This is a genomic window from Candidatus Pelagibacter sp. RS39 (genome assembly GCF_002101315.1).
Lineage (GTDB): Bacteria > Pseudomonadota > Alphaproteobacteria > Pelagibacterales > Pelagibacteraceae > Pelagibacter.
In genome coordinates this window covers 1,148,899-1,199,990 of record NZ_CP020777.1, presented here as the reverse complement: position 1 = coordinate 1,199,990, position 51,092 = coordinate 1,148,899, and the positions used below count along the sequence as shown (strand labels likewise).

Genomic DNA, 51,092 nt, shown 5'->3' with positions numbered 1-51,092 from the left:
AAAGCAGAAGCTAAAAAAGAGGAAGCTCCAAAAGCAGAAGCTAAAAAAGAGGAAGCTCCAAAAGCAGAAGCTAAAAAGGAAGAGAAGAAATAAAGTAAAGAATATTTATGTTGCTAGCTCAAGTGTTTACACTTTATCCAGATATTTTTCCTGGGCCTTTAGGCAAAGGTCTTTACGGTAAAGCAATGTCTAAAAAATTGTGGAGTTTGAATGTGATAAATATTAGAGATGCAGCTACAGACAAACATAAAACAGTTGATGATACTCCCTATGGTGGTGGAACGGGTATGTTATTAAAACCAGATGTTTTAGCAAATTCTATCGATCAAAACATTAATAAAGGAGATAGGATTTTGTATCTTTCACCGAGAGGTAAAGTTTTTAATCAAAAACTTGCGCAAGATCTATCATTAGAAAAATCCTTTTCCTTAATTTGTGGTCATTTTGAAGGTGTTGATGAGAGAGTATTATCTACAAGAAATATTGAAGAGATTAGTGTAGGAGACTATGTATTGTCAGGCGGAGAAACTGCTGCGCTAGTTGTGCTTGATAGTGTATTGAGACTTTTACCTGGAGTCTTGGGGAATGATAAATCAGCTTCAGAGGAAACTTTTGAAAATGGCCTTTTGGAGTATCCACAATATACCAAACCCCAGATTTGGGAGGAAAAATCAGTTCCAGATGTGTTATTATCTGGTGATCACGCTAAAATTAAAGACTGGCGTTTATCTCAATCTGAGGCTATAACACGCGACCGAAGACCAGATTTGTGGCATAAATATAAGAAGAATTAATTTGTTAAACATTAAAATGAAAACAATAGAAGAAATAAACCAAAATAACGTTAAAAAAATTCTTTCAGAAAAAAAGATCCCTGATTTCTTTCCTGGTGATGTTGTTAAAGTTGGTGTCAGAATTACAGAGGGAAAAAAAGAGAGAATTCAATATTTCGAGGGTGTTTGTATAGCTAAAAAAAGCAGAGACATAAACTCCTCTTTTACTGTTAGAAAAATATCTTTTGGAGAAGGTGTTGAAAGAACTTTTCCGTTGTATGGAACTGTTATTGACTCAATCAAAGTAATTCGTTCAGGAAAAGTAAGAAGAGCTAAACTTTATTATTTAAGAGATAGAACTGGAAAATCTGCGAGGATTGCTGAAAAAATAAGAAAAAAAATTGGTATTGATATTGATGTTAAGCCTGAGACTGTTACTGAAGAAAATCTAGCGCCAGCTGAAAAAGAAAGTGCACAAGAATCTGCAAAAGAGACTACCCCAACTGTAGAGGCTAAAAAAGAGGAAGCCCCAAAAACAGAAATGAAGAAAGAGGCACCCAAAGCTGAGTCTAAAACTGAAAAAAAACTTGAAAATTTACAGGAAAAAAAATAATTTTTTTCTCAATGCCCAATACTCTCTACGATAAAATTTGGAATGAACATTTGGTTCATAAACAGGAAGACGGAACAGCTTTATTATTTGTTGATAGACATTTAGTTCATGAAGTCACTAGCCCACAAGCTTTTGAAGGATTGAGAAACTCTAAACGTAAAGTAAGACATCCAAAATTAACATTAGCAGTCGCAGATCACAATGTTCCCACAACTGATAGGTCAAAAGGTATTTCAGACAATGAATCTAAAATTCAAGTAGAAACTTTAGAGGCAAATTGCAAAGAATTTGGTATTAAACTTTTTGGGATGACTGATAAGAGACAAGGAATTGTTCATGTCACTGGTCCTGAACAGGGCTTTACTCAACCAGGCACAGTTATTGTATGTGGTGATAGTCATACAGCAACGCACGGTGCATTTGGTGCATTAGCATTTGGTATTGGAACTTCAGAAGTGGAACATGTTTTAGCAACTCAAACATTAGTACAAAAAAAAGCAAAGAATTTTAGAATAAACGTCAACGGTACACTTCCATTAGGTGTTACATCGAAAGATGTAATTCTTCAAATAATTGGAAAAATTGGTACAGCCGGTGGAACAGGATGTGTTATAGAATATGCAGGTGATCTAATCAAATCTCTAAGTGTTGAGAATAGAATGACAATTTGCAATATGACGATAGAAGGTGGCGCAAGAGCAGGATTGATAGCTCCAGATGAAAAGATATTTAAATATTTAGAAGGCAGACCAATGTCTCCTAAAGGAAATGATTGGGATAAAGCTTTAGAAAATTGGAAAGATTTAAATACAGATGAAGGTGCGAAGTTTGATAAAGAAGTTAACTTAGCTGCTAATGAAATTTCACCAATGATAACTTGGGGAACATCGCCACAAGATGTTATTACAATAGATGAAAAAGTACCAAATCCAAATAATGAAAAAGATGAGGATAGAAAAAATTCTATAGAGAGAGCGTTAAATTATATGGGTTTGAAACCAGATATGGCAGCTAAAGACATTAAAATTGATAAAGTTTTCATCGGCAGCTGCACAAATGGTAGAATTGAGGATTTAAGAGAAGCCGCAAAAATTTTAAAGGATAAAAAAATTGCACCTCATGTTCATGGCATGGTTGTTCCAGGTTCAGGATTAGTTAAAGAACAAGCAGAGCAAGAGGGATTAAATAAAATTTTTGTAGATTCAGGATTTGAATGGAGAGAACCAGGTTGTTCAATGTGTTTAGCAATGAATGCAGATAAATTAAAACCAGAAGAGAGATGTGCCTCAACATCAAATAGAAATTTTGAAGGTAGACAAGGCAGAGGTGGAAGAACTCATTTAGTAAGCCCAGGTATGGCTGCTGCTGCAGCAATATCTGGAAACCTTGATGATGTAAGGAAATACCAAAGTTAATATGCAAAAATTCAACACTTTAAAAAGCATACCAGCATATTTGCCAATAATTAATATTGATACAGATATGATAATTCCAAAACAATTTTTAAAAACAATCAAAAGAACAGGGTTGGGCAAAAATTTATTTTTTGAAATGAGATATGATGACAATGGTAAAGAAATAAATGATTTTGTTTTAAATAAAGATCCTTACACAAATTCTAAAATTTTAATCGCTGGAAAAAATTTTGGATGCGGCTCCTCAAGAGAACACGCTCCGTGGGCATTATTAGACTTTGGGATCACTTGTGTGATAAGCTCAAGTTTTGCTGACATTTTTTATAACAACTGTTTCAAAAATGGGATCTTACCAATAATTTTAGATGACAATAAAATCAAAGAGTTATCAGAATATGCAAAAAGAAAAGAAGAAATTTTAATAGATCTTAAGGAGGAGAAAGTCATTTTTGGAAACAATGAGACAAAATTTAAAGTAGATTCATTTAAAAAAAAGTGTTTGTTAGAAGGGTTAGACGATATTGCTCTATCGTTAAAAAAATCTGACAAAATAGAAATTTTTGAAAAAGATTTAAAAGTTAAAAAGCCTTGGATATTTAATGATTAAAGTTAAAAAAAGAAAAGTATTATTACTACCGGGTGATGGAATTGGACCTGAGGTAACTACAGAAGTTAAAAAAGTAATTAATTGGTTTAATGATAAAAAATCTTTAGATTTTGAGATTGATGAAGATTTAGTTGGAGGAAGTTCTTTTGATAAGCATGGAACACCTCTTACAGATGAAGTTTTCTATAAAGCATTAGAAAGTGCCGTGATAATGTTGGGTGCGGTTGGAGGACCAAAGTGGGATGGTGTAGAATTTTCAAAAAAACCTGAAAGAGCTCTTTTAAAATTAAGAAAAGAATTAAAACTTTTTGCAAATTTAAGACCTGCAATATGCTTTGAACAATTAGTAAATGCATCAACTTTGAAACCAGAAATTGTTTCTGGTTTAGATATTTTAATAGTAAGAGAATTAACTGGTGGAGTTTATTTCGGCGAGCCAAGAGGAATTAAACCGATAGAAAATGGAGAAAGAAAAGGAGTGAATACTCATACTTATACTAGTAGTGAAATTATTAGAGTAGCTAGAATTGCTTTTGACTTAGCAAGAAAAAGATCAAATAGAGTTATATCTTGTGAAAAATCTAATGTAATGGAGGCAGGTCAACTTTGGAAAGAAGAAGTGCAATCATTACATGATAAAGAGTATAAGGATGTTGAGTTAAGTCATATGCTAGCTGATAATTGTGCAATGCAATTAGTAAGAAACCCTAAGCAATTTGACGTGATCTTAACAGATAACTTATTTGGTGACATGCTGTCTGATGAGGCATCTATGCTAACAGGCTCTCTTGGATTGTTACCCTCAGCATCATTAGGTGCAAAAAATAAGGATGGCGAAATGAGAGCTATGTATGAACCTATTCACGGCTCGGCTCCAGACATTGCTGGCAAAGGAGTTGCAAATCCAATCGCCTCAATTTTGAGTTTTGCTATGGCGCTAAGATATTCTTTAGATTTAGATAAAGAGGCAGAGGCCTTAGAAAAAGCTGTTCAAGAGGCCCTTAATGATGGGTTGAGAACAAAAGATATTATGTCTGATAAAATGAAAGAAGTTTCTACTTCTCAAATGGGTGATGCGATCATTTCAAAATTGCAATAACTAATTAATTATCTTAAAATCATATTATGCCAAGTTATACTGCTCCTGTTGATGACATGATGTTTCTATTTGAAAAACTTAGAAATAATCAAAAATATAACGAATTAGAAAAATATAAAGAGGTGACCTCTGATTTAGTGAAAGATATTTTACAGGAGGCAGCAAAAATTAATCAAAATTTAATTTTACCGTTAGCAAAAGCTGGCGATGAAAATCCTGCAGTTTTAGAAAATGGAGTAGTGAGAACTCCCCCAGGTTATAAAGAAGCTTACAAAAAGTATATTGAGGATGGATGGACTTCACTTTCTTGTGATCCAAAATATGGGGGTCAAGGTATGCCAAAAACCGTAAGTGCATTTTTTGATGAAATGCTTTCCTCAGCAAGTCTGTCTTTTAAGTTATACAGTGAACTAAGTATAGGCGCATATAATTGTATTAATCATCATGCAACAGATGAAATAAAAAATAAATATTTACCAAAAATAGTTGAGGGAAAATGGAGCGGCACCATGTGCCTAACCGAGCCAGTATGTGGCACTGATTTAGGTTTACTAAGAACAAAAGCTAAGAAACAAACTGATGGAACTTATAAAATAAGTGGTCAAAAAATTTTCATTACATCTGGAGATCATGATTTAACTGAAAATATTATTCATCTAGTTTTAGCAAGAGCAGATGACTCTCCAGAAGGTACTAAAGGAATAAGTTTATTTTTAGTTCCAAAATTTGTTGTTAAAGATGATGGAACAATCGGACCAAGAAATGGGATATCTACAGGGTCTATTGAGACCAAGATGGGAATAAAGGGTTCAGCAACTTGCGTATTAAATTTTGATGATGCTACTGGGTATATGATTGGTGCCAAAGAAAAAGGATTAAGTGCAATGTTCACTATGATGAATCTCGAAAGAATTGTAGTTGGTATACAAGGTCTAGGTATCTCTGAAATTGCTTATCAAAACTCACTTACTTATGCGAAAGAGAGAAAACAAGGAAAATCAAATAATTCGAAGTCTAAAAACGGAGCAGATTTTATAATTGAACATGCTGACATTAGAAGAACCCTACTCAATATGAAATCAATTATTGAAGGTGAAAGAGCTTTATGTTTTTGGTTGTCACAGCAAACTGAAGTAAGTTTAAATCATCCAGATGAAAAAACTCGTCAGGAGGCTTTAGATTATGTTTCCCTCATGACTCCTGTGGTAAAATCATTATTCACAGATTTGGCAATGGAAATAACAAGCGATGCTATGCAAATTCATGGTGGATATGGATACACTAAAGATCAAGGAATAGAACAATTATATAGAGATAATAGAATTACACCTATCTACGAAGGTACAAATTCGGTTCAAGCTTCAGATCTTGTTTTCAGAAAATTATCAAATAAAAATGGTAATATAATAAACAAATTTTTAGATCAGGTTAAGTCAGAGTGTAAAACTGACAATGAAAAAATTGAACCATTTTTATCAGAATTTAATAAGAATTTAGACACTCTTAAAAAATTTAGTGATTGGATGACAGATAAAGCAAAGACAGAAAAAGATGATGTTAGTGCAGCTGCTAATGATTACTTAAAAACTTTAGGTTACGTATCAATAGCATATGCATGGATAAAGGTTTTAGAGGTAAGTTTTAAGGACTATGAGGAAAATAAAAATTTTTATAATGATAAGATAGACACTGCCAGATTCTATTTTGACAAAGTGTTACCTAGGGCAGAACAACATTACAAATCTGCAATCTCTGGAAGTTCAAATATTATGAATTTCAAATTTAATTAAATGAGTCATTACGAAACTAATCTTAATAAAAATGATGCTAATTACGTTCCGTTAACACCTTTGACTTTTTTAAAAAGGGCATATGAAATTTACCCTAATTATGAAGCAGTTATTTATGAAGACAGGAAATATACTTGGTCTCAAGTTTATAAACGAACAGTAAAATTTGCCAGTGCACTTAATAAAATTGGAGTTAACAAAGGTGATACTGTTTCGTTTTTAGCTTTTAATACCCCTGAAATTTTTGAAGGACACTATTCAGTTCCAATGACAGGTGCAGTTTTAAATACTATTAATATAAGACTAGATGCTAAGACAATTGCGTATATTTTAGAACATAGTGAGGCAAAAGTTTTAGTTGTTGATAGGCAACTTCATGTTGAGGTAAAAAAAGCTCTAAGTGCTTTAAAACGCAAAATCACCATAATCGATATTGATGATAAATTTGCAGATCAATCTAAATGTGAGAAAATAGGTGAATTAGAATATGAAAGTTTTTTAAATACTGGTGACGAAAATTATAATTGGAAAATGCCCGAGGATGAATGGCAAGCATTATCACTTAGTTATACTTCAGGAACTACTGGAAATCCTAAAGGAGTGGTTTACCATCATAGGGGATCATATTTAATGTCAACCGGAAGTGCAGTTGCATGGAATATGCCAAACAGATTAAATTTTTTGACTATTGTGCCCATGTTTCATTGTAATGGTTGGGGCTATCCGTGGACTGTTCCCATGTTAAATGGAAGAACTATTTGTTTAAGAAATATTGATGTAAAAAAAATATTTGAATTAATTGACAAATATGATGTTACTCATTTTGGTGGGGCTCCGATAGTACTGAATATGATTACAGGAGCTCCTGAGTCTGACAAAAAAAAATTAAAGCAAAAAGTATATGTATTAACTGCTGGAGCCCCTCCACCAAGTATTATATTCAAAAAAATGAAAGAACTTGGATTTGAAGTAATGCATGTTTATGGACTAACAGAAACTTATGGTCATGTTACTCAATGTGCTTGGAACGAGTCTTGGAATGAGTTTAACGAGGAAAAACAAAATGAGATTAAGGCAAGACAGGGTGTAAGATATCCTAATACAGAGGGGATTGCAGTCATGGATCCTGAAACAATGAAGGAAGTTCCAAAAGATGGAAAAACGATTGGTGAAATAATGATCAAAGGGAATGTTGTCATGAAGGGCTATTTTAAAGATAAAGGAGCTACAGACAAAGCAATGAAAGGCGGATGGTTTCATTCTGGAGATTTGGCAGTGATGCATCCAGATGGGTATGTTAAAATTCAAGATAGATCAAAAGATATCATTATTTCAGGCGGTGAAAACATCTCTTCAATTGAAATAGAAAACACTTTAGCTAAACACCCATCAGTCTCAATCGCTGCAGTAGTAGCAAAACCAGATGAAAAATGGGGCGAAGTTCCATGTGCGTTTATTGAGATGGTTCAAGATAAACCAGTTACTGAGAAAGAATTAATCAGCTTTTGCAAAGAAACCCTTGCTGGTTTTAAAGTGCCAAAACAAGTTGTTTTTTGTGAATTACCAAAAACTTCAACAGGTAAAATTCAAAAATTTGAGTTAAGAAAAAAATTTTAGGAAAATTATTGATATTCCAATTAGAAAACAAAAATATTTTTGCATCTGACTCTGGTCAAGGGCTAGATAAAAATAAAGATACAATAGTATTTTTACACGGAAGCGGTCTTTCACACATTGTTTGGTCACTAGCAGAACAATTTTTTTCATCAAAAAATTTTAATGTATTATCTATAGATTTACCTGGACATGGCAATTCAGATGGTCCTTGTTTAGATAGTATTGAAAAAATTGCCGATTGGTTAGAAAAAGTTTTTGATAAATTACAATTAAAAAACTTAATTTTAGTTGGTCACTCTCAGGGATGTTTAGAAATACTCGAATACTCTAGTAGATATAAAGAAAGAATAAAAAAATTAGTTTTTGTTGGAGGTTCAAATAAAATGCCAGTTCATCCAGATTTAATTGAATTAGCACAAAATGGTCACTCAGATGCTGTTAAGTTAATGATGAAATGGGGATACGAGGGTTCAAAAAAATTTATTGGAGGCAACCCGGTAGAAAAAATTATTCAATCACCTAGAGATATAAGTGAAATTTTGGCTGTTGATTTAAAAGCATGTAACAATTATTCAAATGGTTCTGAAGCTGCAAAAGCAATCAATTTACCATCGATGCTTATATATGGAGAATTAGATAAAATGGTTAATTTAGAAGCTGGAAAAAAATTCTCTAATTTGATTAAAAATTCAATTACTCATGTAATCAAAGGATGCGGTCACATGATAATGATTGAAAAAGCATTCGAAATGAGAGAAAAGATTTTGGAATTTTTAAATAAATGAAAAGTTATCCAATAGCTAAATCAAGAAGAATTAGAAGTACTCCTTATACTTCAAGAATCGAAAAACAAGGAGTAACTGCTTACACTGTTTATAATCATATGCTGTTACCTGCAGCATTTGGATCTTTAGAAGAATCCTGTGATCATTTAAAAAAAAATGTTCAAGTGTGGGATGTGTCAGCAGAAAGACAGGTTGAAATTTCAGGTCATGACTCCGCTAAACTTATTCAACTTATGACCTGTAGAGATTTATCTAAATCCAAAATAGGCAGATGTTATTATTGTCCAATAATTGATGAAAACGGAAATTTGGTAAACGATCCTGTTATTTTAAAACTAGCTGAAGATAGATGGTGGGTATCTATTGCTGACTCTGATGTAATTTTTTTTGCAAAAGGTTTAGCATCAGGGAATAATTTCAATGTTAAAATTTTTGAACCTAATGTTGATATCATAGCGATTCAAGGACCGAAGTCTTTTGATTTGATGGAAAAAATTTTTGGTAAAGAGATAAAAGAATTAAAATTCTTTGGTTTTAATTATTATGATTTTAAAGGTGTAAAACATTTAATTGCCAGATCTGGTTGGTCAAAACAAGGTGGCTTTGAAATTTATGTGGAAAATACAAAATCTGGGTTGGAATTATATGATCAGCTCTTTGAATTAGGAAAAGAATTTAATGTAAAAGCTGGATGCCCAAATCTAATTGAAAGAATAGAAAGTGGTTTGCTTTCTTATGGAAATGATTTTGACAATAATGATAATCCATTTGAATGTGGTTTTGAAAAGTATGTAAATCTAGAGGCAGATATAAATTTCTTAGGTAAAAATAAATTGAAAAAGATTCAAAAAGATGGAATCAAGCGAAAATTAATGGGTGTTCAGATAGATATTAATAAAATTAACCTAACCAAATCTCTCAACATTAAAGATGAAAAGGGAAATTTAATTGGAGATTTAAGGTCTGCCTGCTATTCACCTCATTTTAAAAAGTCCATAGGTATTGCAATGATAAACGAGCCATATTGTAAAGCATCTGCCACAGGATTATTGGAAATTGATGGAAATTCAATAGCTGTAAAAGTTTGCGATTTACCTTTCATCTAGTATAAAACCTACATCATGAATATTGCAATTGTTGGAGCAACAGGAAATGTTGGAATAAAAACTCTAGAAGTTCTAAAAAAAAAAGGAGTTTTTATAGATAATCTTTATTTAGTTGCTTCATCGAAAAGTGCTGGAAAAAAAATTCATTTTCAGGGTAAAGATATTTTAATTAGTGAGTTAGAAGACTTTGATTTTTCAAAAGTAAAAATTGCTTTTTTTGCAGCAGGAGGAAAAATTTCTGAAAAATTTGCAGAAAAAGCAGCTAAGCATTGTTTTGTAATTGATAATTCAAGCTATTTTAGAATGGACCCCGATGTTCCCTTAATAGTCCCACAGGTAAACTCTGATGATTTAAATAATATTAAAAAAAATATTATTGCAAACCCTAATTGTTCAACAGCACAATTAGTTATCGTATTAAAACCATTGCATGACTTGTTTACAATTAAAAGAATAGTTGTTTCTACATATCAATCTGTTTCTGGTGCTGGCAAAGCTTCCATGGATGAATTGATTAAACAAACTAAATTAGCCTTAGATGGTAAGGATATTAAATCCGAAAATTTCACAAAACAAATCGCTTTTAATGCTATTCCTCATATCGATGTTTTTTCAGATGATGGCTACACAAAAGAAGAATTGAAAATGTGCAATGAGACTAAAAAAATTTTAGATGACAAAATTGACCTAACAGCAACATGTGTAAGATTACCAATATCTGTTTCACATTCAGAGTCAGTAAATATCCAATTTGAAAAAACTTTTTCTTTAGAACAAATAAAGGAAGCATTGAGTAGTTTTGATGGTTGTAAAGTAATTGATGAGAGATCAGATGGTGGTTATTCAACACCACTTGAAGCAGAAGGAAAAGATGAGACTTTTATTTCAAGGATTAGAGAGGATAAAACAATTAAAAATGGATTAAATTTGTGGATTGTGTCCGACAATCTTTTAAGAGGAGCAGCTTTGAATGCAGTTGAAATAGCTGAAACATTAATTAAAAATAATTTTTATGGAAAATAAACCTCCTTTATCACCACATATTCAAATTTATAGGTGGCATATTTCGTCTTTAGTTTCAATTACTCATAGAATTACAGGAATAATAAATATTATTGGAATTACCTTTATTTGTGTTTGGTCTTGTTTACTCCTTCTTGGTGAAAATAATTATGAAACTATTAATTTATTTTTAAAATCATTTTTTGGAAAATTTATCATTTTGGGAATTACATGGTCTTTTTCATTTCAAATATTAAGTGAAATTCGACACCTAATAATGGATCTAGGTTATGGTTTTGAACTGAAGACAACTAGGATAACGGGTTTAGTAGTAATATTTGGATCAATAATTTTGACAATTATTTTTTTCACATTAGGAAAAAATTTTATTTAGTATGATTAGTGCAACAAAAAAATGGATTTTTTTAAAGATAAGTGGAGCTTTGCTAGTGCCATTGATGATATGGTTTATTCTAAATTTCACAATGATTTATGATAAAGAATACTTAAATCTAATAGACTTTTTTACAAAGCCTTTATCAAAATTTTTATTTAGCATTTTTATTGTAAATGCTTATTTTTTTTCAGCCTTAAGTATAAGCGAGGTTTTTGAGGATTATATTAAAGATGATAAAATCAAAAGTGTCGCAAATAAGCTTTTATATGCTTCAGCGGTAGCAATTCCATTAATTACAATTATATTAATCTCTTATTTATGAGTTCATATAAAATAATAGATCACGAATATGATGTAGTAGTTCTAGGTGCCGGTGGTTCTGGCTTAAGAGCTGCTGTTGGTTTAAGTGAAGCAGGATTAAAAACTGCATGTATTTCAAAAGTATTTCCAACAAGAAGCCATACTTCTGCTGCACAAGGTGGAATTTCAGCTGCCCTTGGAAATATGGGTGAGGATGATTGGCGTTGGCATATGTACGATACAGTAAAAGGAGCAGATTGGTTAGGAGATCAAGATAGCATCGAATACCTTTGCAAAGAAGCCCCTAAGGCAGTAATTGAATTAGAAAAATATGGCGTTCCTTTTAGCAGAACGGATGATGGAAAAATTTATCAAAGACCTTTTGGTGGTATGACAAAAAATTATGGAAATGGAATAGTTCAAAGAACATGTGCTGCAGCTGATCGAACAGGACACGCAATTTTACACACTCTATACGGTCAAGCTTTAAAACATAAGACAGAGTTTTTTATTGAGTATTTTGCTCTCGATCTTTTAATGAAAGATGGTGAATGTAAAGGATTGATAGCATGGAATTTAAATGATGGAACTATTCACCGATTTAGATCTCATATAGTTATAATAGCTACAGGAGGTTATGGAAAAGTTTACTATTCTGCAACATCTGCTCATACATGCACAGGTGATGGAAATGCAATGGTGTTAAGAGCAGGATTACCATTACAAGACATGGAGTTTGTACAGTTTCATCCAACAGGAATATATGGACATGGTACTTTAATAACAGAGGGTGCTAGAGGTGAGGGAGGTTATCTTACAAATTCTAAAGGTGAACGGTTTATGGAAAGATATGCACCAAAAGCTAAGGATTTGGCATCGCGAGATGTTGTGAGTAGATCAATGTCAATTGAAATTAATGAGGGCAGAGGTGTTGGAAAAGATCAGGATCATGTTCATTTGAACTTAAGCCATCTAGATAAAGAAATTATAGAAAGTAGATTGCCAGGTATAACAGACGCAGCAAGATTATTTGCTAATGTAGATGTTACAAAGGAGCCAATCCCAGTTGTGCCTACGGTTCATTATAACATGGGAGGTATACCAACTAATTATAAAGCAGAAGTTCTAACTGTAAATGGTTCTGAGAAAACTGTTCCAGGACTTATGGCTATAGGTGAGGCTGCTTGTGTTTCAGTTCATGGAGCAAATAGATTGGGATCTAATTCTTTGATAGATCTTGTAGTTTTCGGAAGAGCAGCTGCAAAAAGAGCCGCTGAACTAATTAAACCTGGGACACCACATGAGGAAATTAGTGATTCAGAAACTCAAAAATGTTTAGATCGTTTTGATAAGATTAGAAATTCAGATGGAGATATTGGCACTGCTGAATTAAGGTTGTCCATGCAAAAAACAATGCAATCAAAATGTGCAGTTTTTAGAACGGAGAAAACACTTAAAGAGGGTGTTGATGAAATTAGAAAAACTTTTGATGGATTGAACTCTTTATCTGTTAAAGATAAGTCACTAATATTTAATACTGACCTAGTAGAAACTTTAGAATTCGATAATTTAATTAGACAAGCTGTCGTGACAGTTGACTCAGCCTATAATAGAAAAGAGAGTAGAGGAGCTCATGCAAGAGAAGATTATCCTAAAAGAGATGATGAAAAATTTATGCAACATACATTAGCTTGGTGTGATGGAAAAAAATCAAAGATAAGCTATAGAGATGTTCATAAATCCACGTTAACCAATGAAGTACAGTACTTTCCACCTCAGGAGAGAGTGTATTAATGGTGCAAATCAGTTTACCTGAAAACTCTCAAATCAAAAAAGGTAAATATTTTAAAGACAAAACTGGATCAAAAAATTTAAGAAAAGTAAATGTATATAGATGGGATCCATCTTCAGGAGAGAGTCCAAGAATCGATACTTATGAAGTTGATATGAATAACTGTCCATCTAAAGTATTAGATATTTTAAATAAGATTAAAAATGAGATTGATCCCACTCTTGCTTATAGACGATCATGTGCTCACGGTGTATGCGGATCGTGTGCAATGAATATGGGTGGTAAAAATGGACTAGCTTGCACAACTCCCCATGAAAATATTGATGGAGATATTGATATTTATCCATTGCCTCACTTAAAAGTTAAAAAAGACTTAATCGGAGATTTAGACGGATTATACAAACAATACAAATCTATTGAACCTTGGTTAAAATCAAGTTCAAAATCTGAAACAGCTGAGCTAATTCAGTCAAAAGAGGATAGAGCTAAGCTTGACGGTGCTTATGAATGCATCATGTGTGCTTGTTGTTCTACCTCTTGCCCAAGCTATTGGTGGAATGGAGATAAGTATTTGGGACCAGCAGTATTATTACAAGCTTATAGATGGATCATTGATAGTAGAGATGAGGAAAGACAGGCTAGATTAAAAAAAGTAGCTGATGAATTAAAATTATATCGTTGTCATACTATTCTAAACTGTACCAGTGCATGCCCCAAAGGTTTAAACCCTGCAAAGGCGATTGCTGAAATAAAAAAAATGTTAGCAACAGCTAATATTTAAACAATAGACTAATAAGAATTTTTACTCTAAAAGATCCTATTCATGAAATTAATTGAACATTTTGTAGGTGGAAAGATAATTCCCGGAACTTCTGAAAAAAAAGGAAAAGTTTTTAATCCCGCTACTGGCGAACAGGAAAAAGAAGTAAGACTTGCTTCTACTAGCGACTTGGACCAAGCAGTAGTAATTGCAAAAAAGGCTTTTGAAACATGGTCATTAAAACCTTCACTTCAAAGAGCAAGGATAATGTTTAAATTTAAAGAGTTAATTGAAAAAAATTCTGACGAACTTACACAATTAATTGTTTCTGAACATGGTAAAGTTTATGAGGATGCAAAAGGTTCATTAACACGAGGATTAGAAGTTGTAGAATTTGCTTGTGGAATTCCACATTTACTAAAAGGAGAATTTTCAGAAAATGTAGGGACAGATGTTGACAGTTGGTCAATGCGTCAACCACTAGGTGTTGTTGCTGGAATAACACCATTTAATTTTCCAGCTATGGTTCCTATGTGGATGTTTCCAATTGCCATTGCATGTGGAAATACATTTATATTAAAACCATCTGAAAAAGACCCCTCTTGTGCAATAAGATTAGCAGAATTATTAAAAGAAGCTGGTCTTCCTGATGGTGTATTTAATGTGATAAATGGAGACAAAGAAGCAGTAGATGCAATTTTAAATAACAAAGATATTAAAGCAGTTAGTTTTGTTGGTTCAACTCCTATAGCAAAATATATTTATGAAAATTCAGCAAAAAATGAAAAAAGGGTTCAGGCATTAGGAGGAGCTAAAAATCATCTAGTAGTGATGCCAGACTGTGATTTAGATGGAGCTGTAAATGGTTTAATGGGTGCAGCTTACGGTTCTGCTGGAGAAAGATGTATGGCTCAGTCGGTGGCTGTAGCAGTTGGTGATATTGGGGATGAATTAGTATCTAGATTATCAAAAAAAGCAGAAGCCTTAAAAGTTGGACCAGGAATGGACCAAAATTCTGAAATGGGTCCTTTAGTTACTAAAGAACATTTAGAAAAAGTAAAAAGTTATGTTGATTTAGGTGTAAAAGAGGGTGCGAAATTAGTTGTCGATGGAAGAAATTTAAAATTACAAGGATATGAAAATGGTTTTTACATTGGCGGTTGTTTATTTGATAACGTAACAAAAGATATGAGGATTTACAAAGAGGAAATATTCGGCCCAGTTCTATCTGTTGTTAGAGTTAAGACTTTTGAGGAAGCCTCTAAATTAATAAATGATCATGAATATGGAAATGGTGTAAGTATTTATACAAGAGATGGAGATGCTGGAAGAACATTTGCAAGCAAAATTCAAGTTGGAATGGTTGGTATAAATGTACCAATACCTGTGCCGATGGCTTTTCATAGTTTTGGTGGCTGGAAAAGATCTTTGTTTGGAGATAGTGCAATGCATGGTATGGAAGGAATAAAATTTTACACTAAATTAAAAACAATAACCTCAAGATGGCCTTCAGGTATTAGATCTAATGCTGAATTTGTGATGCCAACAATGAAATAATTAACAATGAGTAAAATATCTTTAATTGGTGCAGGTCAAATAGGTGGGACTTTAGCTCATTTAATTGGAATAAAAGAGTTAGTAAATGAAGTAGTTTTATTTGATGTTGCAAGCGGTGTTGCAAAAGGAAAAGCGCTAGATATAGCTCAGTCATCATCTGTTGATGGTTTTGATGTTAAATTTTCAGGAACTGATGATTACAAAGACATAAAGGGCTCTGATGTTATTATAATTACAGCTGGAGTCCCAAGAAAACCTGGCATGAGCAGAGATGATTTATTGGGTATAAATCTAAAAATTATAAAGCAAGTTGCAGAAGGAATTAAAAAAAATGCGCCCAATGCTTTTGTGATTTGTATAACAAATCCATTAGATGTAATGGTAATGGCTTTTCAAAAATTTTCAGGACTCTCTGCAAATAAAGTAGTTGGGATGGCAGGCATATTGGATAGCTCAAGATTTAAATTATTTTTATCTGAAGAATTTAGTGTGCCGGTTAAAGAAATAGAGGCAATGGTTATGGGCGGTCATGGTGATACAATGGTACCCCTTCCAAGATTTACTAAAGTTTCTGGTAAACCTTTATTAGATTTAGTTAAAGAAGGAAAAATTTCTCAAAAAAGATTAGAGGAAATAAATCAAAGAACTAGAGATGGTGGAGCTGAGATTGTAAAGTTTCTTGAAAAAGGTTCAGCTTTCTATGCCCCTGCAGCTTCAGGGGTAGAGATGGCCTCAGCTTATCTAAGAGATGAAAAAAAATTACTTCCATGTGCTGCGTATTTGAATGGCGAATATGGTATCAAAGATATATATGCCGGAGTTCCAATTATTGTTGGAAAGAATGGTGTCGAAAAAATTGAGGAAATAAACTTAGATGATAAAGAAAAATCTGAATTTCTTCATTCAATTGATGCAGTAAGAAAACTCTGGGAAGCAGCATCTAAAATAGACCCAGATTTAAATAAATAATGAACATACACGAGCATCAAGCTAAACAAATTTTAAAAAAATTTGGAGCAATCGTACCAGAGGGTGTGTTTAGTTTAACAGTTGAGGACCTTTTAGAGAAATGTAAATCATTAAAAACAGAAAAATATGTTTTAAAAGCTCAAATTCATGCAGGTGGAAGAGGAAAAGCCGGAGGTGTAAAAATTCTGAACAATCTTGAAGAACTTGAGAAATCGGCCAAAGAGCTTTTAGGAAAAAAATTAATAACTCATCAAACAGGACCTGAAGGAAGAGAAGTTAAAAGATTATATGTTGAAGCTTCATCAGATATTGAGAAAGAGTTTTATTTATCATGTTTGGTAGATAGAGCTACCTCAAAGATTGCTTTTATCTCTAGTGATCAAGGTGGAATGGACATTGAGGATGTGGCAAGCAAATCACCTGATAAAATTTTGACAACTAAAATAGAATTAAAAGATGAAATTTCGAATGAGGAATGTGAAAAGATTATTCAAATATTCAAATTAGAAAATAGTCCAAAAAACGAAGCAATATCTTTAATTAAATCAATTTATAAGATGTTTATTGAAACTGATGCAAATATGGTTGAGATAAACCCTTTAATACTCACAAAAAAAAAGAAAATTATTTGTTTAGATGCAAAAATAAATTTTGATAGTAACGCTTTATTTAGACATCCTGAAATTTTAGAACTGAGAGATTTAAATGAGGAAGATCCTACCGAAATAGAAGCTAGTAAGCACGATTTAGCTTATATCAAATTAGATGGCAACATTGGATGCATGGTTAATGGAGCTGGTTTAGCAATGGCCACTATGGATATAATAAAATTATATGGAGAGGAGCCAGCAAATTTTTTAGATGTTGGCGGGGGAGCATCAAAAGAAAAAGTCTCAGCAGCTTTTAAAATAATTTTGTCAGATAAAAATGTTAAAGGTATATTAATCAATATTTTTGGTGGCATAATGCGATGTGATGTTCTGGCTCAAGGTGTTGTAGATGCTGCAAAAGAAATGAAAATCAATGTTCCTTTGGTAGTAAGACTAGCTGGTACAAATTTTAAAGAGGGCAAACAAATTTTAGATAATTCAGGTTTAAAATTAATATCTGCTGAAAACTTGGATGATGCAGCAAAAAAAATTGTTGAGGCAATTAAGTAAATGTCAGTTTTAGTAAATAAAAATACTAGATTAATCTGTCAAGGATTTACAGGATCCCATGGAACATTTCACTCTGAGCAAGCAATTAAATATGGAACAAATTTAGTTGGAGGAGTAACACCAAAAAAAGGTGGTCAAAAACATTTAGGCCTTCCAGTTTTTAATACAGTGAAAGAAGCAAAAGACTCTGAAGGAGCTAATGCAACAATGATATACGTCCCAGCCAAATTTGCAACTTCAGCAATTATTGAAGCAATAGATGCATCTATAGAACTGATCGTATGTATAACTGAAGGAATTCCTATTCAGGACATGTTAAAAGTTAAACAGAAATTAAATAATTCAAAAAGCAGACTGATTGGCCCCAACTGCCCAGGAATCATAACTCCTGATGAGTGTAAAATTGGCATTATGCCTGGCAGCATTCATAAAAAAGGAACAGTTGGAATAGTTTCAAGATCAGGAACTTTAACTTATGAAGCAGTAGCACAAACAACAGAAAATGGGCTAGGACAGTCAACTTGCATTGGAATTGGAGGCGATCCTATAAATGGTACAAATTTTATAGATTGTCTAGATCTATTTTTAAATGACGAAGATACCCAATCGATTTTAATGATTGGTGAAATCGGTGGAACAGCTGAGGAGGAGGCAGCAGATTTTATCAATAATCATAAAATAAAAAAACCAATTGTTGGATTTATAGCTGGAGTTACTGCCCCACCAGGACGAAGAATGGGTCATGCAGGAGCTATAATATCAGGTGGAAAAGGTGGTGCGAAGGAAAAGATAAAAAAAATGGAGGATTGTGGAATAACTATGGCAAACTCTCCATCAAAGATTGGAAAAACATTATTAAATAAATTGTCTAATTGAAAAATTTCTTTCTAGGTCTATATTAATGAGTATCGATGTCATCCTCTAAAAATCTCGAATTTGAAAAAACTGCTTTCTTAAGTAAATCCAATAGTGCTTTTATTGAAGAGATGTATCTTAAGTTTGTTAATAACGATCCATCTTTGCCTGACAGTTGGAAAATTTATTTTAATCAGATCGGCGATGAAGCAGACATAATTGTAAATGAAATAAATGGCCCTTCTTGGAATCCATCAAAAAAAGTGTCTATAAAAAAATCAGAAAATTTAAATAACGGTAACGAAAATCAAAATGAAGTAGTTTCAAGAGTTTCTAATGCAAATTCTATAAAGGCAGTTGCTATGATCAGGTCATACAGACAAAGAGGTCATTTGATTGCCAAATTAGATCCTTTAGGACTTTTAAAAGCAGATTATTTAGACGAACTTCACCCCGAGTCATATGGGTTTAGGAAAGAGGAGTATAATGAAAAAATTTTTTTAGATGGAGTCATTAATAGGCAACATTCTAGTATCTCTGAAATTTTAAAATTTTTAAGAGACAAATACTGCGGGTCTTTAGGCTATGAATATATGCATATTTCAAATCCTACTGAAAGAAAATGGTTTAGAGATAGAGTTGAAAAATCTGATGACTTTAAATTTACTCAGAACGGAAAAGAGGCTATCCTTAAAAAACTAATTCAAGCTGAAGGCTTTGAAAAATTCTTACATACAAAATATGTTGGTACAAAAAGATTTGGTTTAGATGGAGGTGAAAGTTTAATCCCTGCTTTAGAACAGATAATTAAAATTGGTGGTCAATCAAAAATAAAAGAAGTTAAAATAGGAATGTCTCATCGAGGAAGACTTAACGTATTAGCTAATGTTCTACAAAAATCCTATAAAAGAATTTTTAATGAATTTGCTGGAGAGATAAGTTCAAAATCTGAAGATGACACAGGAGATGTAAAATATCATTTAGGCGCGTCATCAAATAGAGAATTTGATGGAAACTCAGTGCATGTAAGTTTAACAGATAACCCATCACACCTTGAAGCAGTAAACCCGGTAGTTTTAGGACAAACAAGAGCAAAACAATATTTTCATAAAGATAAAGAGAGAAATAAAGTTATACCAATTTTAATTCATGGTGACGCTGCTTTTGCAGGCCAAGGGGTTGTAGCTGAATGTTTTGCGATGTCTGGTCTCCCAGGACATAATACAGGTGGAACTATTCACATTATAGTTAATAACCAAATAGGATTTACAACAAGTCCAAGATTTGCAAGATCATCTCCTTATCCTTCGGATATTGCTAAAATGGTTGAAGCACCGATCATTCATGTTAATGGTGATGATCCTGAGGCGGTTGTTTATGCTGCAAGAATAGCAACTGACTTTAGGTTAAAATTTAATAGAGATGTTGTAATTGACTTAATTTGTTATCGAAGATTTGGTCACAATGAGGGGGACGAACCATCTTTTACCCAACCACTTATGTACAAAAAAATCCGTTCACATCCCTCACCTATTAAAGTTTATGGTGAAAAATTAGTGAAGGAAGGGTCAATTACAGACGATCATTTAAAAAAATCAATAAAAGAATTTAAGGACTTACTTGATGATCAGTATAAAAATGCAAAAAATTATAAGCCTAAAATTGAATGGTTTGAGGGCACATGGTCAAGATATAAACCTGAGAGAGGAAAAGATAAAAGGGGTGTTACAGGTTATGATATTAAAAAACTTAAAAATATTTCTGAAAAGATAAATACAATTCCGAAAGAAATTAATATCCACAAAACTATTGCAAAAGTCTTAGAAAATAGAAGATTAAGCGTAAATAATGAGGAAAAAATTGATTGGTCTACCGCTGAAGCTCTAGCTTTTGGATCTTTGTTAGAGGAAGGGTATCCAGTGAGATTGGTTGGTCAAGACTCTGGGAGAGGTACATTTAGTCAAAGACATTCAGTATTAAGAAATCAAATAGATAACTCTCGATATGTGCCATTAAACAAAATATCTCAAAAACAAAAAAATTTTGAAATTGTAGATAGTTTCTTATCTGAATTAGCTGTCCTTGGTTTTGAATATGGCTATAGCTTAGTTGAACCAAATACACTAACAATTTGGGAGGCTCAATTCGGTGATTTTGCTAATGGTGCACAAGTAGTTATAGATCAATTTATCGCCTCAGGAGAAAGAAAATGGTCAAGAGCATCTGGATTAGTTATGTTGTTACCACATGGCTATGAAGGCCAAGGTCCTGAACATTCTTCTGCTCGATTAGAAAGATTTTTACAGTTATGTTCAAATGATAACATGCAGGTGATGAATTGCACAACACCAGCAAATTATTTTCATGCATTAAGAAGACAAATGCATAGAGATTTCAGAAAACCTTTGATTATAATGACTCCCAAATCTTTACTTAGACACAAACACTGTGTTTCAAACTTAATTGATTTTAGCAAACAAAATAGTTTTCATAGAGTTTTGTGGGACCATGCAATAGATCCAAAGGTAAAAGGTTTTATTAAATTGAAAAAAAAGGAAGAAATTAAAAAAGTAATTTTATGTTCAGGAAAAATCTATTTTGATTTGCTTGAGGCTAGAGAAAAATTTAAAAGAAATGATCTTATATTTTATAGAATTGAGCAACTTTATCCTTTTCCAGCTAAGGCACTTGCAAAAGAGCTAAAACCTTACGCTAAAAAAGCTAAATTTTATTGGTGCCAGGAAGAGCCAAAAAATATGGGAGCTTGGTTTTCTGCTAGAGATTATATCCAATGGACATTAGATAATATAAAGGCTAATAATAAACAAATTTCTTATATTGGAAGAAGTCCAGATGCATCACCAGCTACTGGTTATGCAAAAAGACACGTTTCACAACAACAAGAAATTATTAAGAAGGTTTTTGAATAATTTGAAATGAGTGAAAAAATTTTAGTCCCTGTTTTAGGTGAGAGTATTACAGAAGCCACAGTATCTAAGTGGTTAAAGAATAAAGGAGAAACAGTTGATGCAGATGAGCCTATTGTTGAACTAGAGACTGACAAAGTCAATTTAGAGGTACCTTCACCTGTTACAGGAAAATTAAATGAAATTAACTTCAAAGATGGATCGACAGTAAAAGTTGGAGAAATTTTAGGTTTAGTTACTGAAATTGAAGGTGAAATTAAAAAATCGAATGAAATAAAGAAAATCCAACCTTCAAATTTACAGAAAAATGAGGAACTCAAAGAAAAAGACAATGTAATAAAGTTAGATCCAATTAAAGAACAAGCAGAATTAGATATATTCGAGGAAAAGGATAATAGAAACGAAGCAAATGAGGAGCCACTTATTTTAACAGAGGAAATAAAAAATACTAAAACAGAGGAAAATTCTAATGAGGAAAGCCAAACATTATCCCCAGCTGTAAGAAAAATGGTCAACGAAAATAATATTGATGTTAAGTCAGTAAAAGGATCTGGAAAAGATGGAAGAATTCTTAAAGGTGACTTAATAAGTTTGATGGGAGTTAATCCCCCACCTTCAGAAAGAAAAATTAAATACGGTCAAGAAGAGCGTATTAAAATGACCAGGTTAAGACAAACTATAGCTAAAAGACTCAAGCAAGCGCAAGAAAATGCAGCTTTACTTACCACTTTTAATGAAGTGGATATGACAAATATAATGAATATTAGAAAAGAAAATCAAGATGATTTCCAAAATCGATATGGTATTAAGCTTGGCTTCATGTCATTTTTTGTTAAGGCCTGTATAGTAGCTTTAAAAAATTTTCCTGCTGTCAATGCTGAGATTGATAATGATACAATTGTTTACAAAAATTATTACAATATAAGTTTTGCAGTTGGAACAGATAAAGGTCTCGTAGTTCCAGTTCTAAAAAATGCAGATGAATTATCTTTTGCAGATATTGAAAAAAATATTAAGGAAATTTCTGAAAAGGCAAAAGATGGAAAACTTGTAATTGAAGATCTTCAAGGAGGCACTTTTACTATTAGCAATGGTGGAGTTTATGGTTCAATGCTTTCAACTCCAATTTTGAATTTACCTCAGTCTGGAGTATTAGGGATGCATAATATTGTTGATAGACCCATTGTAGTCGATGGTGAAATCAAGATTAGACCAGTAATGTATTTAGCTTTATCTTATGATCATAGAATTATTGACGGCAAAGAATCTGTATCTTTTCTTAAAATGATCAAAGAAAGTCTTGAGGACCCTAGAAGGTTATTTTTGGATATTTAGAATGTCAGAAAAATTTCAAGCAGTAGTTATAGGAGGTGGCCCAGGAGGATATGTTTGTGCAATTAGACTTGCTCAACTAGGATTGAAAACTGCATGTATAGAGTCCAGAGGGTCTCTTGGTGGCACATGCCTTAATATCGGTTGTATCCCTTCAAAAAGTTTGCTTAATTTATCTGAGGAATTTCACAAAGTTAAAGGTTTGGCAAATAAAGGTATTGAAATAGGAGAAGTAAAACTAAATCTTGATAAAATGATGAAGAGCAAGGACAAAGCAGTCACTGTTCTTACAAAAGGTGTAGAATTTCTTTTAAAAAAAAACAAAGTCACTTACTTTAAGGGCCATGGAAGTTTTAAATCAAAGAATGAAATCTTAATAAAAGATGATCAAAAAAAAGAAACAATAATTCAAACTGAAAAAACAGTTATAGCCACAGGATCTGTACCAGTTTCTCTACCAGGTATTGAAATAGATGAAAAAATAATAGTTTCATCAACAGGGGCTTTAAAATTAGATAAAGTGCCCAATAAAATGGTTGTTGTTGGTGGAGGTTATATCGGCTTAGAGATGGGATCGGTGTGGTCAAGACTTGGTGCAAAAGTAGAAGTTGTTGAGTTTTTGGATCATATAACACCTGGTATGGATAAAGAAATTTCATCTGAGTTTATGAAAATTCTTAAAAAGCAAGGAATGAAGTTTAATATGCAAAATAAAGTTGAAACAATTCAAAAAAATAAATCAGGCGCAGTGGTCTCAACAATTGATAAAGATGGAAATAAAAATAACTTTGAATGTGATGTAGTTTTAATTTCAGTCGGTAGAAAACCAAATACAGAAGGTTTAAATTTAAAAAATGCAGGTGTGAGTTTAGATGAAAAAAATAGAGTAATAACTGATAAGAAATTTAAAACAAATGTTGAAAATATTTATGCAATAGGTGATGTAATTGTCGGACCCATGTTGGCACATAAGGCTGAAGATGAAGGTATAGCAGTTGCAGAAAATATTGTAGGTCAATCAGGACATGTAAACTATGATACGATACCAGGTGTGGTATATACCTCACCAGAGGTTGCATCAATTGGTAAAACAGAAGAGCAATTAAAAGAATTAAATAAGAGTTATAAGGTTGGGAAGTTTTCATTCATGGCCAATTCTAGAGCTAAAGCTATAGATGATACGGAAGGTTTTGTGAAAATTCTTGCAGATGCGCAGACAGATCAAGTTTTAGGTGCACACATAATTGGCCCTCATGCAGGAGAATTAATTGCTGAAATTGGTGTTGCTATGGAATTTGGTGCAAGCGCTGAGGATATTGCAAGAACTTGTCATGCTCACCCAACTTTTTCTGAAGCTGTCAAAGAGGCTGCGTTATCAGTAGATAAAAGAGCAATACACTCTTAATTTTTTTTCATATTATAAAATATGAAATATCCGATTCTATTACCAAATATTTTTAACCACCCTTTTACTTATGAAAGTGATTTAAATCTTAAAGTTGGTGAATTTGTTTTGATACCTTTTGGAAAATCTAAAATAACAGGCGTAGTCTGGAACGAATTTGAAAAAAATAATACCAAAAAGTTTAAAATAAAAAGAGTCATAAAAAGACTAGACGTAACTCCTTTAAAAAAAGATACGATCAATTTTTTAAATTGGTTCTCTGAGTATAATTTAATTCCAAAAGGAATGGCATTAAAACTTATTTTATTGAGCAGTGAAGCTATAGAAAAAAAGGAAAAGAAATTTTACGAGCCCTTTCGTGATAATATTAAAAAAAATTCTATCACCCTATCTGTCAACCAAATCAAATCTTTAGAAAAAATGAATAGTTCAAATAAAAAATTTAGAGTTCATGTTTTACAAGGCACAACTGGATCTGGTAAAACTTTAGTTTATTTTGAAGCAATGAAATCTTTGATAGAGAAAGGTTTTCAATCTTTAATACTTTTACCAGAAATAGGTTTAACGAGTCAGTTTGAACAAAAATTTTCAGAATATTTTGGATTTAATCCAGCAATTTGGCATTCTGGTATCTCAAAAAAGAAAAAAGAAATAATCTGGAGCGGTATTTCCTGTGGTGAAATTAAAGTTATTATTGGAGCAAGATCTTCATTGTTTTTACCGTTTAAAAATTTAGGAATAATAATTGTTGATGAAGAACATGATCAATCTTTCAAACAAGATGAAGGCGTTACATATAATGCACGTGATATGGCAATTTCAAGAGCATCATTTGAAAACATTCCTATAAACTTAATCACAGCAGTACCTTCCATAGAAACTTTTGAAAATATCAAAAAAGGTAAATATGAGGTTTCTAGATTAAGTAAAAGATTTAAAAATGCAGCATTACCCAACTATGAAATTATTAATTTAAACAATACAAGACTTGAGAAGCAATCATGGCTATCGGAGAAAATAATTGAAAAGGTAAATTTACATCTTGAAAAAAAAGATCAAGTTTTGTTTTTTTTGAATAGAAGAGGCTTTTCTCCTAATGCACTATGTAATAAATGCTATTCAAGTTTTTCTTGCCCAAATTGTACAATAAATTTGGTTTATCATAAGAATAAAAATAATTTGATGTGTCACTATTGTGGATTTAAATCAGAGTTAAAAAGAGATTGTAAGAAAGGCAATCAATGTGAATTCATTTTTAGCGGCCCAGGTGTTGAGAGAATTTCTGAGGAAGTTAAAAGAAAATTCCCTAATAAAAAAATAGATATTTTTTCAAGTGATACGATGAATAAAAAAGATTCCAAAGAAAAAATTAGAAAAATAATGAATAATGAAATTCAGATTTTAGTAGGAACTCAATTAATATCAAAAGGTTTTCATTTTCCTCACTTGAATTGTATTGTTGTTGTAGATATTGATCTTTCCTCTCATGGACACGATTTAAGGGGAGCTGAAAAGAATTTACAACTTTATCATCAACTTTCAGGAAGGGCTGGAAGAACTGGAAAACCAGCTACAGTTTATTTTCAAACTTATGAAAGTAATTCTAAAATGATTTCTGAAATAACAAATGAAAATCCAGATATTTTTTTAGAAAGAGAATTAGAGATAAGAAAAAAAAACAAACTTCCTCCATACCAAAGATTTATTTCTTTAATTCTTACAGGAGAAAATGAGAGAAAATTAGAAAAAGAAGCTTTCGATTTTAAGAATTTTATTGAAAGTAAAATTAATGGAAGGATTTTGGGTCCTGTGAACGCACCATTATTCAGATTGAAAAAAAAATTTAGGATAAGATTTTTGATAAGAGGATTAAAATCTATGAAAATGCAAAGTTCTTTATCAAAAATTATCCCAAAATATAAGTTTTCCAGTGGAATAAAACTTTCAGTTGATGTTGATCCGATAAACTTCAATTAACTTATAAAAAAAAGGCATTTTAGACGTATCAGTCACTTGAAGACATAAGAGTCATATGTTAATTAGGGCGTGAATTTTTAATAATCTTCAACCTTATATAGGAAACAAGTTGAGCAAAGATACAGGATTTTCAATTTCTTCAGCTGAAAGGTATTCTCTCGCACTTTTTGAACTTTCAGAAGAAAATGGGTTATTAGGACAGATAGAAGAACAGTCTTTATCTGTATTAAACCTAATTGATCAAAGTAAAGATTTTTTTCATTTGATTAAAGATCCAACTACTAGTCATGAAGATCTTTCAAAAATAATAAATAAAATAGCCGAAAATAATAAATTTGATAATTTATTTAGAAATTTTTTAAACTTTTTAATTCAAAAAAGACGTTTCTTTTTTATAGAGAGGATTCTAAAAAGTTTTATTGAAATTTGTTCCAAAAAAAGAGGTGAGCTTACGGCTGAATTAAAATCAGCAAAAAAATTATCAAGTGATGAAATTAAAAAAATCACAGATGAATTATCTACAAATTTTAAATCAAAAATAAAATTAAATTATAAACATGATGAAAGTTTAATAGGAGGTCTAGTAGTTCATGTTGGAAGTACTATGGTAGATACTTCAATTAAAAATAAATTACAACAAATCGAAAATAGAATGATAGAGGCATAAATGGAAATAAATCCTTCAGAAGTTACAAAAATATTAAAAGAGCAAATTAAAAACTTTGGTGAAAAAGCTGAAGTTGCAGAAGTGGGGCAGGTGTTATCAGTCGGTGATGGTATTGCAAGAATTTATGGTTTGGATAACGTACAAGCTGGTGAGATGGTAGAATTCGCTGATGGATCAAAAGGGATGGCTCTTAACTTAGAAAGTGAAAACGTTGGTGTTGTAATTTTCGGTGACGACAGAAATGTAAAAGAGGGTGATGTTGTTAAACGTACAGGTAATATTGTTGATACTCCTGTTGGAAAAGAATTGTTAGGAAGGGTTGTAGATGGTCTAGGTAATCCTATTGATGGGAAAGGTGCATTTGATAAAAATATCAAAAAAACTAGAGTAGAAGTAAAGGCACCAGGAATTATCCCTCGTCAATCAGTTAATGAACCAATGCAAACTGGACTAAAATCAATCGATAGCTTGGTTCCAATTGGAAGAGGTCAAAGAGAATTAATTATTGGGGATAGACAAACAGGTAAAACTGCAGTTGCTGTTGATGCAATTATAAATCAAAAAAAGATAAATGAGTCTGGTGACGAAAAACAAAAACTATATTGTATTTATGTTGCAGTTGGACAAAAAAGATCAACTGTAAGACAAATTCAAAAAACATTAGAGGAAGCAGGTGCAATGGAGTACACAACTATTGTTGCAGCTACAGCTTCTGACTCTGCGCCATTACAATTTTTAGCCCCTTATACAGGCTGTGCTATGGGTGAGTATTTCAGAGATAATGGAATGCATGCACTAATAATATATGATGATTTATCTAAACAAGCCGTTGCGTACAGACAGATGTCTTTATTATTAAGAAGGCCTCCAGGCCGTGAGGCTTATCCGGGAGATGTATTTTATCTACACAGTAGATTACTTGAAAGAGCTGCAAAATTAAGCGACGAGCACGGTGGAGGTTCATTGACAGCCCTTCCAATTATCGAAACACAAGGAGGAGACGTTTCTGCTTTTATTCCTACTAATGTAATTTCAATTACTGATGGTCAAATATTTTTAGAAACAGAATTATTTAACCAAGGTATAAGACCAGCAATTAACGTTGGATTATCGGTATCTAGAGTTGGATCATCAGCTCAAACAAAAGCGATGAAAAAAGTTTCTGGATCAATGAAATTAGAATTAGCACAATATAGAGAAATGGCAGCATTTGCCCAATTTGGATCTGATTTGGATGCATCTACGCAACAACTTTTGAATAGAGGCTCAAAACTAACTGAACTTCTAAAACAAAAACAATATTCACCATTGACTGTTGCTGAGCAAGTAATATCAGTTTTTTGTGGTGTTAAGGGTTATCTCGATGATATTGACTTAAAAGATGTATCTGAATTTGAAAGTAAAATTATTAATAAATGTAAATCAGATAAACCTGAAATAATTGAAGCAATTCAAAGCTCTGGAAAACTTGATGAAGATAAAGAAAAGCTATTGGTAGAAGTAATCACTCAGTTGAAAGGAACCTTTAAATCTTAATATAATATGGCAAGTTTAGATGATCTCAAAAAAAGGATAGCTAGCGTGAAGTCCACACAAAAAATCACGAAAGCTATGAAAATGGTTGCGGCAGCAAAATTGAGAAGAGCTCAAGAAAGTGCTGAGAGAGGGAGACCTTATTCTGAAAAAATGAATAATATTATTCTAAACTTGTCTAGTGGTATATCTGATAAGGAAAATGCCCCAAAATTATTATCTGGTACAGGTGAGAATAAAATTCATTTATGTGTAGTAATGACATCAGATAGAGGCCTTTGCGGAGGTTTTAATTCTAACATTATTAAAAAAGCGAAAAGTTATTTTTCAAAAATTTTAGACGAAGGTAAACAATTAAAAATCATTACTGTGGGGTCAAAGGGAAATGACCAACTAAAAAGAGTTTATGGAGATAAAATTATTCAAAATATATCATTTAAAGAGTCTAAAAATGTAAATTATTTTGATGCTGACAAAGTTGGAAGGATCATAATTGAAAAATTTGAAGCTGGAGAGTTTGATATATGTACAATTTTTTATAATCAATTTAAAAATGTAATCACTCAATTACCTCAAGCTCAACAGATTATACCTTTAAACAACAAAGAAGAGGAAAATAATTCTGGTGGAAGTTATGAATTTGAACCAGATGAGGATGAAATTTTAAGCAATTTATTACCAAAAAATATTTCAACGCAAATATTTAAGGCGATGTTAGAGAATTCAGCTAGCGAACAAGGGTCTAGAATGAGTGCAATGGACAATGCTACCCGTAACGCAGGTGAAATGGTTGACAAACTTACTATCGAATATAATAGAAGTCGTCAGGCAGCAATTACGAAAGAACTAATAGAAATCATATCAGGAGCAGAAAGTTTATAATTATGAGCAAAGGAATAATTACACAGGTCATTGGAGCAGTAGTAGACGTTAAATTTGATGGTGAACTTCCAGAGATCTTAACAGCATTAGAATGTAAAAATGGGAACAATAGATTGGTTTTAGAGGTAGCACAACACTTGGGTGAAACTACAGTTAGAACTATTGCAATGGATGCTACTGAAGGATTAAAAAGAGGTGATGAGGTAACTAATACTAACGCACCTATACAAGTTCCAGTAGGACCCGAAACTCTTGGAAGAATTATTAATGTGATAGGAGAGCCAATAGATGAAAGAGGAGAAGTAAAAACTAAAGAAAGTTGGCCTATTCATAGAGGTGCACCTGAATTCAATGATCAATCGACTGAAACTGAGATACTTGTAACTGGTATTAAAGTAATTGATTTGCTTGCTCCCTACGCTAAAGGAGGAAAAATTGGATTGTTTGGTGGTGCCGGTGTTGGAAAAACTGTTTTGATTATGGAGTTAATCAATAACGTTGCAAAAGCACATGGTGGTTTCTCAGTTTTTGCAGGTGTAGGAGAAAGAACAAGAGAAGGAAATGATCTCTATCATGAAATGATCGAGTCTGGTGTTATCAAACAGGATGGACCAGGATCTAAAGCAGCATTAGTTTACGGACAAATGAATGAACCCCCAGGTGCTAGAGCTAGAGTGGCACTTACTGGGTTGACTGTAGCAGAATATTTTAGAGATCAAGAAGGACAAGACGTGCTCTTCTTTGTAGATAATATTTTTAGATTTACTCAAGCAGGCTCAGAAGTTTCAGCACTTCTTGGTAGAATTCCATCTGCAGTTGGTTATCAACCAACATTAGCAACTGACATGGGTAATCTTCAAGAAAGAATTACAACAACAAACAAAGGATCAATTACTTCAGTTCAAGCAATTTATGTACCTGCAGATGATTTAACTGACCCTGCTCCAGCAACATCGTTTGCTCATTTGGATGCAACAACAGTGCTTTCAAGACAAATAGCTGAAATTGGAATATATCCTGCCGTCGACCCCCTAGACTCAACTTCAAGAATTCTAGACCCTAGAATTGTTGGGGATGAACATTATAGAGTAGCAAGGGATGTGCAAAGAATATTACAATCTTATAAATCATTACAAGATATCATAGCTATTTTAGGTATGGATGAGTTATCTGAGGAAGATAAGCTCGTTGTGGCGAGAGCAAGAAAAATCCAAAGATTTTTGTCTCAGCCATTTTTTGTTGCAGAAGTCTTCACAGGATCACCAGGAAAACTGGTAGATTTAGACTCAACCATCAAAGGTTTTGATGCTATTTGCAAAGGTGAATATGATCATTTACCTGAAGCAGCGTTTTATATGGTGGGTACGATTGAAGAGGCAATTGAGAAAGCTAAAAAAATGGAACAAGAAGCTGCTGCTTAATGAGTGAAGAGTTTAAAATTGAGATAGTAAATCCGGAAAAATCTTTTTTAGTTAAGGAGGATGTTTTAGAGGTTGTGGTTCCTGCCTTTGAGGGTGAAATGGGGATTTTAAAAGATCACATATCCATTATTTCCTTTTTAAAACCTGGAATAATTAAAGTATTTTCGAAATCAGGTGATGAAAATTATTATGTAGAAGATGGAATTATTGAGTTTAAAAATAACAATTTATCAATCTTAACAAGCACAATATTTGCTGTTGCAGATTTAGATAAATCTAAACAAGGGGATTTACTAAAAAAAGCTGAGGAAGAAGCAAGTAAACCTGAAATAAACGATCAGGCCAAATATTTAGTAGACCAAAAAGTTGAAGTTCTAAGATCGATTAACTAATAGTAACTCTAATTGTTTTTGAATTTCTTGATAAACGTGTAATTTAAAATCTACCACAACTTTTGTTAAGGATTTTAAATCAATCCATTTCCACTCAAGAAATTCAGGTTTTTTTGTTCTAATATTTATCTCATTATCCTCTCCAGTAAACTTCATTATAAACCATTTCTGTTTTTGTCCCTTGTACTTACCTTTCCAAATTATACCCAATAAGTGATCTGGCAGTTCATATGTTATAAAACCATCTAATTCTTTAATTAGCTTTACTTTTGTAATACTAGTTTCTTCCTTTAACTCTCTGTATGCAGCGGAAAGAAAATCCTCACCTTCATCAATACCTCCTTGTGGCATCTGCCAAAAATTTTTTGGATTATCAATTCTTCTTGCAACAAAAATCTCATTTTTTTGATTTAGAACAACAATGCCTACACCACTACGTAGTGGTAGATGTTTATATTGTTCTTTCATTTAACCGTTTAAAAGCTTTAATGCGTAACTCAATTGATTATCAGTATCAGTCTTAATTCTAAATTCATTAGTATCTTCATTGATCTCAATATCAGGACTTACTCCAACTTCAGAAATTGATTTACCAGATGGTAAGTAATATTTTGCAACAGTAAGTCTTATTGCTCCTTTATTTTTGAGGGGAATTATTGATTGCACTGAACCTTTTCCAAAACTATTTTCGCCTAAAATAATTGCTCTTTTATGATCTTGTAGTGCTCCAGCAACTATTTCTGAAGCAGATGCAGAACCATAATTAATTAAAACAATCAAAGTTTTGCCACCTATCAAATCCCCTTTTTTAGCAAACCATTTTCTATTTTCCGAGGCTTTTCTACTTTTGGTAGATACAATCTCTCCATTATCTAAAAAAAAATCTGATATCCTTATAGCTTGCGATAACAACCCTCCAGGATTATTTCTTAAATCTAGTATATATGAATTTATATTTTCATTTTTTTCAAATTCTTTAATTTGCTTTCTTATTTGTTCACCACTATTTTCATTGAAAGAAGTTAATCTAAGATAACCAACGTTATTTTTCAAAAGATCAGCTTTAACTGATTTAATTTGAATTATTTCTCTTACAATTTCAAACGTTAAAGCTTTTTTTTGTCCAATTCTTCTTACAGTTAAAATAATTGATGAACCTACAGGTCCTCTCATCAAGTCTACAGCCTCACTTAGTGATTTACCTTGTACCTGAATATCATCTATCTTTATGATATAGTCGCCAGCTTTAATCCCAGCTCTAGATGCTGGAGTATCGTCGATAGGGGAAATTACTTTTACAACCCCAGACTCCATATTTACCTCTATTCCCAAGCCACCAAATTCACCACTTGTTTCAGTCTGCATTTCGTTAAAAATTTCAGGTGACATATATGCTGAATAAGGATCTAGTGATTGAAGCAAACCATCTATTGCAGCATCCATACTTTCAGATTGATTTATTTCATCGACATATTCTTTATTAATTTTTTCTAATACTTCTCCAAATAAATCTATTTTCTTATAAACGTCATTTTCAGCTGCAACGACAGGATTAAAAGTTGAAAACTTTAGAAAAAATATACTGATGATAAAAAAAATTTTCCTCATATTATAAGTTTTTCTTTTGGAATAAATTCTGACCACATTTTTTCTAATTCGTAAAATTTTCTTTTTTCTGGATGAAATATGTGGACAATTAGATCTATTCCATCCACCAGTTTCCACTCAGTACTATCTTTTCCCTCGATTTTTGAATCTTTCATTCCATAATCTTTGAATTTTTCTAAAACTTGCTCAGAAAGTGACTGGATATGTCTAGATGACGTACCACTTGCAATAATCATGTATTCAGCCATTGAACTTTTATCTTTAAGATCGATGCTAACAATGTCTAAAGCTTTATTAATATCTAAAGTTTGAATTATGATTTTTTTTAAATCAGAAATTTTGTCCATTAATTAAATAAACCATATCAAATTTTTCTCAATTGAGAAGAAGAAATATTGACCTTTTCAAATTCAATAAATTTCAAATTCTCTTTATTTAATCTTTTATATGTGGTTGAATTTAATGATTTTTTTTTATAACCATGTCTATCAAATACTATTATTTTACATTTCTGTGAAATTAATTTCCATTTATACCATTTGTGAAATTTTATTAAATTATCAGCGCCCATTATAAAATAAATTTTGTTTTTTTTGTTCTTTGAAATATGTTTTATCAAATCAAAAGTTTTATTTGATTTAATTGTGTCTTCATAAAATTTTACTTTAATCAATTTACTTGATCCAATAATTTTTTTGCAATACTTGATTCTATTACCCAAACTTGTATACGTCTTTTTTTTAAAAGGATTTTTTTTTGTTATTGCCCAAATAACATTTTTTAATTTAAATCTTTTAATTGCTTCTTTTGAGATAGTTAAGTGACCTTTGTGTGCAGGATCGAAGGATCCACCCAGGATCCCAATTTTATTTCTTCTTGTAGCCAATTTACTTTCTAATTTTACCATTACTTGTTACTTGATATTTGTAGGAAATTAGTTGTCTAAGTCCGACAGGTCCTCTTGGCGGAAGAACATTTGTCGAAATTCCAACCTCACCACCAAATCCAAATTCACCACCATCTGCAAATTGTGTAGATGTATTGTGCATTGCTATTGAACTTTTAACTCCCATTAAAAATTTTTTAGCAGTTTTTTTGTTTTTAGTAATAATACAATCAGTATGCATAGTTCCATATTTATTAATATGAGAAATAGCCTCCTGTAAGTTTTTGACAGATTTTACAGAAACGGTAGCAGATAAATATTCTTTTGACCAATCTTTGATCGATGCTTTTTTGATTTTACCTTTGTAAATTTTTCGTATTTTATTATCACCAATAATTTGACAACCTTTTTCTTCTAATAACTTTAATATATGAGCTCCAAACTTTTTGATTATACGCTCATTAAGCAAAATTGTTTCAGTTGCTCCACAAATCGCTGTATTTCTTAATTTTGCATTTACTATTACTTTGGTAGCAATTTTGGGATCCGCATCTTTATCTACATATGAATGACAAACACCTTCTAAGTGACCAATAGTTGGAATTTTAGAAATGTTTTGTACTTTTTTAACTAAATTTCTACCCCCTCTTGGTATGATCACATCAATAAAATTACTCATTTTAGTTAGTAAAAAATCTACCACTTTTCTATTCTTTATATCGATGAATTGAACAAAGTTTTGATTAACTTTATTAATCTTCAAAGCTTTTCTGAATAAATTTGATAAAATTTTATTAGAATAAAAGGCCTCAGAACCGCCTTTCAAAATAACTGGATTTCCAGATTTAAAACATAATGATGCTACATCCGAGGTTACATTTGGTCTACTTTCATAAATTACACCTATTACTCCTATCGGGATTGATATTTTTGAAAATACAAGTCCATTAGGTCTTTTCCATTTTTCAATAACATTATGAACTGGATCCTTTAACTTAATTATTTCTTGGATTGAATTAATAATACCCAAGATTTTTTTTTCATTTAAAATTAGTCGATTTATTAAATTATCTCTTAGCTTTATTTTGTTAGCCCGATCTACATCTTTTTTATTTTCTTTAAGAATTAAATTTTTATTTTTTTTTATCATTTTAAGATAATCACTCAAAACTTTATTTTTTTTATAAGTATTTATTGGTTGAGCAAACGCTTGTTTTGATCTCTCTCCAATATTAATTAATATCTTTCTCATTAGATTTCCACCATATCATCTTTATGCACTACTTCAGATTTCGACACGTATCCTAAAATTTTTTGTATTTCATTTGAATGACAGCCCATAATTAAATTTATTTCTTTTGATGAAAAAGAGCTAAGTCCACGAGCAAACTCTTTTTTTTTATTATCTAAAATTTTAATATGATCTCCCTTATTAAATCTGCCGACTACTTTTTTAATTCCAGCCGCTAATAAACTTTTTCCACTATGAAGAGCCTTTTTTGCTCCATCATCAATTATAAGTTCACCCTTAGGAGAAATTGAGCTGATTATCCACTTTTTTCTTGCATGCATTTTAGATATTCTAGAAATAAACCAAGTGCAGTTATCTTCACTCTGGATACGATCGATAGGATTAAGACTTAACCCATTTGCTATTACCATATTGCAACCAGCCAAATTACAAATTTTAGCAGCTTCGATTTTTGTATTCATGCCACCACTTCCTAATTCTGTCATACCTTTAATATTTATATTTTTAATAACTTTGTCTAAATCAATTACTTTCTTAATTAACTGAGCATCTTTGAATTTTTTTGGGTTTTTTGTATATAAACCATCCACATCCGAGAGTAATATTAAGGTATCTGCATTTGTAATTTGAGCTACTCTAGAAGCAAGTCTATCATTATCTCCATATTTAATTTCAGATGTTGCAATAGTATCATTTTCATTAACAATAGGAATGAAATCAAGATCGAATAAGTTTTCAAAAGTTCTTTTTGCATTGATTGATCTTCTTCTCTCCTCAGTGTCGTCAAGGGTAAGTAAAATTTGAGAAATATCTAATTTATATTTTGAAAACGTTTCTAAGAACAAGTTCATCAATTCAATTTGCCCTATAGATGCAATTGCTTGACTTTTATCTAGCTTAAGATTTTTTTTATTATAATTCATTTTTTTACATCCAAGGGCTATTGCGCCTGAAGAAACAATTATAATTTTTTGATTATTCGATTTTAATTTTTTTATATCTTTCGCAAAGCTAGAGAGCCATTTTTTTCTTATTTTCTTTTCTTTGTCAACTAAAAGCGAAGATCCGATTTTGATAACAATTTTTTTTGAGTTTTTAAGATACATAATTCAATAATTTTGATTTGATTTTTGATACTGAAGATTTATTGAATGTTGATACAGCAATAATTTCTGATTTAGTATTCTTTTTAAAGTCTTTAATTATGTGATTGACTTCTTTTTCATCAATAAGATCTATTTTGTTCAACACGATTAATTCTTTTTTTTTAGTGAGTTTGTTACTATATTTTTTAAGCTCATTTTTTACTTGTTGATAGCTTTTTTTTAAATCGTCACTTGTAATATCAATTAAATGTAAAAGAGATTTACATCTCTCAATATGTTTCAAAAACTGAATTCCAAGGCCCGTACCTTTATGAGCACCTTCTACTAATCCTGGTATATCTGCGATCGTAATTTCTTTATCATCATAACTTGCCACTCCCAAATTTGGATTTAAAGTGGTAAATTGATAGTTTGCAATTTTAGGATTTGCATTAGTAACTGATGCTAATAAACTTGACTTACCTGCATTAGGCAATCCTATAATCCCAATATCAGCTATTGTTTTCAATTGAAGCCAAATTGTAAACTCTTCTCCTTGAGTTCCTTTTGTAAATTTCCTTGGAGCCCTATTGGTAGAACTTTTGAATCTTGTATTACCTAATCCGCCTTTACCACCAGCAGCAGCGATAAATTCCTCACTAATTTTTGTAAAGTCGTAAATTAATGTTTTGTTATCCTCTTCAAAAACTTGTGTTCCTAAGGGAACCTTTAAAATTAAATCTTCACCACTCTTTCCTGTTCGGTTTTGTCCTGCACCGTTCTCACCTCTCTTTGCTTTATGATGTTGTTGATATCTAAAATCAATTAAAGTATTTAAATTCTGTTCAGCTTTTAAAATTACTGAACCTCCTTTTCCACCATCACCACCATCTGGGCCACCATATTCTATAAATTTTTCTCTTCTGAAACTCGGAGAACCATCTCCACCATTTCCAGCTTTAATATAAATTTTAACTTGATCTAAGAATTTCATAATACAACAATAGGTTAAGTTGTACTATTAATTGGGTTTTACTGAAACAAAAGTTCTATCTGACTTTGTTTTTTTAAAAACTACCTTACCTTTTATTACTGAAAAAATTGAGTGATCTTTACCCATTCCTACGTTTTCTCCAGGAAATATTTTTGTACCCCTTTGTCTTACAATAATGTTTCCAGGAATAACAGATTGTCCACCGTACTTTTTGACACCAAGTCTTCGACCAGCACTATCACGTCCATTTCTAGAAGATCCACCTGCTTTTTTTGTTGCCATAGTTAATTCCTAGTTATTTACTAGCCTCTTTTTTTGTTTCTGTCTTTTTTGTTACCTTAGAAACTTTTTCAGCTTCTGAGAGAATTTTACCATCTTTTGAAAAAATTTTATTTATTCTAATCATAGAATATTCCTGTCTATGCCCATTTTTTCTTCTTGAGTTATGTCTTCTTCTTTTTTTAAAAATTAATACAGTCCTATTTTTACTATTTTTAATTAAGTCAGCTTCAACTTTTGCACCATTTACCATCGGGGCTCCAACTTCTATTTTACTGTCATCTCCGTAAGCTAAAATTTCATTAAATTCTATTTTTGAATTAGCTTTAATATTTGTTAATTTCTCAATTTTCAAAATCTCTCCAGATTTGACTTTGTATTGTTTACCACCTGTTTTTATGACTGCGTATGACATATAAATACTCTAAATTTTGTTAAGGCAATATAGTCTGAGCAAGCCTATAGTCAAGTTTTATAAATCAAAAATTATCCTTTAAATCTCTTAATTTTGAAAAACTTTCAACATCTTTAGCTTTAAGAAATATATTGCATTCTATTTCATCAGATAAAATTGATGGAATGGTGGGATGGCCATTTTTTATTTTTTCTTTAATTTCTTCAATTTTACTTTTCAAATTTGAATTATCAGGATCGTTTGATTCACAAAATTTTGAATTTTGTAATGTATATTCATGGCCGCAATATATCTGAGTATCTTTTGGAAGTTCTTTTATTTTTTTTAATGAATTAAACATCTGTTCATAAGTTCCTTCAAAAATTCTACCACATCCTAAAGAAAATAAGGTATCCCCAGTAAAAATTTTTTTTTCCAAAAAAAAATGAAAGGCAATATGCCCACTTGTATGACCTGGAATGTGATAAATTTTCGCCTCAAAATTTTCGCCTTTCCATTTTTGATTATCTTCGACAAGTACATCAATTTCTGGAATACGATCTTTATCTTCTTTAAATCCAACTATTTTAGAATTATATCTTTTCTTTAATTCTAAATTGCCACCTACATGATCATAATGATGATGAGTATTAAGAATATATTTTAACTCAATATTATTACCTTCAACATGTTTTATAATTGGAGCCGCCTCACCAGGGTCAACAACACATCCGATATTTTTAGTGTCATCGATTAACAGGTAACTATAATTGTCTTGTAAACACTTAATTATTTCTACTCTCATCTTATTTTTCAATTAAGAATATACCTAATTCTGCAAATAAATTTTTATAAAATAAATTAGAATTATTAATATTTGATATATTTTTATTTGTCAGAGCTAAAGATTTAAAGATTTTAAAATTTATAATTTTTGAAAATTTAACAAAGTCTTTAATAGTACACATATGAATATTTGGGGTGTTATACCAATCATTTGGTAATGACTCTGTGATTGGCATTGTTCCTTTGATAAGCAAATTTAATCTTACTTTCCAATGACCAAAATTTGGAATTGTTATGATTGCTTTTTTTCCAACTCTTAAAAGTTCTTTTATAACAATCTCAGGATTTACGAAAGCTTGTAAAGTTTGACCTAGGACAACATAATCAAAAGAATCATTTGGAAATTGTTTTAAATCCAATTCAGCGTTTCCTTCAATTACAGTAAGTCCTTTTGATACACACGTTTGAACTTTATCCTTTGAAATCTCAATTCCTCTCGCATCAACATTTTTATTTTTTTTTAATGACTCCATTAATGTTCCATCGTCGCAACCAACATCTAAAACTCTTGTTTTTTCTTCTATTAAATCAACTATTATTTTATATTCTGTCTTCACTATTATCTCTCTGAGTAAGATTTATCTAAAAAATTTTTAAGTGTTTTCAAAAAGTCTGGAACATCTAATAAAAAAGAATCATGACCTTTGTCAGATTTTATCTCAACAAATCCAACATCAGCACCAATTGCATTAAGAGCGATAACTATATCTTTATTTTCTTGGGTTGGATAGAGCCAGTCTGAGGTAAAAGATATTATAAAAAACTTAGCCTTAGTTTTTTTAAATGCATTAGATAAATTACCATCAAATTGTTTAACTAGATCGAAATAATCCATTGCTCTTGTTATATAAAGATAACTATTAGCATCAAATCGATCTACAAAAACCGATCCTTGATATCTTAGATAACTCTCTATTTGAAAATCTGCATCAAATCCAAATTTAAGAGCATCTCTTTCTTGAAGTTTTCTTCCAAATTTTTCTTGTAAACCTTTTTTAGACAAATAAGTTATATGTGCAGCCATTCTCGCTACTGATAACCCTTTATCAGGAAGAGTATTATTAGATAAATATTTTCCGTCTGACCAGTTATGATCTGACGCTATCGCTTGTCTACCCAATTCATTAAAAGCAATATTTTGAGCAGAATGATTAGAGGTACATGCGATTGGTACTACTGTACTAGCTTTATCTGGATAATTACTAATAAATTGCAAAACTTGCATTCCTCCCATTGATCCACCAACAACTGAAAAAAGTTTTTTGATTTTAAAATGATCTAATAAATTTACTTGTGCATTCACCATGTCATTAATAGTAATTACAGGAAAATCTGTGCCGTAAATCTTATTTGTATCGGGATTTTTGTGGCTTGGACCGTATGACCCCATACAACCACCTATAACATTTGCACAAATAACAAAATATTTATTTGTGTCTATTGATTTGTTGGGACCCACTGCATAAGACCACCAACCATCTTTTTTTGTGATAGGATTAATTCCCGTAACAAATTGATCACCGGTAAGTGCATGAAAAACAAGAATCGCATTATCTTTATTTTCATTGAGTGAGCCATAAGTTTCATATGCTAGTGGATAATTATTAATAGTTTTACCACAATCAAGCTTTAATGGTTTTTTAATAATAAGTGTTTTTATATTCTCTTTAATATTCATAATTTTTAATGCTAATTATTGAATTGTGAGAAAAAAAACTTTTTTAGCGGTTTTTTTAAAGCGCTCGCAATTCAGGTAAATCAGCGCATAAATTTTGTACAAGATGTTATTTAGTATGTCAATTTTTAAAATATTTGAACTAATACTATATGAAAAGTTGTTATTTTATTTATAAAGAGGCTAAAATTTAAAAGATGACAACTGTAAAATTTAAAAAATTCGATATTGAGGCTTATCAACCTGGTAAATCAACTGTCAAGAGACTAAAGAACATAATCAAACTTTCAGCAAATGAGTCAGCTCTTGGTGTAAGTGTGAGGGCCAAGAAGGCAATATCAAATAAAAAACTAAAATTTTTTAGATATCCAGACGGAAAGTCTAGAGAATTACGAAGCCAGATTTCAAAAAAATTTGATTGTAATAAAGAAAAAATAATTTGTGGAGCTGGCTCAGACGAAGTTATACAAATGTTATGTCAGCTTTTCCTTAAACCAAAAGATGAGGTAATCCTTCCTCAATTTAGTTTTTTGATGTACAGAATATATGCAAAAATAGTTGGAGCAAAAGTTGTTTTTGCAAAAGAAAAAAATTTTAAAGTTTCTGTTTCGGAAATAATTAAAAAAGTAAACAGTAAAACTAAAATGGTATTTCTTGCTAATCCAAATAATCCAACTGGCACTTACTTGACTAAGTTTGAATTAATTAATTTAAGAAAAAGATTAAGAAAAAATATTTTGCTTGTTGTAGATGATGCTTATGCAGAGTACATGCAAAATAAAGATTATAAATCTGGTTTAGATTTATTTAAAAACAAGCAGAATGTTTTTATATTAAGGACATTCTCAAAAATCTACGGATTATCATCCTTAAGAGTTGGGTGGGGATATGGTTCAAAAAAAATTATTGATGCTTTGAATATTATTAAACCTCCATTTAATGTTAATGAAGTAGCTCAAAAGGCAGCAATTGAGTCGCTTAAAGATAAAAAATTTATTACACGTTCTGTAAAACATAATTATTTTTATGCAACAAAATTAAAAGATTTTTTAAGCAATTATGATATTAGTTCAAATAAAGTCTCTGCCAATTTTTTATTATTGAACTTTAATAAATGTAAACTAAGAGCTAAAAGTTTTTATGAAAAATTAAAAAGAAAAGGAATCATTTTAAGATCTACCGAAGAAGGTTATAAAATAAAGAATATGCTACGATTAACTATTGGATCTAAAGAGGAAAATATAAAATTTATTAAAGCAACACAAAATATATTTAGAAAATGAGAAACATATTGATTATTGGCTGTGGATTATTAGGTTCTTCTTTAGTAAGGAAAATTTCACAAAAAAAAATTGCGAAAAAAATATTTATTTACGAAAAATCGCAATCTAATATCGCTAAAATAAAAAAGCTCAGATTACCTGGAACAATAGTTAATTCACTAAAAGATGGTTTGGTAAATTCAAACTTAGTGATTGTTTGTACATCAACGAGTGAATATAAAGAACTTATTCTTAAGATTAATAAAACTATTTCGCCAAAGACATTAATTACTGATGTAGGCTCTTCAAAAATAGAGTCATCAAAAATTATTAAAAAATTTTTGAGACGCGGTATAAATTGGATAAGGAGTCATCCTATCGCAGGATCGGAGGTGAGCGGACCAGAATTTGGAAAAGCTGATATGTTTGAAGATAAATGGTGTGTTTTAATTAAGGATAAAAAAACAAGTCTTAAGAATTTAAAATTTTTAATTTCTTTTTGGAAAAAAATAGGCTCAAAAACTGTTATTATGAATCCAGAAAAACATGATAAAGTTTTTTCTATCACAAGTCATTTACCACATTTGATTGCATATAATTTGGTTAAATCAGCTCAAGATTTTGAGAAAATTCTTAAGTTTGGTCTTATTAAATACAGTGCTGGGGGGCTGAGAGATTTTTCAAGAATAGCTGCTTCAAATGAAATTATGTGGAGAGATATTTTTTTTGATAACAAAGCTAATGTTACAAAAGCGATAGATTTGTTTATCAAAAACTTAAAATCTTTCAAAAAAGATATAAATTCTAAGAATAATAAATCAATTTTAAAAAAATTATCGCAAACTAAAAAGGTTAGATCTAAAATTATTAAATTAAAACAGGATGTAAACAAACCTGACTTTGGTAGAGATTAATAATTACTAATATTACTTACTTTTTTAACTTTTAGATTTGCTGTTTTATCAATTAACTTGATTGTTTGTATTGTCGACATTTCTATCACCTTTTTTTTTGGTCCATAAGCATGAATAAATCTAGACTTACTTATACATATACCAACATGTCCTTTCCAAAATATGATATCTCCTTTAAGTAAACTTTTAATTTTTTTTTGCTTACTAAATCTTATTTGGTCTTTTGTATCTCTTGGGAAAAATATTCTATTGTAATAAAAATAGATTTGAATTAATGCTGAACAATCAATACCAATACAAGTTTTTCCACCCCATAAGTATTTTGTGTTTAAAAAAGATTTGAATATTCTGATATAATTTTTTTCGTAATGATCAATACTTTTAATATCAATTTTTTTGATCCATTTATTTTTTTCAAATTCTACATACTTTTTATTTTCATTTCTAATACATACACCAGATCCATAATACAGATGATGATTTGAAGATAAAAATTTTTTACCTTTTTTTAAAAAAATTCTAGATTTAATTTTTGAAATTTTAAAAGAGGGATTAAAATTTTTTAAAAAATTACCGTTTTTAATATATCCAATATAATTGTCATAATGAGTTTTTATTTTTATCCATTTTTTTCTTTTTAATAAAATTTTAAATTTCTCTCCATATAGAATTTGTGAAACCACTTCAGAGTTGTAAGATGGTTTAAAGTAAATGTTAGCTACAGATTTATTTAAAAAATTATTTTTCACTTAGTTTAAGTTTATTTTTCATAATCCATAAAATCATTAAGGAAGGAATTACCATTAGTGCAGTTAAAATAAAAAATATTCCCCAATCACCATTTAACCAATCAACAAGGGCACCAGATGAAGAGGCTAAAGTTGTTCTACCAGCAGTTCCAATTGATGCTAATAGTGCATATTGAGTTGCTGTATAGGCTCTGTCTACGAGCATAGATATAAAAGCCACAAAAGCCACTGTTGCAAATGCAGCAGCTATATCATCAAAAATGACTGCGATAGCAAATAAAAGTTCAGATTTATCACTCCAAGCCAATACACTAAATAAAAGGTTTGTACTTGCCATCATTACTCCAGCAAAAAACATTGCTTTTAAAACTCCAGATCTTATTACAAAAAGCCCACCTAAAAGAGTAAACGTCACAGTAGTAATCCAACCTAACGTTTTAGAGTAAATAGCAATATCTGATTTACTAAAGCCTATTTCTTTATAAAAAATTATAGACATTCTTCCAAGAAATGCCTCTCCCACTTTAAATAAAAAAACAAATCCTAAAATTCCTAGAGCAATCGAAAAGCCATTCTTTTTAAAAAAACTAATAATTGGGCCACTTATTGTTCCAGCAACCCATGTTATCAATTTTGTAAATATATTTTCATTTTTAAATTGAGATGATATCAATTTATCATTTTCTTTTTGTTGATTTTTTCTATTTAAATTTCCAGACTCATCAATGAACATTAAGCCAATGTTCATTAAAATTACTAAAATGCCCAGAATTAGAAAAGTTAGTTGCCAATAATTTTCAAAACCAATATTTTGTAGAATGTCTGCTGCAAATAATGATAGTACTCCACCTAATTTGTATCCTGACCACCAACCAACAACCGCCATTGCAGCCCCGGCAGCCATGGATTTTCCCTCATTCTCACCAATCTGTTCAATTCTTAAAGCATCAACTGTTATATCTTGAGTTGATGATGCTATAGCAATTATTAAGCCTACTGAAACAACCAAGGCTAAATTTTCAGATGGATCGAGTAAACTCCAAAGAGCAAGTGAGATTAAGATGATAATTTGCATCAAAACAATCCATCCTCTTCTGTGACCTATTTTTTTCGTTAAAAATGGTATTTGTATTCTATCTATTAAGGGTGCCCATAAATAATTAAAAGCATAAACTGCAAAGATTAATCCAGCCCATCCAACAGTAGATCTACTTAATCCATCTTCTTTTAACCATAAACTTAGACTACTTCCAATCAAAACCCATGGAAAACCAGATATTACACCAAGCAATAAAATTTTGAGCATTCTTTTATCAAAATAAACTGAGAACATTTCAGACAAAGAATTTTTTTTAATTTCTATCAAATTTAATTCCTCCAAAAGGATGGTAAAAATAATACAAGGATTGCAAACAATTCCAATCTACCCAAGATCATACCAAAACTTAAAATCCACTTAGAGATATCAGGTAGTGATGAAAAATTTCCATTTGGCCCAATAGTTGAGCCTAGGCCAGGGCCTACATTTGAAATAGATGTTGCAGCACCGGAAATTGAAGTAATAAAGTCAAGACCTGTCAAAGATAATAATGCTGTAATTGTAAAAAAAATTACCAGGTACATATAAATGAAAGAGATGATTGATGCGGTAAATTTATCATCAACAGGACTTTGGTTATATTTTAGAACAAAAACTCCCTTAGGATAAATAATTTTTTTAAGTTGATTCAAAACAAATGAATAAAGTATTTGAAATCTAAATATCTTTATACCACAAGTTGTTGAGCCAGCACATCCACCAATAAACATTAAGCCTATAAATATAATTAAAGGAAATCCACCCCAGTTATCAAATTGTGCATTAACATATCCAGTCCCTGTTAAAATTGATATTACATTAAATAAAACTGTTCTGAGGTTTAGTTCAGATGATTTATCAAAAAATAAATAAATTGATAAGATCAAAATACTTATTAAGATTATTTTCAAAAAAGTTCTAATTTGAATATCTGAAAAAAAAATTTTTCTGTCACCGTTTAAGAATTTAATATAAGCGATAAAAGGTAAACTACCTAAGATGATAAAAATCATTGCTGAAATTTCTATTGAAAAACTATTAAAGAAACCAATGGAATCGTTATAGTTTGAAAACCCCCCAGTTGCTATTGTAGTCATAGAATGAGTTATACTATCAAAAGTATCCATCCCAAGGATCTTATATGATATTGCACAAAGTGTAGTAAGACCTGAATAAATATAAATTAATCTCAATGCAATTTCTTTCGATTTAGGAAGAATTTTTTCAGATGAGTCACTATTAGAAATTTTGAATAATTGCATACCACCAACATTCATTATTGGCATCAAAGTGATCGCCATGACAATTATTCCAATACCACCCAACCATTGAAGAATTGCTCTCCAAAGCAAAATCGCTTTAGGCATTTGCTCTAAATTTGGAATTATTGTAGAACCAGTTGTTGTAATACCTGACATACTCTCGAAAAAAGCATTAGTGAATGAAAAATTGATCTCAGAAAATATTAGAGGAAGTGAGCCAAAAATTGCAATACTTAGCCAAGATAACGCTGTTAATAAAAAAGCTTGTTGTAAACTTAATTTCTTATCATGATCAAGATTAGATAAAAAAAATAGAGTACCAAAAATAATTGTAATAATAGAAGCACCAAAAAAAGAAGAGTCAATTTCTTTGAAAAAAAATTGAACAAATATTGGTATCAACATAAAAATCCCAAGAATTATTTGAAGAATTCCAAGAGTAAAAAAAACAGTTTTATAATTAGACATTTTGATAGAACATTATTTTATGGTAAATAAATTTCAACTCTATAAGAATAAGTTAAATCGTTAATTTAAGATTATATTTGAATTAATCATGATTAAAAAAGAGAATTTTGATAAAACAAGTGCATGGCCTTTCGTTGAAGCAAAAAAAATGCTTCGGGAAAGAAAAACTTTTATAGAAAAAAAAGGCAAAATAATTCTCCAAACAGGTTATGGCCCTAGTGGACTTCCACATATAGGAACTTTTGGAGAAGTTGCAAGGACATCAATGATTGTGAATGCATTAAAATATTTGACTGATTTACCAACCGAAATCATTACTTTTTCAGATGATATGGACGGTCTTAGAAAGGTACCTGACAACGTTCCACAAAAAGAATTATTAGAAAAAAATTTACACAAACCGCTTACTAATGTGCCTGATCCCTTTCAAAAATTTGATAGCTTTGGTGAGCATAATAATGAAATGTTAAAAAAATTTTTGAACAATTTTAAATTTAAATATAATTTTAAAAGTTCAACATCACTCTATAAATCAGGTTTCTTTAATTCTTCTCTCCAAGTTATTTTAGAGAATTATGATGGTATAATGAATATAATACTTCCTACATTGGGAAAAGAGAGACAAAAAACTTACAGTCCATTTCTTCCAATTTGTCCAGATACAGGTCATGTTTTAGAAATACCTGTAAAAAATATTAACAAAGAAAAATCTATTATTGTTTTTGATAATAAAGGAAAAGATTTGGAAACAAGTATTTATGATGGAAATTGTAAATTACAATGGAAAGTTGATTGGGCTATGAGATGGTATGCGCTAGATGTTGATTTTGAAATGTATGGGAAGGATCTTATAGAGAGTGCTATACTTTCAACAAAAATTATCAAACTTATTGGGAAGACAAATCCTTCAGGGTTTGCATATGAATTATTCTTGGATGAAAAGGGAGAGAAGATTTCAAAATCAAAAGGAAACGGTATCACAATTGATCAATGGTTAGAGTATGCCTCTCCTGAAAGTTTGTCACTGTATATGTATCAAAACCCAAAAAGAGCGAAAAAACTCTACAAAGAAATAGTTTCAAAAACCGTTGATGATTATTTAGATCTTATTGAAAAAGCAAAAAATCAAAATGAGTCGCAGCTACTAATGAATCCTGTATGGCATGTTCACAATAGCTTGGTACCAAAAGAAAATATGATTATGTCATTTTCAATGTTATTGAATTTAGTTGAAACAAGTAATGCTGATAGCAAAGAACTTCTTTGGAAATTTGTTAAAAAATACAAAAAAGATATTTCAGAAAAAGATAATCCTATTTTTGATAACTTAGTAGGCTATGCAATAAAGTATTTCAATGATGTAATAAAATTAAAAAAAAATTATAAAAAACCTAACGAAGAAGAAAAAAAAGCTTTGGAGGCTTTGGTAAAAACTTTAGATAAATGTGATGACAAAATGAAACCAGAGGATATTCAAACAATGATATATTCGACTGGTAAAGAAAATGGATACACTGAGAACCTTCGAGATTGGTTTAAATTAATTTACGAAGTAGTTTTTGGGGACGAAAATGGACCAAGGATGGGTTTTTTTATAAGTTTTTTTGGTGTGAAAGAAACAAAAGATCTTATATTAAATAAAATTAAATAATGTTTTCAAATTTAAGATCTTTAATTTTTAAATTAGATCCTGAGACAGCTCATAGTTTAGCTATAAAGTCACTAAAATTTAATTTTATTCCAAATATTTTAGATGAAGAAAAAAATAATCCCCTTTTTAAGACGAGATTATTTAATAAAGAAATAGAAAATCCAATTGGTATGGCTGCAGGATTTGATAAAAATGCTGAGGTATATAATTCATTGTTCAATTTAGGTTTTGGTTTTGTTGAAGTAGGAACCGTTACACCGTTAGAACAATATGGAAATCCCAAACCTAGAGTTTTTAGACTGGTAGAGGATGAGGCTCTCATTAATAGACTTGGTTTCAATAATCTAGGATCAAAAAATATCGTAGATCGAATTAAAAGAAATAATCCAACTGGCTTACTCGGAATTAATATTGGACCCAATAAAAACTCAGAAGATAGAACAAATGATTATATACAGTGCTTGAAAACATTTAACGGGTTATCTGATTACATCACTATCAATATTTCTTCACCAAACACCGAAGATTTAAGAAACTTTCACGATCAAAAAAAATTAGATGATCTTTTAAAACTAATTGAAAAAGAGAAGAGAGATCTTAACTCTAAAACACCTATAGCAGTAAAAGTGTCACCAGATATAAACGACAAAGAAATTACGCAAATTTCTGAAGTGCTTTTAAATAATAAGATAGAAGCAACTATTATTTCTAACACATCCGATACAACAAGAGAAAATTTACAAAATACTCAAAGTCATCAAAAAGGAGGACTATCTGGGAAACCTATAGAGTCTAAGTCTTCTGAGTTGATTGGAAAATTTTATAAAGTTTTAAAAGGTAGAATCAAAATCATAGGTGTAGGTGGTGTAGACTCCGGCAGATCTGCTTATCAAAAACTTTTAGCTGGAGCTGATTATTTACAACTTTATACAGGTATGGTTTTTAGAGGCCCAAATATTGTCAGTCTCATTAAAAAAGAGCTGAAGGAAATATTACTAAAAGAAGGTGTAAAAAACTTTAAAGAAATAGTAGGAAAAAAGGATTAGAATAATCTTATAAACTTGACGGCATCAATATCTCACTTTATATAGTCGAACAAATTATGACAAAAAAATGTGAATTAACTGGAAAAAATCCAATGAAAGGTCATAACGTTAGTCATGCTAACAATAAGACAAAAAGAAGATTCTTACCTAATTTAAAAAAAGTAAAATTCACAAGTGAGCTTTTAAAAAGAAGTTTAAAATTAACAGTTAGTAATGCAGGGGTTAGATCAGTAGACAAAAAAGGCAGCTTTGATGAATATTTAAAATCCGTAAAGAATAAAAATTTATCCCCTAGATTAAAAAAACTAAAAAAAAGCTTATTAATTAAATCTCCGTTTCAAAAAAAGACAGCGCAATCTAAAACAGCTTAATGAGTAAATCGTTTTTACTTCTATCATTTTTGATGGGTGTTGTTGTCCTATCATCTAATTTTCTCGTTCAGTTTCCAATAAATTACTACGGCTTAAATGAAATATTAACCTATGGAGCTTTCTCTTATCCGATCGCTTTTTTAATCACAGATTTAGCCAATAGATCTTATGGAAAAATAGTTGCAAGAAAAATTGTATATTTTGGTTTTGTTCTAGGAATTGGTTTTACAGTTTTATTTTCTACTGATTTTGCAGATTTTATATCAATTCGTATAGCGATTGGGTCTGGAGTTGCATTTTTGACCGCACAATTATTAGATGTCCAAATATTTGATAGATTAAGAAATAAAGAATGGTTTGTTGCACCATTAACATCCTCAATGATAGGCTCAACTATTGATACATTTTTATTTTTTTCAATATCATTTTATGGAACTGGTGTACCATGGGTTACACTTTCGATTGGAGATTTGATTGTAAAAGTAATTGTAGCTTTAATCATGCTGATACCATTTAGATTGCTTTTAAAAACTTTTAAGCCAATCAAAGCTTAAATTAAAAATTTATAAGACAATATTTTATAAGCTAGTTTTGCAACAAGAAAGTTGTAAGAATTAAAACCTTTTATAGGTGCTAATTCATTAATGTCAGCACCAACAATATTTGAATTTTTTGCAGCTATTTTAATTATATTGAGTGTCTCATCCCATAATAATCCACCTGGTTCAGGAGTTCCGGTGGCAGGCATAATACTTGAGTCAAACCCATCGACATCAAATGTCAAATAAACTGTCTTATTTTTTATGAGTTTTTTAAATTTTCTTAAATCCCACTTTGACTTATCTTTTGCCCAAAAAATATTTATTCTTGATTTATTTTTTTTTAAGAATGGAATTTCACTTTCTGATATATTTCTAATTCCAAAAGATATTAATGATATATTTTCATGGTCTAAGCACCTTCTTATTGCTGATGCATGAGAGAATTTTTCTCCATTATAACTATTTCTTAAATCAGCATGTGCATCAAAATGTAAGAGACAAATTTTTTTGTGTTTTTTAATAAATGGATCAATACATCCTGGTGTAATTGAATGTTCTCCTCCAAACGTGAGTGGAAAAAGCTTTCTATCTAAAATTTCTTTATTTATTTTTGACATTTTCTCGAGTGCTTTTTTGATGTTTCTGTCAATCTTAAATGGCTTTAATGTTTTAATCCCAATTTTTTTATAGGGTTCACAATTTAGCTCTTCATCATATAATTCTACTTGATGAGAGGCTTTTATAATTTCTTTAGGTCCGTTTCTGGTGCCACCACCGTAACTAACAGTTTTTTCAAGCCCAAATGGAACTATAACAACTTTTTCTTTGAAATTAAATTTATTGTCGACTCCTAAAAATCCATTTTTATTTGATAAATATTTCAATTTTTACTCAAAAATTTTTGTGAATTTTTTCTTATGCCTAGCTTTCCACTCACCTTTGTGATATGCGTCGCTAGCTATTAGGGGTAGTACACTAGTGGCCTCAGCAAATACCATCTGTTCTTTGGTAACATCAACTTTACCCCATGAACTTGCTTCCTTTAATGTTGAACTACTACATGCACCATCTCGAGAGTCGGCAACTGTAATTTGCACAGCATATTTATGCATATCGACTTCCTTGCCAAGTAATTCAGCACAAATTACAGTGTCTTGAATAAAATTTTTTGGGACACCACCACCAATCATAAATAAACCAGAAGCTTTAGAACGTATTTTAATTTCGGTTAATTCTCTAAATTCTCTTACAGAGTCGATAGTCATATGTTTTTTTGGATTTTTTTCTTGATGCATAACTAAACCAAATCCTGCACTAGAGTCAGTAAAAGCTGGGCAAAAAATTGGAACATCATTATCGTATGCTGTTTCAATCAAAGAGTCTTTTTTTATAGAATTTTTTTTTAAATATTTACCCATCTCTTTAATAAATTCTCTTGACGTATAGCTTCTAGGCTCCAAGGTATCCGCGATTTCACATATTCTTTTATCACAAATCTGTAACTCATCTTCATCTATGTATGTGTCGTAAATTCTATCTATATAATTTTTTCTTAATTCAGTATCATCTTGGAATTGAGACCCTTGATAGTGTTTAA

The 51,092-nt window shown here is 30.9% G+C and carries 50 protein-coding genes (1 of these 50 running past the window's edge); 33 read left to right on the top strand and 17 right to left on the bottom strand.

What is annotated here, in order from left to right; genetic code table 11:
• Positions 1 to 107 precede the first annotated feature (107 nt).
• From trmD to atpC, 27 genes are all read left to right on the top strand, one after another.
• Positions 108 to 794, top strand: coding sequence for a tRNA (guanosine(37)-N1)-methyltransferase TrmD (gene trmD / locus B5L73_RS06405; protein ID WP_085149539.1), 687 nt, complete (start codon positions 108 to 110; stop codon positions 792 to 794).
• Between the two features lie 16 nt (positions 795 to 810).
• The gene (gene rplS, locus B5L73_RS06565; protein ID WP_085149536.1) at positions 811 to 1,386 is read left to right on the top strand and encodes a 50S ribosomal protein L19; all 576 of its coding nucleotides are present in this window, start codon (positions 811 to 813) and stop codon (positions 1,384 to 1,386) included.
• 11 nt (positions 1,387 to 1,397) lie between these two features.
• Positions 1,398 to 2,801, top strand: a complete 1,404-nt coding sequence (leuC, locus tag B5L73_RS06395; protein WP_085149533.1) for a 3-isopropylmalate dehydratase large subunit — start codon at positions 1,398 to 1,400, stop codon at positions 2,799 to 2,801.
• Between the two features lies 1 nt (position 2,802).
• Complete coding sequence (gene leuD, locus B5L73_RS06390; protein WP_085149530.1) at positions 2,803 to 3,408, top strand: 3-isopropylmalate dehydratase small subunit; 606 nt, start codon at positions 2,803 to 2,805, stop codon at positions 3,406 to 3,408.
• Positions 3,401 to 4,507: a 3-isopropylmalate dehydrogenase gene (leuB, locus tag B5L73_RS06385; protein ID WP_085149527.1), complete on the top strand. Its 1,107-nt coding sequence runs from the start codon at positions 3,401 to 3,403 to the stop codon at positions 4,505 to 4,507. The genes leuD and leuB overlap by 8 nt, the downstream gene beginning before the upstream one ends.
• A gap of 26 nt (positions 4,508 to 4,533) precedes the next feature.
• Complete coding sequence (locus B5L73_RS06380) at positions 4,534 to 6,297, top strand: acyl-CoA dehydrogenase C-terminal domain-containing protein (protein WP_085149524.1); 1,764 nt, start codon at positions 4,534 to 4,536, stop codon at positions 6,295 to 6,297.
• On the top strand, positions 6,298 to 7,914 hold the full coding sequence (locus B5L73_RS06375; RefSeq protein ID WP_085149521.1) for an acyl-CoA synthetase: 1,617 nt from the start codon (positions 6,298 to 6,300) through the stop codon (positions 7,912 to 7,914).
• Positions 7,915 to 7,922: 8 nt separating this feature from the next.
• Positions 7,923 to 8,699, top strand: coding sequence for an alpha/beta fold hydrolase (locus tag B5L73_RS06370; RefSeq protein WP_085149518.1), 777 nt, complete (start codon positions 7,923 to 7,925; stop codon positions 8,697 to 8,699).
• A complete protein-coding gene (locus tag B5L73_RS06365) occupies positions 8,696 to 9,805 on the top strand; it encodes a dimethylsulfoniopropionate demethylase (RefSeq protein WP_085149515.1) in 1,110 nt (369 codons plus the stop codon). The genes B5L73_RS06370 and B5L73_RS06365 overlap by 4 nt, the downstream gene beginning before the upstream one ends.
• 15 nt (positions 9,806 to 9,820) lie before the next feature.
• A complete protein-coding gene (locus B5L73_RS06360) occupies positions 9,821 to 10,828 on the top strand; it encodes an aspartate-semialdehyde dehydrogenase (RefSeq protein ID WP_085149510.1) in 1,008 nt (335 codons plus the stop codon).
• Positions 10,818 to 11,201, top strand: a complete 384-nt coding sequence (sdhC, locus tag B5L73_RS06355) for a succinate dehydrogenase, cytochrome b556 subunit (protein WP_085149507.1) — start codon at positions 10,818 to 10,820, stop codon at positions 11,199 to 11,201. Before B5L73_RS06360 ends, sdhC begins: the two co-directional genes overlap by 11 nt.
• A gap of 1 nt (position 11,202) precedes the next feature.
• Positions 11,203 to 11,526: a succinate dehydrogenase, hydrophobic membrane anchor protein gene (sdhD, locus tag B5L73_RS06350; protein ID WP_085149504.1), complete on the top strand. Its 324-nt coding sequence runs from the start codon at positions 11,203 to 11,205 to the stop codon at positions 11,524 to 11,526.
• Complete coding sequence (sdhA, locus tag B5L73_RS06345; RefSeq protein ID WP_085149502.1) at positions 11,523 to 13,298, top strand: succinate dehydrogenase flavoprotein subunit; 1,776 nt, start codon at positions 11,523 to 11,525, stop codon at positions 13,296 to 13,298. The genes sdhD and sdhA overlap by 4 nt, the downstream gene beginning before the upstream one ends.
• Complete coding sequence (locus tag B5L73_RS06340) at positions 13,298 to 14,077, top strand: succinate dehydrogenase iron-sulfur subunit (RefSeq protein WP_085149499.1); 780 nt, start codon at positions 13,298 to 13,300, stop codon at positions 14,075 to 14,077. Before sdhA ends, B5L73_RS06340 begins: the two co-directional genes overlap by 1 nt.
• Positions 14,078 to 14,119: 42 nt before the next feature.
• Complete coding sequence (locus tag B5L73_RS06335) at positions 14,120 to 15,613, top strand: CoA-acylating methylmalonate-semialdehyde dehydrogenase (RefSeq protein WP_085149496.1); 1,494 nt, start codon at positions 14,120 to 14,122, stop codon at positions 15,611 to 15,613.
• A 6-nt stretch (positions 15,614 to 15,619) separates the two neighbouring features.
• The gene (gene mdh / locus B5L73_RS06330; RefSeq protein ID WP_085149493.1) at positions 15,620 to 16,582 is read left to right on the top strand and encodes a malate dehydrogenase; all 963 of its coding nucleotides are present in this window, start codon (positions 15,620 to 15,622) and stop codon (positions 16,580 to 16,582) included.
• A complete protein-coding gene (gene sucC, locus B5L73_RS06325) occupies positions 16,582 to 17,742 on the top strand; it encodes an ADP-forming succinate--CoA ligase subunit beta (protein ID WP_085149489.1) in 1,161 nt (386 codons plus the stop codon). Before mdh ends, sucC begins: the two co-directional genes overlap by 1 nt.
• Positions 17,743 to 18,618 carry a succinate--CoA ligase subunit alpha gene (gene sucD / locus B5L73_RS06320; protein ID WP_085149486.1) on the top strand — a complete coding sequence of 292 codons (876 nt, stop codon included), beginning with the start codon at positions 17,743 to 17,745 and terminating at the stop codon, positions 18,616 to 18,618.
• A gap of 35 nt (positions 18,619 to 18,653) precedes the next feature.
• Entirely contained in the window at positions 18,654 to 21,527 is a 2,874-nt protein-coding gene (locus B5L73_RS06315) for a 2-oxoglutarate dehydrogenase E1 component (RefSeq protein WP_085149483.1), read from the top strand.
• Positions 21,528 to 21,533: 6 nt separating this feature from the next.
• Positions 21,534 to 22,859, top strand: coding sequence for a 2-oxoglutarate dehydrogenase complex dihydrolipoyllysine-residue succinyltransferase (odhB, locus tag B5L73_RS06310; RefSeq protein WP_085149479.1), 1,326 nt, complete (start codon positions 21,534 to 21,536; stop codon positions 22,857 to 22,859).
• 1 nt (position 22,860) lies between these two features.
• Entirely contained in the window at positions 22,861 to 24,261 is a 1,401-nt protein-coding gene (gene lpdA, locus B5L73_RS06305; RefSeq protein WP_085149476.1) for a dihydrolipoyl dehydrogenase, read from the top strand.
• 21 nt (positions 24,262 to 24,282) lie between these two features.
• Complete coding sequence (priA, locus tag B5L73_RS06300) at positions 24,283 to 26,238, top strand: replication restart helicase PriA (protein ID WP_085149473.1); 1,956 nt, start codon at positions 24,283 to 24,285, stop codon at positions 26,236 to 26,238.
• Between the two features lie 109 nt (positions 26,239 to 26,347).
• Positions 26,348 to 26,905, top strand: a complete 558-nt coding sequence (gene atpH, locus B5L73_RS06295) for an ATP synthase F1 subunit delta (protein WP_085149470.1) — start codon at positions 26,348 to 26,350, stop codon at positions 26,903 to 26,905.
• Positions 26,906 to 28,441, top strand: a complete 1,536-nt coding sequence (gene atpA / locus B5L73_RS06290) for a F0F1 ATP synthase subunit alpha (protein ID WP_085149467.1) — start codon at positions 26,906 to 26,908, stop codon at positions 28,439 to 28,441. It begins immediately after the preceding gene.
• Between the two features lie 6 nt (positions 28,442 to 28,447).
• Complete coding sequence (locus B5L73_RS06285) at positions 28,448 to 29,320, top strand: F0F1 ATP synthase subunit gamma (protein ID WP_085149464.1); 873 nt, start codon at positions 28,448 to 28,450, stop codon at positions 29,318 to 29,320.
• Between the two features lie 2 nt (positions 29,321 to 29,322).
• The gene (atpD, locus tag B5L73_RS06280; RefSeq protein ID WP_085149461.1) at positions 29,323 to 30,741 is read left to right on the top strand and encodes a F0F1 ATP synthase subunit beta; all 1,419 of its coding nucleotides are present in this window, start codon (positions 29,323 to 29,325) and stop codon (positions 30,739 to 30,741) included.
• Positions 30,741 to 31,133: an ATP synthase F1 subunit epsilon gene (gene atpC / locus B5L73_RS06275; protein WP_085149458.1), complete on the top strand. Its 393-nt coding sequence runs from the start codon at positions 30,741 to 30,743 to the stop codon at positions 31,131 to 31,133. Before atpD ends, atpC begins: the two co-directional genes overlap by 1 nt.
• Here atpC and B5L73_RS06270 read toward each other — a convergent pair.
• From B5L73_RS06270 to metX, 12 genes are all read right to left on the bottom strand, one after another.
• On the bottom strand, positions 31,116 to 31,601 hold the full coding sequence (locus B5L73_RS06270; RefSeq protein WP_085149453.1) for an RNA pyrophosphohydrolase: 486 nt from the start codon (positions 31,599 to 31,601) through the stop codon (positions 31,116 to 31,118). The genes atpC and B5L73_RS06270 overlap by 18 nt on opposite strands.
• On the bottom strand, positions 31,602 to 32,741 hold the full coding sequence (locus B5L73_RS06265) for a S41 family peptidase (protein ID WP_085149450.1): 1,140 nt from the start codon (positions 32,739 to 32,741) through the stop codon (positions 31,602 to 31,604). It lies immediately after the preceding gene.
• Complete coding sequence (gene rsfS, locus B5L73_RS06260; protein ID WP_085149447.1) at positions 32,738 to 33,088, bottom strand: ribosome silencing factor; 351 nt, start codon at positions 33,086 to 33,088, stop codon at positions 32,738 to 32,740. Before rsfS ends, B5L73_RS06265 begins: the two co-directional genes overlap by 4 nt.
• A 17-nt stretch (positions 33,089 to 33,105) precedes the next feature.
• The gene (gene nadD / locus B5L73_RS06255; RefSeq protein WP_085149437.1) at positions 33,106 to 33,648 is read right to left on the bottom strand and encodes a nicotinate (nicotinamide) nucleotide adenylyltransferase; all 543 of its coding nucleotides are present in this window, start codon (positions 33,646 to 33,648) and stop codon (positions 33,106 to 33,108) included.
• Complete coding sequence (locus tag B5L73_RS06250; RefSeq protein WP_085149434.1) at positions 33,629 to 34,879, bottom strand: glutamate-5-semialdehyde dehydrogenase; 1,251 nt, start codon at positions 34,877 to 34,879, stop codon at positions 33,629 to 33,631. The genes nadD and B5L73_RS06250 overlap by 20 nt, the downstream gene beginning before the upstream one ends.
• Positions 34,879 to 35,985 (bottom strand): glutamate 5-kinase, encoded by a 1,107-nt coding sequence (gene proB, locus B5L73_RS06245; RefSeq protein ID WP_085149431.1) that lies wholly within the window; start codon positions 35,983 to 35,985, stop codon positions 34,879 to 34,881. Before proB ends, B5L73_RS06250 begins: the two co-directional genes overlap by 1 nt.
• Positions 35,975 to 36,958, bottom strand: coding sequence for an Obg family GTPase CgtA (gene cgtA / locus B5L73_RS06240; RefSeq protein WP_085149428.1), 984 nt, complete (start codon positions 36,956 to 36,958; stop codon positions 35,975 to 35,977). The genes proB and cgtA overlap by 11 nt, the downstream gene beginning before the upstream one ends.
• Positions 36,959 to 36,985: 27 nt before the next feature.
• Positions 36,986 to 37,240, bottom strand: a complete 255-nt coding sequence (rpmA, locus tag B5L73_RS06235; RefSeq protein ID WP_085149425.1) for a 50S ribosomal protein L27 — start codon at positions 37,238 to 37,240, stop codon at positions 36,986 to 36,988.
• Between the two features lie 13 nt (positions 37,241 to 37,253).
• Positions 37,254 to 37,652 carry a 50S ribosomal protein L21 gene (rplU, locus tag B5L73_RS06230; RefSeq protein WP_085149406.1) on the bottom strand — a complete coding sequence of 133 codons (399 nt, stop codon included), beginning with the start codon at positions 37,650 to 37,652 and terminating at the stop codon, positions 37,254 to 37,256.
• Positions 37,653 to 37,716: 64 nt separating this feature from the next.
• Complete coding sequence (gene gloB / locus B5L73_RS06225) at positions 37,717 to 38,436, bottom strand: hydroxyacylglutathione hydrolase (RefSeq protein WP_085149696.1); 720 nt, start codon at positions 38,434 to 38,436, stop codon at positions 37,717 to 37,719.
• Position 38,437: 1 nt separating this feature from the next.
• Positions 38,438 to 39,034: a methionine biosynthesis protein MetW gene (metW, locus tag B5L73_RS06220; RefSeq protein WP_085149403.1), complete on the bottom strand. Its 597-nt coding sequence runs from the start codon at positions 39,032 to 39,034 to the stop codon at positions 38,438 to 38,440.
• Between the two features lie 2 nt (positions 39,035 to 39,036).
• Positions 39,037 to 40,155 carry a homoserine O-acetyltransferase MetX gene (metX, locus tag B5L73_RS06215; protein ID WP_085149400.1) on the bottom strand — a complete coding sequence of 373 codons (1,119 nt, stop codon included), beginning with the start codon at positions 40,153 to 40,155 and terminating at the stop codon, positions 39,037 to 39,039.
• Between the two features lie 194 nt (positions 40,156 to 40,349).
• Between metX and hisC the strand changes: the two genes are divergently transcribed.
• Both hisC and B5L73_RS06205 read left to right on the top strand, forming a co-directional pair.
• The gene (hisC, locus tag B5L73_RS06210; protein WP_085149397.1) at positions 40,350 to 41,435 is read left to right on the top strand and encodes a histidinol-phosphate transaminase; all 1,086 of its coding nucleotides are present in this window, start codon (positions 40,350 to 40,352) and stop codon (positions 41,433 to 41,435) included.
• Complete coding sequence (locus B5L73_RS06205; protein WP_085149394.1) at positions 41,432 to 42,328, top strand: prephenate dehydrogenase; 897 nt, start codon at positions 41,432 to 41,434, stop codon at positions 42,326 to 42,328. Before hisC ends, B5L73_RS06205 begins: the two co-directional genes overlap by 4 nt.
• Here B5L73_RS06205 and B5L73_RS06200 read toward each other — a convergent pair.
• Genes B5L73_RS06200 through B5L73_RS06190 form a run of 3 tightly spaced genes read right to left on the bottom strand, consistent with a single transcriptional unit; the run spans position 42,325 to position 45,885 of the window.
• Positions 42,325 to 43,077, bottom strand: a complete 753-nt coding sequence (locus tag B5L73_RS06200; RefSeq protein ID WP_085149390.1) for a C40 family peptidase — start codon at positions 43,075 to 43,077, stop codon at positions 42,325 to 42,327. The two genes, B5L73_RS06205 and B5L73_RS06200, sit on opposite strands and share 4 nt — an antisense overlap.
• Positions 43,067 to 44,443 (bottom strand): AmpG family muropeptide MFS transporter, encoded by a 1,377-nt coding sequence (locus B5L73_RS06195; protein ID WP_085149693.1) that lies wholly within the window; start codon positions 44,441 to 44,443, stop codon positions 43,067 to 43,069. Before B5L73_RS06195 ends, B5L73_RS06200 begins: the two co-directional genes overlap by 11 nt.
• 2 nt (positions 44,444 to 44,445) lie before the next feature.
• Positions 44,446 to 45,885 (bottom strand): TrkH family potassium uptake protein, encoded by a 1,440-nt coding sequence (locus tag B5L73_RS06190; RefSeq protein ID WP_085149387.1) that lies wholly within the window; start codon positions 45,883 to 45,885, stop codon positions 44,446 to 44,448.
• Between the two features lie 88 nt (positions 45,886 to 45,973).
• Here B5L73_RS06190 and B5L73_RS06185 point away from each other — a divergent pair, with 88 nt between their 5' ends.
• From B5L73_RS06185 to B5L73_RS06170, 4 genes are read left to right on the top strand one after another with little or no spacing between them, the layout of a single operon-like run.
• Positions 45,974 to 47,536, top strand: a complete 1,563-nt coding sequence (locus tag B5L73_RS06185) for a lysine--tRNA ligase (protein ID WP_085149384.1) — start codon at positions 45,974 to 45,976, stop codon at positions 47,534 to 47,536.
• Positions 47,536 to 48,582: a quinone-dependent dihydroorotate dehydrogenase gene (locus B5L73_RS06180; RefSeq protein WP_085149381.1), complete on the top strand. Its 1,047-nt coding sequence runs from the start codon at positions 47,536 to 47,538 to the stop codon at positions 48,580 to 48,582. Before B5L73_RS06185 ends, B5L73_RS06180 begins: the two co-directional genes overlap by 1 nt.
• 56 nt (positions 48,583 to 48,638) lie before the next feature.
• Positions 48,639 to 48,953 (top strand): 50S ribosomal protein L28, encoded by a 315-nt coding sequence (gene rpmB, locus B5L73_RS06175; RefSeq protein WP_085149378.1) that lies wholly within the window; start codon positions 48,639 to 48,641, stop codon positions 48,951 to 48,953.
• Entirely contained in the window at positions 48,953 to 49,507 is a 555-nt protein-coding gene (locus B5L73_RS06170; RefSeq protein ID WP_085149376.1) for a queuosine precursor transporter, read from the top strand. Before rpmB ends, B5L73_RS06170 begins: the two co-directional genes overlap by 1 nt.
• On the opposite strand, the gene speB is transcribed toward B5L73_RS06170, so the two are convergent.
• Both speB and B5L73_RS06160 read right to left on the bottom strand, forming a co-directional pair.
• Complete coding sequence (speB, locus tag B5L73_RS06165; RefSeq protein WP_085149373.1) at positions 49,504 to 50,379, bottom strand: agmatinase; 876 nt, start codon at positions 50,377 to 50,379, stop codon at positions 49,504 to 49,506. The two genes, B5L73_RS06170 and speB, sit on opposite strands and share 4 nt — an antisense overlap.
• Before the next feature lie 3 nt (positions 50,380 to 50,382).
• Positions 50,383 to 51,092, bottom strand: partial view of a 1,9-bis(guanidino)-5-aza-nonane synthase gene (locus B5L73_RS06160; protein WP_085149370.1) — the 3' portion only. 334 nt of this gene lie beyond the right edge of the window; 710 of the gene's 1,044 nt are visible here — the last part of the coding sequence; the start codon falls outside the window, past its right edge; it ends in the stop codon at positions 50,383 to 50,385.

What these genes read in the sequence shown, in the direction of transcription:
- rpmB (WP_085149378.1), top strand. Translation starts at nt 48,639, where the DNA reads ATGACAAAAAAATGTGAATTAACTGGAAAAAATCCAATGAAAGGTCAT.
- B5L73_RS06340 (WP_085149499.1), top strand. Translation starts at nt 13,298, where the DNA reads ATGGTGCAAATCAGTTTACCTGAAAACTCTCAAATCAAAAAAGGTAAA.
- metX (WP_085149400.1), bottom strand. Translation starts at nt 40,155, where the DNA reads ATGAATATTAAAGAGAATATAAAAACACTTATTATTAAAAAACCATTA.
- B5L73_RS06270 (WP_085149453.1), bottom strand. Translation starts at nt 31,601, where the DNA reads ATGAAAGAACAATATAAACATCTACCACTACGTAGTGGTGTAGGCATT.
- B5L73_RS06265 (WP_085149450.1), bottom strand. Translation starts at nt 32,741, where the DNA reads ATGAGGAAAATTTTTTTTATCATCAGTATATTTTTTCTAAAGTTTTCA.
- leuB (WP_085149527.1), top strand. Translation starts at nt 3,401, where the DNA reads ATGATTAAAGTTAAAAAAAGAAAAGTATTATTACTACCGGGTGATGGA.
- B5L73_RS06360 (WP_085149510.1), top strand. Translation starts at nt 9,821, where the DNA reads ATGAATATTGCAATTGTTGGAGCAACAGGAAATGTTGGAATAAAAACT.
- atpD (WP_085149461.1), top strand. Translation starts at nt 29,323, where the DNA reads ATGAGCAAAGGAATAATTACACAGGTCATTGGAGCAGTAGTAGACGTT.
- B5L73_RS06380 (WP_085149524.1), top strand. Translation starts at nt 4,534, where the DNA reads ATGCCAAGTTATACTGCTCCTGTTGATGACATGATGTTTCTATTTGAA.
- sdhC (WP_085149507.1), top strand. Translation starts at nt 10,818, where the DNA reads ATGGAAAATAAACCTCCTTTATCACCACATATTCAAATTTATAGGTGG.
- hisC (WP_085149397.1), top strand. Translation starts at nt 40,350, where the DNA reads ATGACAACTGTAAAATTTAAAAAATTCGATATTGAGGCTTATCAACCT.
- gloB (WP_085149696.1), bottom strand. Translation starts at nt 38,436, where the DNA reads ATGAGAGTAGAAATAATTAAGTGTTTACAAGACAATTATAGTTACCTG.
- B5L73_RS06285 (WP_085149464.1), top strand. Translation starts at nt 28,448, where the DNA reads ATGGCAAGTTTAGATGATCTCAAAAAAAGGATAGCTAGCGTGAAGTCC.
- sdhA (WP_085149502.1), top strand. Translation starts at nt 11,523, where the DNA reads ATGAGTTCATATAAAATAATAGATCACGAATATGATGTAGTAGTTCTA.
- rpmA (WP_085149425.1), bottom strand. Translation starts at nt 37,240, where the DNA reads ATGGCAACAAAAAAAGCAGGTGGATCTTCTAGAAATGGACGTGATAGT.
- proB (WP_085149431.1), bottom strand. Translation starts at nt 35,985, where the DNA reads ATGTATCTTAAAAACTCAAAAAAAATTGTTATCAAAATCGGATCTTCG.
- B5L73_RS06375 (WP_085149521.1), top strand. Translation starts at nt 6,298, where the DNA reads ATGAGTCATTACGAAACTAATCTTAATAAAAATGATGCTAATTACGTT.
- sdhD (WP_085149504.1), top strand. Translation starts at nt 11,203, where the DNA reads ATGATTAGTGCAACAAAAAAATGGATTTTTTTAAAGATAAGTGGAGCT.
- B5L73_RS06315 (WP_085149483.1), top strand. Translation starts at nt 18,654, where the DNA reads ATGTCATCCTCTAAAAATCTCGAATTTGAAAAAACTGCTTTCTTAAGT.
- B5L73_RS06180 (WP_085149381.1), top strand. Translation starts at nt 47,536, where the DNA reads ATGTTTTCAAATTTAAGATCTTTAATTTTTAAATTAGATCCTGAGACA.
- leuD (WP_085149530.1), top strand. Translation starts at nt 2,803, where the DNA reads ATGCAAAAATTCAACACTTTAAAAAGCATACCAGCATATTTGCCAATA.
- cgtA (WP_085149428.1), bottom strand. Translation starts at nt 36,958, where the DNA reads ATGAAATTCTTAGATCAAGTTAAAATTTATATTAAAGCTGGAAATGGT.
- B5L73_RS06205 (WP_085149394.1), top strand. Translation starts at nt 41,432, where the DNA reads ATGAGAAACATATTGATTATTGGCTGTGGATTATTAGGTTCTTCTTTA.
- mdh (WP_085149493.1), top strand. Translation starts at nt 15,620, where the DNA reads ATGAGTAAAATATCTTTAATTGGTGCAGGTCAAATAGGTGGGACTTTA.
- lpdA (WP_085149476.1), top strand. Translation starts at nt 22,861, where the DNA reads ATGTCAGAAAAATTTCAAGCAGTAGTTATAGGAGGTGGCCCAGGAGGA.
- atpC (WP_085149458.1), top strand. Translation starts at nt 30,741, where the DNA reads ATGAGTGAAGAGTTTAAAATTGAGATAGTAAATCCGGAAAAATCTTTT.
- B5L73_RS06250 (WP_085149434.1), bottom strand. Translation starts at nt 34,879, where the DNA reads ATGAGAAAGATATTAATTAATATTGGAGAGAGATCAAAACAAGCGTTT.
- priA (WP_085149473.1), top strand. Translation starts at nt 24,283, where the DNA reads ATGAAATATCCGATTCTATTACCAAATATTTTTAACCACCCTTTTACT.
- leuC (WP_085149533.1), top strand. Translation starts at nt 1,398, where the DNA reads ATGCCCAATACTCTCTACGATAAAATTTGGAATGAACATTTGGTTCAT.
- rplS (WP_085149536.1), top strand. Translation starts at nt 811, where the DNA reads ATGAAAACAATAGAAGAAATAAACCAAAATAACGTTAAAAAAATTCTT.
- sucD (WP_085149486.1), top strand. Translation starts at nt 17,743, where the DNA reads ATGTCAGTTTTAGTAAATAAAAATACTAGATTAATCTGTCAAGGATTT.
- B5L73_RS06170 (WP_085149376.1), top strand. Translation starts at nt 48,953, where the DNA reads ATGAGTAAATCGTTTTTACTTCTATCATTTTTGATGGGTGTTGTTGTC.
- atpA (WP_085149467.1), top strand. Translation starts at nt 26,906, where the DNA reads ATGGAAATAAATCCTTCAGAAGTTACAAAAATATTAAAAGAGCAAATT.
- sucC (WP_085149489.1), top strand. Translation starts at nt 16,582, where the DNA reads ATGAACATACACGAGCATCAAGCTAAACAAATTTTAAAAAAATTTGGA.
- B5L73_RS06365 (WP_085149515.1), top strand. Translation starts at nt 8,696, where the DNA reads ATGAAAAGTTATCCAATAGCTAAATCAAGAAGAATTAGAAGTACTCCT.
- B5L73_RS06190 (WP_085149387.1), bottom strand. Translation starts at nt 45,885, where the DNA reads ATGTCTAATTATAAAACTGTTTTTTTTACTCTTGGAATTCTTCAAATA.
- B5L73_RS06335 (WP_085149496.1), top strand. Translation starts at nt 14,120, where the DNA reads ATGAAATTAATTGAACATTTTGTAGGTGGAAAGATAATTCCCGGAACT.
- nadD (WP_085149437.1), bottom strand. Translation starts at nt 33,648, where the DNA reads ATGGTAAAATTAGAAAGTAAATTGGCTACAAGAAGAAATAAAATTGGG.
- B5L73_RS06185 (WP_085149384.1), top strand. Translation starts at nt 45,974, where the DNA reads ATGATTAAAAAAGAGAATTTTGATAAAACAAGTGCATGGCCTTTCGTT.
- odhB (WP_085149479.1), top strand. Translation starts at nt 21,534, where the DNA reads ATGAGTGAAAAAATTTTAGTCCCTGTTTTAGGTGAGAGTATTACAGAA.
- rplU (WP_085149406.1), bottom strand. Translation starts at nt 37,652, where the DNA reads ATGTCATACGCAGTCATAAAAACAGGTGGTAAACAATACAAAGTCAAA.
- rsfS (WP_085149447.1), bottom strand. Translation starts at nt 33,088, where the DNA reads ATGGACAAAATTTCTGATTTAAAAAAAATCATAATTCAAACTTTAGAT.
- trmD (WP_085149539.1), top strand. Translation starts at nt 108, where the DNA reads ATGTTGCTAGCTCAAGTGTTTACACTTTATCCAGATATTTTTCCTGGG.